Source organism: Nonomuraea sp. NPDC049269 (genome assembly GCF_043197155.1).
Classification (GTDB): domain Bacteria; phylum Actinomycetota; class Actinomycetes; order Streptosporangiales; family Streptosporangiaceae; genus Nonomuraea.
Genome location: NZ_JBICSO010000005.1, coordinates 685,848 through 740,946, shown reverse-complemented (window position 1 = coordinate 740,946; position 55,099 = coordinate 685,848). Strand labels below are relative to the sequence as shown.

General features: G+C 69.2%; 54 protein-coding genes (2 of these 54 only partly in view). 19 read left to right on the top strand and 35 right to left on the bottom strand.

The features are described 5' to 3' along the window. The 3 genes from ACGFNP_RS30845 to ACGFNP_RS30835 all read right to left on the bottom strand — a co-directional run. Positions 1-1,156, bottom strand: the 5' portion of a protein-coding gene (locus tag ACGFNP_RS30845) for an MFS transporter (RefSeq protein ID WP_393324870.1). It extends 296 nt beyond the left edge of the window; the window shows 1,156 of its 1,452 coding nt (coding positions 1-1,156); it begins with the start codon at positions 1,154-1,156; its stop codon lies beyond the left edge, outside the window. A gap of 112 nt (positions 1,157-1,268) precedes the next feature. Continuing rightward, positions 1,269-2,444 carry a hypothetical protein gene (locus ACGFNP_RS30840; RefSeq protein ID WP_393324868.1) on the bottom strand — a complete coding sequence of 392 codons (1,176 nt, stop codon included), beginning with the start codon at positions 2,442-2,444 and terminating at the stop codon, positions 1,269-1,271. Next, a complete protein-coding gene (locus tag ACGFNP_RS30835) occupies positions 2,441-2,665 on the bottom strand; it encodes a hypothetical protein (RefSeq protein WP_393324866.1) in 225 nt (74 codons plus the stop codon). The genes ACGFNP_RS30840 and ACGFNP_RS30835 overlap by 4 nt, the downstream gene beginning before the upstream one ends. An 84-nt stretch (positions 2,666-2,749) precedes the next feature. On the opposite strand from ACGFNP_RS30835, the gene ACGFNP_RS30830 reads away from it, so the two are divergent. Next, entirely contained in the window at positions 2,750-4,204 is a 1,455-nt protein-coding gene (locus ACGFNP_RS30830; RefSeq protein WP_393324864.1) for a carboxylesterase/lipase family protein, read from the top strand. Here the strand turns inward: ACGFNP_RS30830 and ACGFNP_RS30825 are convergent. The 9 genes from ACGFNP_RS30825 to ACGFNP_RS30785 form a co-directional block, all read right to left on the bottom strand. Continuing rightward, a complete protein-coding gene (locus tag ACGFNP_RS30825) occupies positions 4,169-5,122 on the bottom strand; it encodes an SMP-30/gluconolactonase/LRE family protein (RefSeq protein WP_393324862.1) in 954 nt (317 codons plus the stop codon). The genes ACGFNP_RS30830 and ACGFNP_RS30825 overlap by 36 nt on opposite strands. Positions 5,123-5,197: 75 nt before the next feature. Beyond that, the gene (locus tag ACGFNP_RS30820; protein WP_393324860.1) at positions 5,198-6,613 is read right to left on the bottom strand and encodes an arabinose isomerase; all 1,416 of its coding nucleotides are present in this window, start codon (positions 6,611-6,613) and stop codon (positions 5,198-5,200) included. 76 nt (positions 6,614-6,689) lie between these two features. Further along, positions 6,690-8,732 carry a bifunctional aldolase/short-chain dehydrogenase gene (locus tag ACGFNP_RS30815; protein ID WP_358325475.1) on the bottom strand — a complete coding sequence of 681 codons (2,043 nt, stop codon included), beginning with the start codon at positions 8,730-8,732 and terminating at the stop codon, positions 6,690-6,692. Continuing rightward, a complete protein-coding gene (gene rhaI, locus ACGFNP_RS30810) occupies positions 8,732-9,877 on the bottom strand; it encodes an L-rhamnose isomerase (RefSeq protein ID WP_358325472.1) in 1,146 nt (381 codons plus the stop codon). Before rhaI ends, ACGFNP_RS30815 begins: the two co-directional genes overlap by 1 nt. 12 nt (positions 9,878-9,889) lie before the next feature. Continuing rightward, the gene (locus tag ACGFNP_RS30805; RefSeq protein WP_358325469.1) at positions 9,890-10,201 is read right to left on the bottom strand and encodes an L-rhamnose mutarotase; all 312 of its coding nucleotides are present in this window, start codon (positions 10,199-10,201) and stop codon (positions 9,890-9,892) included. A 259-nt stretch (positions 10,202-10,460) separates the two neighbouring features. Beyond that, positions 10,461-11,531, bottom strand: a complete 1,071-nt coding sequence (gene rhaS, locus ACGFNP_RS30800; RefSeq protein ID WP_393324857.1) for a rhamnose ABC transporter substrate-binding protein — start codon at positions 11,529-11,531, stop codon at positions 10,461-10,463. Then, positions 11,528-12,484: an ABC transporter permease gene (locus ACGFNP_RS30795; protein ID WP_393324855.1), complete on the bottom strand. Its 957-nt coding sequence runs from the start codon at positions 12,482-12,484 to the stop codon at positions 11,528-11,530. The genes rhaS and ACGFNP_RS30795 overlap by 4 nt, the downstream gene beginning before the upstream one ends. Further along, entirely contained in the window at positions 12,477-13,508 is a 1,032-nt protein-coding gene (locus ACGFNP_RS30790; RefSeq protein WP_393324853.1) for an ABC transporter permease, read from the bottom strand. The genes ACGFNP_RS30795 and ACGFNP_RS30790 overlap by 8 nt, the downstream gene beginning before the upstream one ends. Positions 13,509-13,536: 28 nt before the next feature. Continuing rightward, positions 13,537-15,033 (bottom strand): sugar ABC transporter ATP-binding protein, encoded by a 1,497-nt coding sequence (locus tag ACGFNP_RS30785; RefSeq protein WP_358325457.1) that lies wholly within the window; start codon positions 15,031-15,033, stop codon positions 13,537-13,539. A 169-nt stretch (positions 15,034-15,202) separates the two neighbouring features. Here ACGFNP_RS30785 and ACGFNP_RS30780 point away from each other — a divergent pair, with 169 nt between their 5' ends. The 7 genes from ACGFNP_RS30780 (at position 15,203) to ACGFNP_RS30750 (ending at position 20,981) form a co-directional block, all read left to right on the top strand. Next, positions 15,203-16,501, top strand: a complete 1,299-nt coding sequence (locus tag ACGFNP_RS30780) for a rhamnulokinase family protein (protein WP_393325095.1) — start codon at positions 15,203-15,205, stop codon at positions 16,499-16,501. Further along, complete coding sequence (locus ACGFNP_RS30775; RefSeq protein ID WP_219536206.1) at positions 16,501-17,505, top strand: LacI family DNA-binding transcriptional regulator; 1,005 nt, start codon at positions 16,501-16,503, stop codon at positions 17,503-17,505. Before ACGFNP_RS30780 ends, ACGFNP_RS30775 begins: the two co-directional genes overlap by 1 nt. An 89-nt stretch (positions 17,506-17,594) precedes the next feature. After that, a complete protein-coding gene (locus ACGFNP_RS30770) occupies positions 17,595-18,035 on the top strand; it encodes a hypothetical protein (RefSeq protein ID WP_358325453.1) in 441 nt (146 codons plus the stop codon). Positions 18,036-18,070: 35 nt separating this feature from the next. Continuing rightward, positions 18,071-18,676, top strand: a complete 606-nt coding sequence (locus ACGFNP_RS30765) for a cyclodeaminase/cyclohydrolase family protein (RefSeq protein WP_358325451.1) — start codon at positions 18,071-18,073, stop codon at positions 18,674-18,676. 165 nt (positions 18,677-18,841) lie between these two features. Further along, a complete protein-coding gene (locus ACGFNP_RS30760) occupies positions 18,842-19,669 on the top strand; it encodes a bifunctional 5,10-methylenetetrahydrofolate dehydrogenase/5,10-methenyltetrahydrofolate cyclohydrolase (protein ID WP_393324850.1) in 828 nt (275 codons plus the stop codon). Between the two features lie 89 nt (positions 19,670-19,758). After that, positions 19,759-20,436, top strand: a complete 678-nt coding sequence (locus tag ACGFNP_RS30755; RefSeq protein WP_393324848.1) for a type 1 glutamine amidotransferase — start codon at positions 19,759-19,761, stop codon at positions 20,434-20,436. Beyond that, complete coding sequence (locus tag ACGFNP_RS30750) at positions 20,433-20,981, top strand: 2'-5' RNA ligase family protein (RefSeq protein ID WP_358325445.1); 549 nt, start codon at positions 20,433-20,435, stop codon at positions 20,979-20,981. Before ACGFNP_RS30755 ends, ACGFNP_RS30750 begins: the two co-directional genes overlap by 4 nt. A gap of 84 nt (positions 20,982-21,065) precedes the next feature. Here the strand turns inward: ACGFNP_RS30750 and ACGFNP_RS30745 are convergent, their stop codons facing one another. The 5 genes from ACGFNP_RS30745 to ACGFNP_RS30725 all read right to left on the bottom strand — a co-directional run bounded on the left by ACGFNP_RS30745 (position 21,066) and on the right by ACGFNP_RS30725 (position 29,618). Beyond that, a complete protein-coding gene (locus ACGFNP_RS30745) occupies positions 21,066-21,206 on the bottom strand; it encodes a hypothetical protein (protein ID WP_358325443.1) in 141 nt (46 codons plus the stop codon). A gap of 162 nt (positions 21,207-21,368) precedes the next feature. Beyond that, positions 21,369-23,249 carry an alginate lyase family protein gene (locus ACGFNP_RS30740; RefSeq protein ID WP_393324846.1) on the bottom strand — a complete coding sequence of 627 codons (1,881 nt, stop codon included), beginning with the start codon at positions 23,247-23,249 and terminating at the stop codon, positions 21,369-21,371. Positions 23,250-23,836: 587 nt separating this feature from the next. Further along, positions 23,837-25,192: a hypothetical protein gene (locus tag ACGFNP_RS30735; RefSeq protein WP_393324844.1), complete on the bottom strand. Its 1,356-nt coding sequence runs from the start codon at positions 25,190-25,192 to the stop codon at positions 23,837-23,839. Further along, entirely contained in the window at positions 25,189-26,520 is a 1,332-nt protein-coding gene (locus ACGFNP_RS30730) for a CHAP domain-containing protein (protein WP_358325437.1), read from the bottom strand. The genes ACGFNP_RS30735 and ACGFNP_RS30730 overlap by 4 nt, the downstream gene beginning before the upstream one ends. Before the next feature lie 35 nt (positions 26,521-26,555). Next, positions 26,556-29,618, bottom strand: a complete 3,063-nt coding sequence (locus tag ACGFNP_RS30725) for a BTAD domain-containing putative transcriptional regulator (RefSeq protein WP_358325435.1) — start codon at positions 29,616-29,618, stop codon at positions 26,556-26,558. 118 nt (positions 29,619-29,736) lie between these two features. On the opposite strand from ACGFNP_RS30725, the gene ACGFNP_RS30720 reads away from it, so the two are divergent. Continuing rightward, positions 29,737-30,372: a M15 family metallopeptidase gene (locus ACGFNP_RS30720; RefSeq protein WP_358325432.1), complete on the top strand. Its 636-nt coding sequence runs from the start codon at positions 29,737-29,739 to the stop codon at positions 30,370-30,372. 338 nt (positions 30,373-30,710) lie between these two features. Here ACGFNP_RS30720 and ACGFNP_RS30715 read toward each other — a convergent pair whose 3' ends face one another. The 3 genes from ACGFNP_RS30715 to ACGFNP_RS30705 form a co-directional block, all read right to left on the bottom strand. After that, positions 30,711-30,944, bottom strand: a complete 234-nt coding sequence (locus tag ACGFNP_RS30715; protein WP_393324841.1) for a hypothetical protein — start codon at positions 30,942-30,944, stop codon at positions 30,711-30,713. 879 nt (positions 30,945-31,823) lie between these two features. Next, positions 31,824-31,967: a hypothetical protein gene (locus ACGFNP_RS30710; protein ID WP_393324839.1), complete on the bottom strand. Its 144-nt coding sequence runs from the start codon at positions 31,965-31,967 to the stop codon at positions 31,824-31,826. 140 nt (positions 31,968-32,107) lie between these two features. Continuing rightward, positions 32,108-32,509: an ATP-binding protein gene (locus ACGFNP_RS30705; RefSeq protein ID WP_393325093.1), complete on the bottom strand. Its 402-nt coding sequence runs from the start codon at positions 32,507-32,509 to the stop codon at positions 32,108-32,110. Positions 32,510-33,020: 511 nt separating this feature from the next. On the opposite strand from ACGFNP_RS30705, the gene ACGFNP_RS30700 reads away from it, so the two are divergent. Together ACGFNP_RS30700 and ACGFNP_RS30695 are read left to right on the top strand one after the other, a co-directional pair. Then, entirely contained in the window at positions 33,021-33,842 is an 822-nt protein-coding gene (locus tag ACGFNP_RS30700) for a helix-turn-helix transcriptional regulator (protein WP_358325423.1), read from the top strand. After that, complete coding sequence (locus tag ACGFNP_RS30695; RefSeq protein ID WP_393324837.1) at positions 33,833-34,045, top strand: DUF397 domain-containing protein; 213 nt, start codon at positions 33,833-33,835, stop codon at positions 34,043-34,045. The genes ACGFNP_RS30700 and ACGFNP_RS30695 overlap by 10 nt, the downstream gene beginning before the upstream one ends. 329 nt (positions 34,046-34,374) lie before the next feature. On the opposite strand, the gene ACGFNP_RS30690 is transcribed toward ACGFNP_RS30695, so the two are convergent. Further along, a complete protein-coding gene (locus ACGFNP_RS30690; protein WP_393324835.1) occupies positions 34,375-34,509 on the bottom strand; it encodes a helix-turn-helix domain-containing protein in 135 nt (44 codons plus the stop codon). A gap of 303 nt (positions 34,510-34,812) precedes the next feature. On the opposite strand from ACGFNP_RS30690, the gene ACGFNP_RS30685 reads away from it, so the two are divergent. Further along, positions 34,813-35,415: a serine/threonine-protein kinase gene (locus ACGFNP_RS30685; protein ID WP_358326025.1), complete on the top strand. Its 603-nt coding sequence runs from the start codon at positions 34,813-34,815 to the stop codon at positions 35,413-35,415. Between the two features lie 207 nt (positions 35,416-35,622). Further along, the gene (locus ACGFNP_RS30680; protein ID WP_358325418.1) at positions 35,623-37,218 is read left to right on the top strand and encodes an ATP-binding protein; all 1,596 of its coding nucleotides are present in this window, start codon (positions 35,623-35,625) and stop codon (positions 37,216-37,218) included. A 70-nt stretch (positions 37,219-37,288) separates the two neighbouring features. Here the strand turns inward: ACGFNP_RS30680 and ACGFNP_RS30675 are convergent, their stop codons facing one another. Then, positions 37,289-37,654 carry a hypothetical protein gene (locus ACGFNP_RS30675; protein WP_393324833.1) on the bottom strand — a complete coding sequence of 122 codons (366 nt, stop codon included), beginning with the start codon at positions 37,652-37,654 and terminating at the stop codon, positions 37,289-37,291. Between the two features lie 274 nt (positions 37,655-37,928). Beyond that, positions 37,929-39,251, bottom strand: coding sequence for a cellulose binding domain-containing protein (locus tag ACGFNP_RS30670; protein ID WP_393324831.1), 1,323 nt, complete (start codon positions 39,249-39,251; stop codon positions 37,929-37,931). A gap of 476 nt (positions 39,252-39,727) precedes the next feature. On the opposite strand from ACGFNP_RS30670, the gene ACGFNP_RS30665 reads away from it, so the two are divergent. Continuing rightward, on the top strand, positions 39,728-39,955 hold the full coding sequence (locus ACGFNP_RS30665; protein ID WP_393324829.1) for a hypothetical protein: 228 nt from the start codon (positions 39,728-39,730) through the stop codon (positions 39,953-39,955). Here the strand turns inward: ACGFNP_RS30665 and ACGFNP_RS30660 are convergent. Genes ACGFNP_RS30660 through ACGFNP_RS30650 form a run of 3 tightly spaced genes read right to left on the bottom strand, consistent with a single transcriptional unit; the run spans position 39,946 to position 42,750 of the window. After that, entirely contained in the window at positions 39,946-40,308 is a 363-nt protein-coding gene (locus ACGFNP_RS30660) for a hypothetical protein (RefSeq protein WP_358325407.1), read from the bottom strand. The two genes, ACGFNP_RS30665 and ACGFNP_RS30660, sit on opposite strands and share 10 nt — an antisense overlap. A gap of 50 nt (positions 40,309-40,358) precedes the next feature. Then, positions 40,359-41,099 carry a sulfite exporter TauE/SafE family protein gene (locus tag ACGFNP_RS30655; RefSeq protein ID WP_358325404.1) on the bottom strand — a complete coding sequence of 247 codons (741 nt, stop codon included), beginning with the start codon at positions 41,097-41,099 and terminating at the stop codon, positions 40,359-40,361. 58 nt (positions 41,100-41,157) lie between these two features. Then, positions 41,158-42,750, bottom strand: a complete 1,593-nt coding sequence (locus tag ACGFNP_RS30650; RefSeq protein WP_393324827.1) for an AMP-binding protein — start codon at positions 42,748-42,750, stop codon at positions 41,158-41,160. 160 nt (positions 42,751-42,910) lie between these two features. Here ACGFNP_RS30650 and ACGFNP_RS30645 point away from each other — a divergent pair, with 160 nt between their 5' ends. The 3 genes from ACGFNP_RS30645 (at position 42,911) to ACGFNP_RS30635 (ending at position 45,180) form a co-directional block, all read left to right on the top strand. Further along, positions 42,911-43,534: a hypothetical protein gene (locus tag ACGFNP_RS30645; protein WP_393324825.1), complete on the top strand. Its 624-nt coding sequence runs from the start codon at positions 42,911-42,913 to the stop codon at positions 43,532-43,534. Between the two features lie 62 nt (positions 43,535-43,596). Continuing rightward, positions 43,597-44,391, top strand: a complete 795-nt coding sequence (locus ACGFNP_RS30640; protein WP_393324823.1) for an endonuclease V — start codon at positions 43,597-43,599, stop codon at positions 44,389-44,391. A 180-nt stretch (positions 44,392-44,571) separates the two neighbouring features. Continuing rightward, positions 44,572-45,180 carry a DUF6891 domain-containing protein gene (locus ACGFNP_RS30635; RefSeq protein WP_358325393.1) on the top strand — a complete coding sequence of 203 codons (609 nt, stop codon included), beginning with the start codon at positions 44,572-44,574 and terminating at the stop codon, positions 45,178-45,180. 37 nt (positions 45,181-45,217) lie between these two features. Here the strand turns inward: ACGFNP_RS30635 and ACGFNP_RS30630 are convergent, their stop codons facing one another. The 3 genes from ACGFNP_RS30630 to ACGFNP_RS30620 all read right to left on the bottom strand — a co-directional run bounded on the left by ACGFNP_RS30630 (position 45,218) and on the right by ACGFNP_RS30620 (position 46,662). Next, positions 45,218-45,589 (bottom strand): hypothetical protein, encoded by a 372-nt coding sequence (locus ACGFNP_RS30630; RefSeq protein WP_393324820.1) that lies wholly within the window; start codon positions 45,587-45,589, stop codon positions 45,218-45,220. 246 nt (positions 45,590-45,835) lie between these two features. Then, positions 45,836-46,207 (bottom strand): hypothetical protein, encoded by a 372-nt coding sequence (locus ACGFNP_RS30625; protein WP_393324818.1) that lies wholly within the window; start codon positions 46,205-46,207, stop codon positions 45,836-45,838. Between the two features lie 38 nt (positions 46,208-46,245). Next, positions 46,246-46,662, bottom strand: a complete 417-nt coding sequence (locus tag ACGFNP_RS30620) for a hypothetical protein (protein WP_358325385.1) — start codon at positions 46,660-46,662, stop codon at positions 46,246-46,248. Positions 46,663-46,966: 304 nt separating this feature from the next. Here ACGFNP_RS30620 and ACGFNP_RS30615 point away from each other — a divergent pair, with 304 nt between their 5' ends. Beyond that, entirely contained in the window at positions 46,967-48,037 is a 1,071-nt protein-coding gene (locus ACGFNP_RS30615; RefSeq protein WP_393324816.1) for a hypothetical protein, read from the top strand. Positions 48,038-48,079: 42 nt separating this feature from the next. On the opposite strand, the gene ACGFNP_RS30610 is transcribed toward ACGFNP_RS30615, so the two are convergent. The 6 genes from ACGFNP_RS30610 to ACGFNP_RS30585 form a co-directional block, all read right to left on the bottom strand. After that, positions 48,080-50,776, bottom strand: coding sequence for a CHAT domain-containing protein (locus tag ACGFNP_RS30610; protein WP_393324814.1), 2,697 nt, complete (start codon positions 50,774-50,776; stop codon positions 48,080-48,082). Positions 50,777-50,782: 6 nt separating this feature from the next. Beyond that, a complete protein-coding gene (locus ACGFNP_RS30605; protein WP_393324812.1) occupies positions 50,783-51,265 on the bottom strand; it encodes a hypothetical protein in 483 nt (160 codons plus the stop codon). Beyond that, positions 51,262-51,861: an RNA polymerase sigma factor gene (locus ACGFNP_RS30600; protein WP_393324810.1), complete on the bottom strand. Its 600-nt coding sequence runs from the start codon at positions 51,859-51,861 to the stop codon at positions 51,262-51,264. Before ACGFNP_RS30600 ends, ACGFNP_RS30605 begins: the two co-directional genes overlap by 4 nt. Beyond that, on the bottom strand, positions 51,861-53,489 hold the full coding sequence (locus tag ACGFNP_RS30595) for a S8 family serine peptidase (protein ID WP_393324808.1): 1,629 nt from the start codon (positions 53,487-53,489) through the stop codon (positions 51,861-51,863). Before ACGFNP_RS30595 ends, ACGFNP_RS30600 begins: the two co-directional genes overlap by 1 nt. Before the next feature lie 94 nt (positions 53,490-53,583). Then, the gene (locus ACGFNP_RS30590) at positions 53,584-54,378 is read right to left on the bottom strand and encodes an HAD family hydrolase (RefSeq protein ID WP_358325369.1); all 795 of its coding nucleotides are present in this window, start codon (positions 54,376-54,378) and stop codon (positions 53,584-53,586) included. Positions 54,379-54,398: 20 nt separating this feature from the next. Continuing rightward, the gene (locus ACGFNP_RS30585; RefSeq protein ID WP_358325367.1) at positions 54,399-54,875 is read right to left on the bottom strand and encodes a DUF2283 domain-containing protein; all 477 of its coding nucleotides are present in this window, start codon (positions 54,873-54,875) and stop codon (positions 54,399-54,401) included. A 134-nt stretch (positions 54,876-55,009) separates the two neighbouring features. On the opposite strand from ACGFNP_RS30585, the gene pyrF reads away from it, so the two are divergent. Further along, on the top strand, positions 55,010-55,099 hold the beginning of the coding sequence (gene pyrF, locus ACGFNP_RS30580) for an orotidine-5'-phosphate decarboxylase (protein WP_358325364.1). The gene runs 717 nt beyond the window's last position; only the first 90 of its 807 coding nucleotides appear in the window; it begins with the start codon at positions 55,010-55,012; its stop codon lies beyond the right edge, outside the window.

The following is a 55,099-nucleotide window of genomic DNA, read 5'->3' as shown; positions in this document are numbered from 1 at the left end:
CGATGGAGACGACCGGTCCGAGGCAGAGCCCGAAGCCGACGCTGGCGATGATCGAGGGCCCCAGGACGTCGGTGATGAAGGCGCCATCAGGACTGATCAGGCCGAACCAGGCGAACCCGGTCGCGGTCAGGAGCCCGCCGATGACCAGAAGGGTCCGGGGAGCGAGCCGGTAGCCGAGCTTGACGGCGAGCACGGCACCGGCGACCACGCCGAGCGCGAACGGCAGGAACATCGCCCCGGTCAGCGCCGGCCCCGTTCCCAGGACTCGTTGGAGGTAGAGGGACATGAAATAGAAGGCCGCGGCCATGGCCGCACCGACCAGGAGGTTGTAGACGTTCGCGCCGGCGACCGAGCGGTTGGCGAACAGGCCGAGCCGGATGAGCGGTTCGCGAGTGGTGGTCCGCTCGACATAGATGAACGCGGCCAGCAGTACGGCGGCGACCGCCAGCGTCGTCAGGGTGACCGGCGAGGTCCACGCGTACTGATCGGTGCGGACGACGCCGAACACCAGCAAGGTCATGCCCGCCGTGGCCAGGACGGCGCCGAGCACGTCCGGACGGCCGCCGCGAGCGGCCGGCGGACCGGCGGCGATGCCGCGCCAGGCCAGGGCCAGCACGCACGCGACTATCGGCACGTTCACGAACATCACCCAGCGCCAGCTGACGTACTCGGTGAGCAGGCCGCCCAGCAGAACGCCGAGGGCGCCGCCCGCCGCGTTCATCGCGCTCCACACTCCGAAGGCCCGGACGCGGGCCTTGCCCGTGGGGAACGTCTCGGTCAGCAGCGCCAGCGCGGCCGGAGCCAGCGCGGCGGCCCCGATGCCCTGCGCGGCTCGGGCGGCGACAAGATGGCCGGGTACCTGGGCGAAGCCGCCGACGAGCGAGGCCAGGCCGAACAGGCCGAGCCCGAGCAGCAGGACCCGCCTGCGGCCGTACCGGTCGGCGGCCTTGCCGCCCAGCAGGAGCAGCCCGCCGAAGGTGAGAGCGTAGGCGTGGATCACCCAGGTCAGGCCCACAGCGCTGAAGCCGAGGCCGGCGGCGATCTGCGGGAGCCCGACGTTCACGACCGACAGGTCCAGCGACACTGTGAACTGCACGACGGCCACCACGGCGAGGGTGAGCCCCGGCCTGGCGTGGATGTTCTGACGGGTTCTCATGACCGCAATCGTCGTCCGGCGACTGCTCAGGGGCGTCGTACAGGCGAAGTCATCTGCCGCTACCACCTCGGGATCAACGACCGACCGGACTACGACTCCGGGAGTAGTGCCCTTAGCCGGGGAGGATGGCGGCTTCGGCGTCGGCCGCCACCGCCTCGTCGACGCGGTCGAGCCGTCGCAGGCAGGCACTCAGGGTGAGCAGGGCGTCGTGCAGGGCCTGCTCGGCTCGGCGGACCTCCTTCCGCGAGGACCTCAGCTCCTCATGTCGCCGCTTGCGCAGGTACGCCTCGGAGTAGCGCTGATCGTCGTCCCAGTCGTCGTTCGCCAGCAGACTCCGGTGCCGCTCCTGATGAGCGCGCGCCCTGTCGCGGTAGAGCTGTGCCGCTTCCTCGGCGGCGGTCAGCGCTGATTCCGGCACCTCCAGCGCGAGCAGGCGGACGCCGAGGTTGTGCCAGACCCTTGCCTGGTCGGTGTCACGCTTGCGGCGCCGCATCTTGCGCATCGCCTCGACGATGCAGGCGCGCGCCTGTTCGGTCTGCCCGCTCCGGACGAGCCGCTCGCTGCACAGGTCCAGCGCCAGGAGGAACTGAACCGTCGAGTCGGGCTGTCGCCACCAAGCCGCCATGACCTCGGCGCTCACCTCGGCGGCTTCGGCGACACGGCCGACCTTGTCCAGGCGATCCGCGTAGGCCGTCAGCGCGTGGATGAGCTCGAAGCCGGCCGATCGGGCCCCAGCGTGCTGCAGCCGGCCGCGGATCTCGGTTACCACCTCTGCCGCGGACTCCACCGCCTTCTGGTCGCGGCCGAGCCTGGCGAGGAGCAGCGTCCGCCAGGAGCGCGCATCCGAGGCCTTCGCCTGCGCGGATCGGTTGGTTTCGGACAGCCGCAGGAGCTCCTCGACAACCTCGAGAGCTTCCTCATACCGCTTGCAGTCCATGAGGCTGAGGCGTAACGCGGCCAAGGCGTGGACGATCCTGTCACCGAACGAGCCCGGTTGGTCGGCGGACAAGGTCCGATAGACCGCCAGTTCCTCCCGGCGCGCCAAACAGGCGAGATCGTCCCATCCCAGCTCGGTCAGCCACTTGGCGAGTTGGTCCAGCGACTCGGGTAAGGCGGTCGGCGAGCGCCACGTGTCCGGGGATCGCCCACGCATCCGCCTGACCAGCTCGAGCTCGTCCACCGCCCACCGCACGGTCTTGTCCGGCCGGACCACGCCGCCGTAGCGGGTGGGATCGACGGGACGTACGAGCATCGCCGGCTGAACCACGCCAGCGTCCGGCTCATTCATCCCCCGTATATACCACCTGCGCATGGGTCGGCGGGGTTGCAGGAACGGCCGGCGCGCAGACGCTCGGGGGCGTGGCAGACCAGCCAGTCTTCGGCGCTGCCCCAGTGGCACTCGCAGTTGTGCTCGTCGGGACGAGCGGTCATGCCGCGGAAGGTGGTGGCCAGGGCCTTCAGCGCCGCGTCGAGGTGAAGACCGGCGGGTGCCTGGTCGAAATGCTTCATGGGCGTATGCCTTTGAGGGCTCCGGCGGCTCGCGCCAGCCGAAGATCACTACCTTACCCGGGTCCTCCTGCTATGAAGGTCGGCGTGACCAATGTTGTGACTCGTGCCGGTACGGTCCGTGGGGTCGATCTCGGGGATGTGCTCAGCTGGCAGGGGATCCCCTATGCCGCTCCTCCCGTGGGTGAGCTCCGGTTGCGGCCGCCGCAGCCTCCGGCGCCCTGGCGGGGCGTGCGGGATGCCACTGAGCCGGGGAAGGCGGCCATGCAGTCCGTCCTGCCGGGCCTGCCGGCGCCGGTCATGGATGAGGACTGCCTGTATGTGAACGTGGCGGCGCCTCCCCCCGACGGGCGGCTGCGGCCGGTGCTGGTCTGGGTGCATGGGGGTGGTTATCTCACCGGCAGTGGTGTTGACATGTACGGCGACGGCGGAAATTTCGTGCGCAGTCATGATCTTGTGGTGGTGAGCTTCAACTACCGTCTGGGCAGCCTGGGGTTCCTCGACATCGGCGACTCCTCCGGGGTGTCGGGGCTGCTCGATCAGGTTCAGGCGTTGCGGTGGGTGCGGGAGAACATCGCCGCGTTCGGCGGGGATCCTGAGCGGGTGACCTTGTACGGGTTGTCGGCCGGGGCCAAGAGTGTGGCCAATCTGCTGGCCACCCCGCTCACCCGCGGGCTGATCCACCGGGCCGCGTCCAGCAGCGGCGGTGGTGATCATGTGGCCACCGAGGCGCAGGCCAAGGCGGTGGCTGGGCGGTTCCTGCGGGAGCTCGGCGTGGGTGCCGACCGGGTGCGCGAGGTGCCCGCCGCCGAGATGGTCGCGGCGCAGGACGCCATCGCCACCGGGGTGCGGGCGCTCTGGGTCTGGCGGCCGGTCATCGACGGGACCGTGCTGTCGGGGCGGCCCATCGACGCCATCGCCGCGGGTGCCGCCGCCGGCATCCCGCTGCTCACGCAGACCTGCGGGAACGAGGGCGGCACCTTCCAGATGATGGACGGCAGTACGGCCGCGCAGGCACCGCGGGTGCTGGCCGAGCTGTTCGGGGCAGAGGAGGCGGACACGATGCTGGCCGCGTACCGCGAGAGCCGGCCGGAGCTCGACGACACCGCGCTCGGCCTGGCCGTCCTCGGGGACGAGCGGTACGGCATCCCCACTACCCGGCTGGCCGAGGCGCAGGCGCGGCACGCCCCGGTGTGGCGCTCCCGCTACGACGGGCCCTTTGCCGGGGTGCCCGCCACGACGCACCTGGGCAGGCTGCTGCGCGGCGGGCACGGCGCGGACGGCCCGATGATCTGGCGGTCGGTCCCGCTCACCGACGCCGCCGACCGGGCGCTGTCAGCGGAACTGCACGACACCTGGGGACGCTTCGCCCTGGGTGACACGCCCGGCTGGACGCCCTACGACACCGGACACCGCCAGACCATGATCTTCGACTCCGGCCGGAGCCGGGTCGAGCCCGATCCGCGCCCGATCGAGCGCCGCGCCTGGGACGGCCGCACCTGGCCATCAGGAACCTGGTGGCACCTCGACGGCCTCACGTGAACCTGAAAAACTCGGTGCCGGGATCGCGTTCACCGAGTACGGCGTGTCGGGGGTCGGGGTCGTGGTGAAGCGGGCGTTGGGCAGGTAGAGCCGGTTGCCGAACGACGCCACGGTGGTGGGGACGTCGAAGCGCGGGTCCGTCAGCCGGTTCACGACCTGACCGGAGGTGCCGTCGGCGTTGAGCCGGATGACGGCCACGGTGTTGAGCCGGTTCTGCACCGCGTACAGCGTCCGGCCGTCCAGCAGCAGGCCGTCGCCGTTGACCAGGGACTCGCCGCCCAGGTTCACCTCCGTGGTGACGCCGGTGGCGGGGTCGGCCCTGAACAGCTTGCCGACGTTGGACTGGACGATGAGCAGGCCCTTGCGGTCGGGGGTCGGGGCGATGCCGTTGGCGTTGTTGCCGGTCGTGTACTGGATGGCGCCGGTGAGCGGGACCGAGACGGCCTGGTCGGGCAGCGCGCCGTGGCGGCCGAGTGCCAGCTTGTACAGGACCGGGTTGGTGGAGTCGGTGAACCAGGCCGCGTCTCGCGTGACCACGACGTCGTTGACGAAGGACGCCCCGGTGGCCAGCGTGTACGACTTGAGCACCGCTCCGGTGCGGGCGTCGATCACCCGGGCGGTCCCGGCGGTGCCACCGGCTACGAACAGACGGTTCCGCGAGTCGAGCTTGAGGCCGACCGAGGGGGTGCCGGGGCCCTTGCTGACGACGGCGTCCTGTCCGGTGCGCAGGTCGGCGCGGTAGATGTCGCCGTTCGCCAGGGAGCCGAGGTAGGCCACGGGCCGGCTGCCGATCGCTATCCCCTCCGGCCGGAAGCCGTTGGGGAGCGCGATCGTCTCCGGCGAAGTGGTGGCCTGCGCGGGCGTACCAGACAAAGCGAGGAGGGCGCAGAGTGCGGTCGTGAGGATCGCTGATCTCATGCGCCCCACGATGCCCCCGCCCCCGAGCCGGGCAAAGGCCCAAAGGGCAGGTTCACAGGCACCTCTGAGAAACAGTCAGACCTCGATCAGCTCCACCCCCATGAGGTCCGCCAGGGCACGCAGCTCGGCGGCCCGGTGCCCGATGCCGAGGGACCAGTGGTGGGAGATGCCGGTGGCGCTCCAGTCGTCCGTCCACTCCCCCGGATCGCGGCCGAAGTCCACGCGGGAGGTCGTGTTACCGATCTTGAGGTGCGGGCCGTCCACGGTCTCTCCCTCCGACACGACGAAGCCGAACCGGCCGTCCCGCCGCTGGAGCAGCCCGAACGCCGTCACCGGTCCGTGCGCGACGTCGAACTCGACCGACACGCCCCACCCGCGCTTGCCGTGGAAGACGCCCAGGCCGCGCAGCAGCGGCTTGCGCGAGCTGATCGCCAGGTGGGCCGGCCCGTCGTGGCCCATCTCGACATGACCGCGCAGGAAGTCGAGCGCCTGCAGCTCGGTGAAGGAGCCGCCGCCGCCCAGCCGATCCATGATCAGCATGGCCAGCGAGGTCCGCAGCTCGTACTCCCCCGCCGCCGGGACGCCTCGGGCGGTGAGCAGCGACGAGCCGAGGATCATGCCCGCGCCGAGCCGTTCGTGGATCTCGCCGTCGAGCCCGCGGTGGTAGTAGGCCAGGCTGTCGAGCTCGAAGTCGGCCACCAGCTGGTCCAGCCCGGCCGACACGCGCGCCGCCCACTCGAAGTCCTCGGGCACGACCGTGTCGGCCAGCTCGAACACCTCCCGCGCGAGCTCCATCCGCTCCTTGACCTGGGCGTCGGTGACCTTCTCGACCCGTACGCGCAGGTCGTCGAACTCCAGCACCTCCACGTGCCCGCCCAGGTTGACCGGCACCAGCGTGAGGTCGGTGGCGACGTCGAGCATGCCCGGGTACAGGTGGCCCATGAGCCCGTGCCGCCCGTTACGCAGCGTGGCCCGCACGCCCGCCGCCTTCACCCACCGCTCGATCCGCGCCCAGGCCCGCTCGTCCTCCAGGTAGCCGGACACGGAACGGAACGGGATCCCGGCCCTGGTGAACGTGTTGGCCATCTCCGGCAGCGGGCACGCGCCGCAGTAGGCCAGCCACTGCCCGGTGTCGAACGTCTCGTGGTCCATCGACTCCGACGGCTGCAGGTTGATCAGCAGCACCGGCGCGCCGCTGCGCTGCGCGATCGGGAGCAGCATGGTGGCGGTCATGTAGGTGGTGAGGAAGCCGACGATCAGGTCGCAGCCCGCCTCCCGCAGCCGTTCCGCGGCGGCCGCGCCCTGCTGGGCGTCGGAGATGAAGCCGACGTCGACCACTTCGCAGCCGAGTGTGCCCATGCGTTCGGACACTCGTGCCGACGAACGCTCCAGCTGCGGCAGCAGGTCGGGGAACTGCGGCCAGTACGCGCCGAGCCCGCCCGCGACGAGCCCGACCCGGGTGGGACGGGCGGGGATCCGTTCGAGCGTCATGTCTTTGATCTCCTCTTCGGTTGCGGGTGAGGTGTCCCGCCGTTGCCGGCTGAAGCCTTTGGGGAGGGTACGTGGGTCAGCGGAGGAAGGCGGCGGCCACTCCGGCGTCGACCGGGATGTGCAGCCCGGTGGTCAGCGACAGGTCACCGCCGGCGAGCGCGAACACGGCCGCGGCCACGTGCTCCGGCAGCACCTCCTGCTTGAGCAGCGTGCGCTGGGCGTAGAACTCGCCCAGGCGCTCCTCCTCGACCCCGTAGACGGCCGCCCGGTTGGCGCCCCAGCCGGAGGCGAAGATCCCGGAGCCGCGTACGACGCCGTCGGGGTTGACGCCGTTGACCCGGATGCCGTGCGGGCCCAGTTCGGCCGCGAGGAGCCGCACCTGGTGGGCCTGGTCGGCCTTGGCCGCGCCGTAGGCGACGTTGTTCGGCCCGGCGAACACGGCGTTCTTGGAGGAGATGTAGACGAGGTCGCCGCCCATGCCCTGGCTCAGCAGGACCCGCGCGGCCTCCCTGGAGACCAGGAAGGAGCCGCGGGCCATCACGTCGTGCTGCAGGTTCCAGTCGTCGAGCGTGGTCTCCAGCAGCGAGCGCGACAGGGACAGGCCAGCGTTGTTGACGACCAGGTCGACACCGCCGAAGGCGAGCACCGCCTGCCGTATCGCGTCGGTGATCTGCTCCTCCGACGTCACGTCCACGCGTACGGCGATCGCGACGTCCTGCGGCCGGTACGCGGCGCCACCCAGTTCGGCGGCGACCTTGTCGGCGGCGGCGAGGTCGCGGTCGGCGACCACCACGCACGCCCCCTCGGCGGCCAGCCGCCTGGCGGTGGCGGCGCCGATGCCGGAGCCGCCGCCGGTGACCAGCGCGATGCGCCCGGCCAGCGGCTTGGGCGCGGGCAGGCGGCGCAGCTTGGCCTCCTCCAGCTCCCAGTACTCGATGCGGAACTTCTCCGACTCCTCGATCGGCCGGTAGCTGGACAGCGCCTCGGCGCCGCGCATCACGTTGATCGCGTTGACGTAGAACTCACCGGCGACCCGGGCGGTCTGCTTGTCCTTGCCGAAGCTGAACATGCCGACCCCGGGCACCAGCACGATCGCCGGGTCGGCGCCGCGCATCGCGGGCGAGTCGGGCGCCGCGTGGCGCTGGTAGTAGGCGGCGTAGTCCGCGCGGTACTGGGTGTGCAGCTCGCCGAGCCGGGTCAGGACGTCCGCGAGTGGGGCGTCCGGCGGCAGGTCCAGGACGAGGGGGGCGACCTTGGTACGCAGGAAGTGGTCGGGACAGGAGGTGCCGAGCGCGGCGAGCCTGGGGTGCTCGGCGCGGGCCAGGAAGTCGAGCACCTCGGGCGAGTCGGTGTAGTGGCCGACCTGACGGGCGTCGGTGCTCGCCAGGCCGCGGATCGCGGGGAAGAGCTCGGCCGCGCGGCGGTGCCTGGCCTCCTCGGCCAGGGGTTCGTGGACGACCGGGCCGAACGGGTCAGGGCGGCCATGGTCGGCGATGTACTGCTCGGCGGTACGGATGATCTCCAGGGAGTTCGCCTGGCACTCGGCGCTCGTCTCGCCCCAGGCGGTGATGCCGTGGCCGCCGAGGATGCAGCCGATGGCCTGCGGGTTCGCCGCCTTGATCGCGGAGATGTCGAGGCCGAGCTGGAAGCCGGGGCGCCGCCACGGCACCCAGACGACCCGGTCGCCGAAGATCCGCGCGGTCAGCTCGGGGCCGTCGGCGGCGGTGGCGATCGCGATGCCGGAGTCGGGGTGGAGGTGGTCGACGTGGGCGGACTCGACCAGGGCGTGCATGGCGGTGTCGATCGACGGTGCGGCGCCGCCCTTGCCGTGCAGGCAGAAGTCGAAGGCCGCCACCATCTCGTCCTCGCGCTCCTCGCCCGGGTAGACGCCGGTCAGCGCCCTGAACCGGTCCAGGCGCAGGACGGCCAGGCCGCCGGCGGTGAGCGTGCCCAGGTCGCCGCCGGAGCCCTTCACCCAGAGCAGCTCGACGTCCTGGCCCGTCACCGGGTCGTTCTCGGTGCCCTTGGCGGAGGCGTTGCCGCCCGCGTAGTTGGTGTTGCGCGGATCGGAGCCGAGCGTGTGCGCTCTTTCGAGCAGTTCGTTCTTGGCGTTCGACATCAGGCCCCCCAGCCTGCCTGGTTGCCACCGACGCGGTCGGCGGCGATCTTCTCGAAGTATCCGGACTTGGCGTAGGCCGCCATCGGGTCGGGCGCGAGCCCCATCTCCTCCCGCAGCTCACCGAGCAGCGGGCGGACATCGGTGTTGTAGGCGTCCATCAGCACGGCGTTGGCGCCCAGCACGTCGCCCTCCCGCTGGGCGACGGCCAGCGCGTCGCGGTCGACGAGCAGCGCCTTGGCGGTGGCCTCCTGCACGTTCATCACCGAGCGGATCTGACCGGGGATCTTGGGCTCGATGTTGTGGCACTGATCGAGCATGAAGGCCGTCTCGTGGGTGTACCCACCGCCGCCGATGACCTCGAACATGATGCGGAACAACTGGAACGGGTCGGCCGCGCCCACCATCAGGTCGTCGTCGGCGTAGAAGCGCGAGTTGAAGTCGAACCCGCCGAGCTTCCCTTCACGCAGCAGGAACGCCACGATGAACTCGATGTTGGTGCCCGGCGCGTGGTGCCCGGTGTCGACCACGACCTGCGCCTTCGGGCCGAGCTTGAGGCAGTGCGCGTAGGCGGTGCCCCAGTCGGGCAGGTCGGTCATGTAGAAGGCGGGCTCGAACAGCTTGTACTCCAGCAGGAACCGCTGCTCCTCGCCGAGCCGCTCGTAGACCGCGGCGAGCGCTTCGGCGAGCCGGTCCTGGCGGGCCCTGATGTCGTCCTGGCCCGGGTAGTTGGTGCCGTCGGAGAACCACAGCTTGAGCGTGTCCGACCCGGTGGCGTCCATGATGTCGACGCAGTCGAGCAGGTGCCGCAGCGCCTTGCGCCGCACCTCGGGATCGGGGTGGGTGACGCTGCCGAGCATGTAGTCGTTGTCCTGGAACACGTTGGAGTTGATCGCCCCGATGGTCACGCCCTGCTCGGTCGCGTGCCGCGCGAGGTCCTCATAGTCATCGACCTTGTCCCACGGGATGTGCAGCGCCACGGTCGGCGCGACGCCGGTGTAGCGGTGCACCTGCGCCGCGTCGGCCAGCTTCTCGTACGGGTCGCGCGGCACGCCCTGCTGGGCGAACACCTTGAACCGTGTGCCGGAATTGCCGTACGCCCAGGAGGGCGTCTCTATGCGCTGCTGCCGCAGCTGATCCTTGATCATTTTTCCCCGATTTCAATCCAGATGGAAAACTTCGGCCAGCGTGAACAGCGCCTCGTCGGGCCGCCCGGCCTCGAAGAAGGGAGCCATCTCCGCCTGCCAGCGGCTGTTGATCTCGGTCTCGGCCATCGCCTGCTGAGCCGCCGCGAAGTCATCGGTCTCCAGGTAGCCCACCAGCAGCCCGTCATCGCTCAGGAACAGCGAGTAGTTACGCCACCCGGTCTTCGTCAGCGCATCGAGCATCTCGGGCCATACGGCCCGGTGCCGCTCCTTGTACTCCTCAAGCCGCTCGGGCCGCACCCGCAACAGAAAACAAACCCGCTCCACACCAACCTCCTCTCAATAGACCCACCACCACTCGCCAGACGCCCCTCCAGGCGCCTCTCAGGCGCCGCGTCGGCGGGACGATGTGCGGCCGGATCCGGCGCCCCTGACGGCGCCGAACCTGGTTCACGGAACACGGCCAAGACTGCGCACGTCACGGCGCCCAGCCACCTCCACCGGAGGAGCGTGCCCCTGGACAGGGGCCGGCCCTGGTCGGCGGTTGGGGCCCACTTGGCCGTGCCGTAAAAAAACAAGAGCTTGTTTAATAATCGAATTGGTCTATGTTCGCCGCGTCGAAGGTGAACGGCGGACCCAGGATCACCTCGCCCTGCTTGCCGATCGTGCGCTCGCCCAGCTTGCCCGCCTTGAACGTCTCCCCCTCAGCCCCCGTGATCTGCCCCGACACCAGCGCCGCGGCGGCGTAGGAGGCCAGGTAGCCGAGGTCCTTCGGGTTCCACAGCGCGAACTTCGCCACCGTCTTGTCCTTGACGAACTGCCGCATCTGGTTCGGCGTCCCAAGCCCGGTGAGCACGACCTTGCCCTTGTACTTGGAGCCGGAGATGTACCGGGCCGCCGCCGAGATGCCCACCGTGGTCGGGGAGATGATCCCCTTCAGGTCGGGATAGGCCTGCATCAGGCCCTGCGTCTGGGTGAACGACTTCTGGTCGTCGTCGTCGCCGTAGGCCACCTTGACGAGCTTCATGTCCTTGTACTCGGGCTTGGTCAGCTCGTCCTTCATGAACTTGATCCAGGTGTTCTGGTTCGTGGCGTTCGCGGTGGCCGACAGGATGGCGATGTCGCCCTTGTTGCCGATCATCCCGGCCAGCAGCTTGACCTGGCTGCGGCCGACCTCCTCCGAGCTGGCCTGGTTGATGAACAGGTCGCGGCACTCCGGAGCGGCGTCCGAGTCGTACGCGACGATCTTGATGCCCTTGGCGCGGGCCTGCTGGAGCGGCCCGCAGACGGCGTTCGCGTCGTTGGCTGCGATGAGGATCGCGTCGTGGCCCTGCTGGGTGAGCGTGTTGATGTAGGAGATCTGCGACGAGGCCGACGCGTCGGACGGGCCGACCTCCTTGGCCTCGCCCTGGTACTCCTTGGCCGCCTCGATGCCCGCGTTGTCGACGATCGTCTCGTAGGGGTTGTTGATCGCCTTGGGCAGGAAGGCGAGCTTCAGCCCCTGCTTGATCGGGGCGTTCGGGTCGGCCTTGGCGGCCGACGAGGAGGCCGGCGCCGGCGCGGGCGCCGAGGTCACACTGGACTTGGTCGTGCCGCCGCAAGCCGCTACGCCAAGAGCTAGGAGCGCGGTCACAGCGGTCAGGCGCATCGGGGTCATAGGGATCCTTTCAGAGCTGGCCTGACGAGCGAGACGAGACGGGGGGTGAGCACCGAGACGATGAGGAGCAGCCCGGTGACGATGGACTGGATCTCGGTCGAGACGTCGCCGAGCATGAGCAGATTGCGCAGCAGCCCGATGAGCAGCACACCGGCGATGACGCCACCGAGCGTGCCCTTGCCGCCGTCGAAGTCGACGCCGCCGAGGAGCACGGCGGCGATGACGGCGAGTTCGATGCCCACGCCGTTGTCGGCCCGGGCGGAGCCGTACCTCAGCGTGAAGACGACACCGGCGAAGCCGGCGACGGTACCGGAGATCACGAAGAGCAGCAGTTTGATGCGCTTGACGCGGATTCCGGCGAAGAACGCGGCCTGCTCCTGCGCGCCGATCGCGTACAGCGCCCGGCCGAAGCCGGTGGCGTGCAGGACCACGCCGACGACGGCGGCCAGCAGGACGAACAGGGCTATCGGGTACGGGACGGGCGTCCCCGGCACGTCGTTCAGGGCGAGCGCGGTGTAGTCCGGCGGGAACTGGGCGATCGCCCGGTCCCCGAGCACGACGTAGGCGAGGCCGCGGTAGAGGGCGAGCGTGCCGATCGTGACGGCCAGCGAGGGCAGCCCGAGCCGGGTCACCAGCAACCCGTTGACCAGCCCGCACACGGCCCCGGTCAGCACGGCGAGCGGGATGATCGTCTCGATGGCCATGCCACTGTCCCAGAGCGAGCCGACCAGCGCGCTCGACAGCCCGAGCACGGAGGCGACGGACAGGTCCACCTCGGCGGCCACGACCAGCATGGTCATGGCCAGCGCGATGAGCGCGATCTCGCCCAGGTCACCGAGCGCGAACGACAGGTTGTCGACGGTCGCGAAGCTCGGCGAGGTGAGCGAGCCCGCGGCGAACACGGCGATCAGCAGCGCGCCGACCAGCACGTCCCAGCGCAAGGCCTTAGCCATGGCGGCTCCTGTTCCTGAGCAGACGGGCCAGTCTGAGGGCGAGCACCCGGTCGACGCTGATGGCCAGCAGGAGCAGCGCCCCGGTGATGGCCTGCTGCCAGAACGGGTTGACCCGGAGCACGACCAGCGCGCTGCCGATCGTGGTGAGCAGCAGCGCGCCGAGCGCGGCGCCGTACACGCTGCCGACGCCGCCGGTGATCGCGACGCCGCCGACCACGACCGCGCTGACCACGAGCAGCTCCCAGCCGTGCGCGGAGTCGGCGATGACCGTCCCGAACCTGGCCAGCCAGAGCACCCCCGCCAGCCCCGCGAGGCAGCCGCTGACCAGGTAGGCGACCAGGATCCGCCGTCTGACGGGCACGCCCGCCAGCCGGGCGGCCTCCGGGCTGGAGCCGATGGCGTAGAACTCCCGGCCGCTCGGGTACGACCGCAGGTAATAGCCGATCGCCACCATGATCACCAGCGTGATGAGCGGCAGGTACGGCACGCCGAGCACGGAGCCGTTGCCCAGCGACAGCAGCCCCGGCGGCAGGTTGACCGCGTTGATCTGCCGGCCGTGGGCGATGTAGTGGTCGACGCCCTGGATCACGTACAGCGTGCCGAGCGTCACCACCAGGGCGGGCACCCGGCAGAAGCTGACCAGCAGCCCGTTGAGCAGCCCGCAGGCCGCGCCGATCGCCACGCCGAGCAGGGCGCCCGGCACGATGCCCCAGCCGCTCGCCAGCAGGTCGCCGGTCACGAAGGCGACCAGGCCGACCACGGAGCCGACGGACAGATCGAGGTTGCGGGTGATCACCACCAGGGACTGGCCGACGGCCAGCAGCGCGAGGATGGCGGTGTTGAGCAGGATGTCCTCGACGCCCTGCCCGGACAGGAAGTTGCCGTTGACGCTGGCCGTGACGCCGACGAGCGCGGCCAGCGCGATGACCAGGCTCAGCTCGCGGGCGCGGAACACCAGGTCGACGAGCCCGCGGGCACTGCGCGCCGACGTCGTCTGCTCGGGCGGCGCGGTCGCAGTCGTCACGCGGCTTCCCCAGTCATGCGGATCCCAGTCATGCGGCCCTCCCGGTGGCGGCGTTCATCACGCTCTCCTCGGTCGCGTCGGCGCGCGAGATCTCGGCGGTCAGCCGTCCCTCGTGCATGACCAGCACCCGGTCGGCCATGCCCAGCACCTCCGGCAGGTCGGAGGAGATCATGAGCACCGCGATGCCCTGCCCGGCCAGTTCCGACAGCAGCCGGTGCACCTCCGCCTTGGTGCCGACGTCGATGCCGCGGGTCGGCTCGTCCACGATCAGCACGGACGGCTTCGTGGCCAGCCACTTGGCCAGCACTACCTTCTGCTGGTTGCCGCCGGACAGCACGCCCACCCCGTCACTGAGCCGGGCGAACTTGAGCCGCAACCGCACCGCCCAGTCCTTGGCCCGGTCGCGCTCGGCCTTCCGCGAGATCGTCACGCCCCTGCGCAGCGAGCCCAGCCCGGTCAGGCCGATGTTGCGCTCGATCGACAGCTCCATGACCAGCCCCTGCTGGCGGCGGTCCTCCGGCACCAGGGCCAGGCCCGCGCCCATCGCCGCCGTCGGGCTCCCGGCGGGCAGCCGCCGGCCGTCCACGGACACCGAGCCCGCGTCCCAGCGGTCCACGCCGAAGACCGCCCTGGCCACCTCGCTCCGCCCGGCGCCCACCAGCCCGGCGAGCGCGACGATCTCGCCCCGCCGTACCTGGAAGGAAACGTCGGTGAAGACGCCCTCGCGGGTCAGCCGCTCCACCTGGAGCGCGACCTCGCCGAGCGGGGCCTCCTCCTTGGGGTAGAGCGCGCCGAGCTCGCGGCCCACCATGCGGCGTACCAGGTCGTCGTGGGTGAGCCCCGAGACGGGTTCGCTGGCGATCCAGGCGCCGTCGCGCAGCGTCGTGACCCGCTGGCAGAGCGAGAAGATCTCGTCCAGCCGGTGCGAGATGAACAGGATCGCGCAGCCGTGCTCGCGCAGCGCCTCGACCACCGAGAACAGCCGCGCCACCTCGTTGCCGGACAGCGCGGCCGTCGGCTCGTCCATGATCAGGACGCGGGCGTCGCGGGAGAGGGCCTTGGCGATCTCGACGAGCTGCTGGTCGGCGATGGACAGGCCGCGCGACGGCTGCTCGGGGTCGAGGGCGACGCCGAGCCGCTCGAACAGCTCCCGCGCCTGGCCGTGCATCGCCTTGCGGTCGATGCGACCGAGGCCGCGGCGGGGCTGACGGCCCATGAAGATGTTCTCGGCGACGGACAGGTCCGGAAAAAGCGTCGGTTCCTGGTAGATGACGGCCACCCCGGCCTGCTGGGCGTCGGCCGGTCCCGCGAAGACGACCGGCTCGCCGTTCAGCAGCACCTGGCCGGTGTCGGGCCGGTGGACGCCGGCGAGGGTCTTGACGAGAGTCGACTTGCCCGCGCCGTTCTCGCCCGCCAGGGCGTGCGCCTCACCGGCGAACAGGTCCAGTGAGACCTCGCGCAGCGCTCTGACCGCTCCGAACGACTTGCTGACGTTCGCGAGCGCGAGTGTGGGGGTGACACTCATGCATCCCTCCGGACAACAAACGTTTTAATCGCGACGAACCCGGAATCTAAGCGCTGGACCAGCAGGCGTCAATGCCTTCACGCCTCTTCTGGCGTCTTTGTGATTGTTACGTTTTAATCGGGGGGTGCGATTCACTGCCGTGGACCTAGGCGCCTCCAGCGGGCGGGTCATGAGTGCCGACGTGTCAGCCGACAGCGTGCGGCTCGTGGAGGAACATCGCTTCCTCAACCGGCCCGTACGCGTGGCCGGAACCCTGCACTGGGACATCCTCTCCCTCTACCAGGGCCTGCTCGACGGGCTGCGCAGGGCCGGGCCCGCCGAGTCGGTCGGCATCGACGCGTGGGCCATCGACTACGGGCTGCTCGACCGCGACGGCGCGCTGATCGGCAACCCGGTGCACTACCGCGACGGCCGCACCGAGAAGATCACCGAGCGGATCGATCCCTATGAGGTGACCGGGCTGCAGTTCCTCCGGTTCAACACGGTCAACCAGTTCGCCTGCGACCGGCTGGACCGGGCCGAGACGATGCTGCTGATCCCCGACCTCCTGGGGTACTGGCTGACCGGCGAGCGCTGGGCCGAGCGCACCAACGCCTCGACGACCGGTCTGTACGACGTCACCAAGCGGGACTGGGCCTGGGAGCTGATCGCCCGCCTCGGGCTGCCAAGCCGGATTTTTCCCGAAATTTCGGATGGCGGCGTCGCGGCCCTGCGGTCCGACGTGGCCGCCGAGATCGGCTACACCACCTCCCTGGCCCAGGTGGGCTCGCACGACACCGCCTCGGCCGTGGTCGGCGTGCCCGCCACCGGCGACCGCTTCGCCTACATCTCCTGCGGCACCTGGTCCCTGGTCGGCGTCGAGCTGCCCGCCCCCGTGCTCACGGAGGAGAGCCGCCTGGCCAACTTCACCAACGAGGCCGGCATCGACGGCACCACCCGCTACCTGCGCAACGTCATGGGCCTGTGGATCCTGCAGGAGTGCATGCGCGTGTGGGACAACCCGCCGCTGGAGCCGTTGCTCGCCGCCGCCGCGGAGGCCAGGACCGACGCCGTCATCGATCCCGACGATCCGTCGTTCCTGCCGCCGGGTGACATGCCCGCCCGGATCGCGGACTACTGCGCGCGTACCGGGCAGACGGCTCCGGAGGGTAGGGCGCAGGCCGTACGATGCATCCTGCAGAGCCTCGCCCTCGCCTACCAGCGGGCCGTCGCCGACGCCGTCCGCCTGAGCGGGCGGCCGGTCGAGGTCGTCCACCTGGTGGGCGGCGGATCGCGTAACGCGTTGCTGTGCCAGCTCACCGCCGACGCGACCGGCCTGCCGGTCGTCGCGGGGCCCGTGGAGGCGGCCGCCCTGGGCAACGCGCTGGTCCAGGCGCGGGCCCGCGGCGTGGTCGGTGACCTGGCCGACATGCGGGATCTGGTACGACGAAGCGAGAGCCTGCGCACCTACGAGCCACGGGGGCAATGATGACGACGGTGAGCATCAAGGACGTCGCGGCCCGGGCCGGGGTGTCGCCCGGCACGGTGTCCAACGTGCTCAACCGTCCGGAGAAAGTGGCCGACTCCACCCGGATCCGCGTCGAATCGACGATCAGGGAGCTCGGCTTCGTCAGGCACGGCTCCGCGTCGACCCTGCGGGCCGGCCACAGCCGCACCGTCGGGCTGTCCGTGATCGACATCGGCAACCCGTTCTTCACCGACGTGGCCGCCGGGGTGGAGGACGTGGCGAGCGAGCGCGGCTACGCCGTCATCCTCGGCAACTCCTCGGGCAGCCGGATGAAGGAGGAGCGCAACCTGCTGGTGTTCGCCGAACAGCGGGTGCGCGGCGTGCTCATCACCCCGTCGGACGAGGACCCGGGCCGGCTCGACCAGCTACGGGGGCGCGGCATCTGCGTGGTGCTCGTCGACCATCCGGCCGAGCGCTCCGACCAGTGCGCGGTCGCCGTGAACGACGTGACCGGCGGCTCGATGGCCGTCGCGCACCTGCTGGAGGGCGGCGCGGGCAGCCTCGGCTACGTCACGGGACCCGCCGTGATCAGACAGTGCCAGGACCGCAGGCGCGGCGCCGAGCAGGCGATGGCCGCGGGCGGCCGCGACCCGCGCGAACTGCTCGAGGTCGCGATGCCCGCCATGACGGCGAAGGCGGGCCAGCAGGCGGCCGAGAGACTGCTCGCCGAGGGGACGCTGCCGGACGCGCTGTTCTGCGCCAACGACCTGCTCGCGCTCGGCATGCTGCGCGGCCTGCTCCAGGCGGGCGTACGGGTGCCCGACGACGTGTCGCTGATCGGGTACGACGACATCGACTTCGCCTCGGCCTCCACGGTGTCGCTGACCTCGATCCGGCAGCCCACGTACCAGCTCGGCCGGGTGGCCACCGAGCTGCTGCTCGACGAGTGCGACAACCCGGCGACGCACGCGCACCAGCAGATCATGTTCCAACCGGATCTCGTCGTGCGGGAGTCCACGCGGTAGGTTGTGGCGCAAACCGACAAACGGGGTTGATCATGCAAAATGGTGCCCGTCATGCGCTCGGAGTGGTCGCTGGACTGCTCCTCCCTCCGTTGATCGCCGTCGGACTGTTCTACGGCGTCGATCAGGTCAGTCGTAGCTACCAGCAGTTCATCCTCTCCTGGACCGGGCTCGGGGTGCTCCTCGTCACGGGGATCCTGCTCGCGTTCCTGCTCGGCTCGCGACTGTCGCCCGTCGCCTCGCTGGTGGGCGGGCTGGAGTTCACCGCGTTCGGCATCCTGCCGTTCCTGGAGATAAGCGGACTTCGTCTGATCCCCGACCGCTTGTTCGGCGACGAACTGTGGTCCGGGTTCCTGACCCTGGCCTACACCGGGCTGCTGCTGATGTTCGGCGTGATGCTGCTGGTGTGCTCGGCCTTCCCGTCCCGCTGGCGGTCGCCGGCCCCGCGCGCCCTCCCGGCCGGGCCCACGTACGGAGTGATCCCGCCTTATCAGGGACCTGAGGACGCGACCCGGCCGATCCACCGCGATTGACCGTCGGTGCGGTCGTGGCCTGGCAGAATGCCGCCATGCGCGACTCCAGGATCGTCGATTTCCTCGCCCAGCTCGCCGCCCACGTACCAGCGCCGGGCGGCGGGGCCACCGCGGCGCTGCACGCGGCACAGGCCGCCGCGTTGCTCGGCATGGTCGCCCGCTACACCACCGGGGAGAAGTACACCGACCACGCCGAGGCCATCGTCGCGCTGATCGCCGAGACCGACACGATGCGCGCACGGGCGCTGCGGCTGCTGGAGGAGGACGCGGTGGCCTTCACCGCGGTGACGGACGCCTACCGCCTGCCGAAGGGCCCGGAACGCAGCGCGGCGATCGCCTCGGCCCTCGTCGGCGCGGCCGAACCGCCCGCCAGGGTCGTCGAGACGGCCACGCGCCTGGTCGAGCTCTGCGAGCTGCTGCTGCCGATCGGCAACCCCAACGTGATCACGGACGTGGCGGCGGCCGCCGACGCGGCACGCGCGGCCCTCACGACCGCACGGGTGAACGTCGAGATCAACCTGAACGGCATCAAGGACGAAAAGTCCCGCGCCGCGCTCCAGGCCCGCCTCGCCCACGTGGACGCCACAGTCGCCAGAGCGGACCAGGTGACGGCCACCGTCCGCGAACGCCTCACCCCGTGACCGCCCACCTCCCAGGGGTACGCCGCCAGGACGCGCGCCAGGAGCACCACCCCACTGCGCACCACCCGAGTGCGCGGCCTTGGGCACGCGCCGTCCCTATGCGCGCCGCCCTGTTGAGCGGGGGGATGGTCACGGGGCTGCAGGGGCGTACGAGAGGATCGACGTGTGAAGACGCTGACGGGTAAGGAACTGGCCGCCGCCATCAGGGCGGAGACGGCGGCGCGGGTGGCGGCCGGGCCGCAGCCGAAGCTGGCCGTCGTGGTCGCGACCGCCGATGAGGCGAGCCTGTGGTACGTACGGTCGATCGCCAAGGCCGCCTCAGGCGTGGGCATCGCCTGCGACCTCGCCGACCTGGGCCCCGGCGCCACGGCCACCGGCATCCGGGAAACACTCGAACGGCTCAGCGCCGACCCGGGCGTACACGGCTTGATGCTGCAGACCCCGCTCCCCCCGGACGCGTCGGCGCAGGAGCTGGCCGCCGCCATCGACCCGGCCAAGGACGTGGACGGCGCGAACCCGCTGTCCCTGGGCCGCCTGGCCGCCGGGCTGCCCGCGTTCGCCCCGGCCACCGCGGCCGCCGTGCTGGCGCTGCTCGATCATTACGGAGTCGAGCTGGAGGGCCGCCGGGCCGTGGTCGTCGGCCGTTCGACCGTGGTCGGCAAGCCCCTGGCGCACCTCCTGCTCGACCGGAACGCGACAGTGACCGTCTGCCACTCGCGCACCCGCGACCTGGCGGCCGTCACGTCCACGGCCGAGGTGTTGATCGCGGCCGTGGGACGGGCCGGGCTGATCGGGGCGGAGCACGTGGCGCCCGGCGCGGTCGTCATCGACGTCGGCACCAACCCCACCGAGGACGGAGGCCTGGCCGGCGACGTGGACTCCGCCGCGGTCGCGGACCGGGCCGGGGCGCTGACACCGGTCCCGGGCGGCGTCGGCCCCGTGACGACCGCACTCCTGCTGCGGCACACCGCGCAGTCGGCGGGCCTGATGTGAGCACGTGCTGAATGACCGAGATGGCAATGCCGGTGGGCGTCGACGCGTGACGTACCGGACGACCGAGACGGCGACGCTGGAGGGTGTCGATGCGTGACGTGCTGATCGTGCAGAACAGCAGAAGCGGCGGCCCCGGCCGCCTCGGCGGCTGGCTGGAGGAGGCCGGGCTGCGGCTGGACGTCGTACCCGCCTATGACGGCGCCCCACTCCCTGCCAGGCTGTCGCACGATGCCATGATCATGCTGGGCGGCGGCTTCCTGCCGAGCGACGACGACCGGGCGCCGTGGCTGGCCACGGCCAGGAGCCTGGTCGCGCAGGCGCTGGACGAGGGCGTGCCGCTGTTCGGCATCTGCCTGGGCGGTCAGATGCTGGCCGAGGTCGCGGGCGGCGAGGTGACCCCCGACGCGGGCGCTCCGGAGAACGGCAGCCTCCCCGTGACACTGCGGCCCGAAGCCGCCGACGACGCGCTCTTCCACAGCCTGCCTGAGGTGGTGCCCGCCATCGAGCACCACGTCGACGCGGTCACCGCTTTGCCGCCGGGGGCGGTCTGGCTGGCGCAGACCACCGCCTGCCCGTACCAAGCGTTCCGGGTCGGGGAGCAGGCGTGGGGCGTGCAGTTCCATCCGGAGGTGCTGCCGGTGCGCATCCGCGAGTGGCGGGTCGACGGCTTCGACCCGGACGAGGTCTATGCGCGGGCGGTGGCCGATGAGCCGGTGTCGACGCCGATCTGGCGCGAGGTGGCCACCCGCTTCGCCAAACTCGCATGAGCCAGGCTCAGGGAACGGGCCGCTATCCGACCGGGCTCACGGCGCTGGTGGTGCCGATCCCGGAGGCCGAGCCGGTCGTGGGCCGGTGGCGGACCGCGCTCGACCCGTCCGCCGCGTACGGGGTGCCGGCGCATGTGACGGTTATGTACCCGTTCCTGCCGCTCGACGCGGTGGACCGGGAGGCGCTGGCCGGGCTCTTCGCCGGGTATGCGCCTTTCGAGGTGGTGTTCGCCAGGTGTGGGCGGCTGCCCGAGTTGCTGTATCTGGAGCCGGTGCCCGGTGAGCCGTTCGTCCAGCTCACGCACGCGGTGACCGGGCGCTGGCCCGAGGCCCGGCCGTACGGAGGCAAGTACGAAACGGTAATGCCACACCTTTCAATCGGGTACGAGAACGACGGCGCCGCCCTCGACGAGGCGGGGACGGCGATCGAGCGAGGGCTGCCGGTCACGGCGCGGGTGGGGGCGGTCCAGCTGGTGGCGTACGACGGCACGGTCTGGCAGGTGGTCGAGGATTTCCCGTTGACGGCGGCGGGCTCGCCTCGCTAGGCCTGCTGGACGCGGGCGTGCTGACCGAGCCCGAGGCCGACACGATCCTGTCCGGAGACCCGGCCGGCAGGCCCTGCCCCACGGTTAAGCCGGGGTGATGCGCAGGAGGTCGACCGCGTTCTTCGTCAAGGACAGGACGCGGTTGAACTCGGCAGGCCGGTCCATGCTGAAGATCGCGTTCCGGGCGAACGTCGTCCTCCGTCCAGCCCTCGCCTTCGGTCTCATCGCACCCCGCCCCGCAGCTCATCGAGGATCCGAACCCAGGTCCCATCCAACGACCAGCGGCGATGCCGATCGCAGGCCGCCACTGGGGAGTCAGGCATCGAGGGCCATGCTGGAGGACCTCGGAAGGTACGCGGGGTCCTCCAGCGGCCGGCGGTTGTTCGGTCAGCTGACGGTGGCGGGTTGGGCGGACAGAAGGGTTTGGGTCCAGCCTTCGGTGCCGACGGCGCTCTGGCTGCTGAGGTCGTCGCCCTGGCCGTCGTAGGGGTTCTGGTCGGCGTAGCGGTGGAGGGAGCCGTCGCTCCGGTGGCCGTAGTAGACGCCGCCGCCGGGCGACAGGAGATGGTCGAAGACCTGCCAGGTGGCGTCGCGAAGCTGGTACCTCTTATAAGAGTCGGGACCGTTGATCTGGTAAGAGATCAGCTTGCCATCAGCCGTTGTGCCGAGAATCCAGCCAGGGCCGGTCGCGGTCAGGGTCTTGAGGGTGAAGCCGCCGCCGATGAGGGTGCCGCCGCTGATGTTGTCGATCGTGGGCTTGAGCGCATTGACGGTGTAGCGGCGCAGGGTCCCGTCGGCGATGCCGAACAGGTAGCCGTTGCCGTCGTAGGCGAGCAGGTCGTGGGTGAAGCCGCTGCCGAGATAGACGGGCTTCTCGAAGATGAGGCTGTCACGATTGCTCTGGATATCGACCCGGTAAAGCCGGCCCTCCGGCCCCTTCTCGGTGACCAGGAGGGTATTGAAGTCCAGCGTCGCCATCGCCTTGGGAGTGAAACCCAGGGTGGTCGTGGACACGAAGGCGCCACGCGTGCGCTGTCCGGTAGCAGCATCAATGGCGGTGTAGGTCAATTTCCCGTCCGGCATCGCCCCGTAAACCGAGGCGCTCTCCACGGAGGAGGTGGCGGGGTTCTGCGCGTGGGTGAGGGTCTCCCAGCCCAGGAAGTGCGACGCCCCGGCGGGGCGCTTCTGCTCGATCCACTGCTTGGCGTACGGCATGTCGTAGCCGAGTCCGTGGTGCAGGGCGTTGTAGCCGACCTCGAAGTGGTCCCCGAGGTCGCGGGTGACCTTTCCCTTGCACAACCACGACGGGACCGTACCGCCCAGTTGCAGTTTGGCGTGGAAGTCCATCGCGAACCGCAGCCGGTGCTTGGCCTTGGCGTACAGGTCCACCCCCTGGATGCGGGCCGTCTCGGCGACGTGGGAGATGGCCGCCAGGCCCCAACCGGTGTGCCAGAAGTCGCGGCACGTCTCCTGGGTCAGGCCGTCTACGAACGTGGTCTGCCCGTACCAGTAGTCGATGATCTCGGCCTTGGTGTTGTACGTGCTGCCCGGCGGCGCCTTGGGCAGCGAGCCGTCCGTCTTCAGGTAGATGTAGGCAGGCAGCCTGCCGCGCCAGGTCGCGACCGCCCGGTCGAACGAGGCCCGGTCGTCCAGGTGCACGGCGATGCCAATGGCGGCATCGGTCATGATCAGTTCCCAGTTGCCGTTGTTGTCCGGCCGCCCGGCGATCAGGGTCGGGAGGTACACGGTGCGCAGCTTGCCGGCGAAGCGGGCGGCCTGGCTCCAGCCGCCGTAGGTGTGTTTGATGAGTTCGGCGGCGCGGGAGAAGTTGGCCCCCGCCCAGCCGGTCTGCAGCGGTGCGTTGCTCCCGGTGTGCTTGGTGATCACAGCTGACCAGGCGTCCATGATCTGGATCGCCTTCTTGGCGTAGCGGGAGTCCTTGGTCAGATACCACTGCAGGGCGTGCGTGTAGGCCGCCATGGCGTCCTCACGCTCGTCGGAGCAGCCGTTGTCGGGAATGGAATTCCCGCCGCAGTTCACGTCGGCGCGGGGCTTGGCCGTGTAGGACAGCGAGGCGTAGGAGTGGCGTTGCAGTTTACTCCAGGCGGCTCGCCACGGCTCCTTGCCCAGGTTGGCTCTGACGAAGTCGAGCTGAGCCCGGCTGACCAGGACCCCAGGATGCTTGAACACAGCAGCCTGCGCGGGTTGCGGGACAGCTAACGCGGCGGCCACGAGCATGGCGGCAGCAACAGGACGAGCGAAACGCACGGGATTCCTTCCCAAAGGGACCTGACTGGACAGAGAACGGCGTAGCCGGGGCTTTTACGGGGTAGTCGGAGCCAGACGCTCGAAGCAGGCTTTCCAGCGAGTGGCCGGCGTTCGCGGCCCTGGCACCTGGGCCAAGCTTATGAGCGCCTTGATCATGGCATCCCGGCGCCGCCACACCGATCCGCAACCACGGCTTGCCGCCAGAACGGCTCGATGGCCCGGGGCAGCCCCTTCAGACCATCGCAGACCACCCTCACGCATGCTTGTAATCACTTCTCCCTGCGACGGCTGCACCTGACCAACGGCGGAAGCGGCAGTCTTGCGAAGCGCCAGGGCCGGCCGTGCCGATTTTCAGGAGCACCGACCCGGCTCGTGCGCCTCTGCGGATGCGGAGCGATGGTAGTTCAGCCTGGTATGTCGGCGGTATGTCGTCACTTTCGCGCAGCGCGTGGAGTTCGCCGCACCGCAAACGGCTGCCGCCGCGGCGCAGGGGAATCCATCTAAATATGTCGACGAATTTCAGGCGGATGACATTGCGAGGGCGGCCTGTGATGGACCCCGGTCGGCGCCGGGGCCCATCATGCGTCTCAGCTGACAGTTCCTGGTTGGGCGGACAGGAGGGTCTGGGTCCAGCCGTCGGTGTCGATGGGGACCTGGCCGCTGAGGTCGTCGCCTCGGCCGTCGTAGGGGTTGGCGTCGACGTAGCCGTGCAGGGATCCCTCGGGGCGGTGGCCGTAGTAGACGCCTCCGCCCGGTGAGAGCAGATGATCGAAGACTTGCCAGGTGGCGTCGCGCAGCTGGTAACGCTGCCAGGAGTCGGCACCGTTGATCTTGTAGGAGATCAGTTGTCCGGCGGCGGTGGTGCCGAGAATCCAGTCCGGCCCGGTCGTCGTGAGTGTCTTCAAAGTGAAGCCGCTGCCGATGAGGGTGTTGCCGGTGATGTCGGCCAGGGTTGGCTTCGTTTTGGTGAGGTTGTAGCGGCGTAGCACGCCGTCGGCGATGCCGTACAGGTGGCTCTTGCCGTCATAGGCCAGCAGGTCGTGGGTCCAGCCGGTGCCGAGCAATACCGGTGGGTCAAACGTGACGGTGCCCCGGTTGGAGATGATGTCAACCCGATACAGCTTCCCGCCGGAGTCGTCCTGGGTGATCAGCAAAGTGTTGTAGTCAAGCGTGGCCATCGCCTTGGGCTTGAACCCCAGGGGGACGGTCGAGAGCTCGGCGCCACGGGTACGCTTCGCGGTTGCCGCGTCGATCTCCGTATACGTCAGCAGCCCGCTCGGCAGCACCCCGTACACCGGCGCGGCCCCCTTCGGCCCGCTGACATAGGGCCAGATGGCGTTGACGATGAGCTGCGCGTCACCGGCCTGGACCTGGTAGCGGTCGGGATAGGCGGACCCCTGGACGCTCTGGCACACGTCGCCGATCGGCGCGGTCCGCCAGCTGTTGTTCGGGTATTCCCGGAGCATCTTGTTGAGGAAGGCGTTGGTGGCCCATGTCGGGTCGAGCCGCTGGGACTTGCTTCCCCAGGTGGCGCGCTGCTGGAAAAGTCCCAGGCTGTCGTGGTCGACTTCCTCGCTGATGTTCTGGATGCTGGTCTCCACGATGGTCGTGGTCACCGCGATGACGGCCGCCCGCGGCTCCAGCCCGCGGTCGTGCACGGCCTTGATCACCATGCGGGCGCAGGACACGCGGTATGCGGACATGTAGCCGCGCATCTTGTCGTCGAGGGTCTGGTTGAGCTGGGTAGCCAGGGCCGCGTCGGTCGATGTCGTGCCGCCGGGATCGCACGCGGCGAGTTGGTAGGCGGCGGTGACGTCAGACGCGCTCACCTCCGGCTCCGGATCGAGGGCCGCGGCCGAGGGGGAGGCGATGGCGCACAAGGAGATCACGGCCGTGGCCGCAACGGCAGCCTGCGACAGGAACGCGCGGAGTCGCCCGTTCACGAGCTGGTCACGGTGTTGGGCTGGGCGGACAGGAGGGTTTGGGTCCAGCCTTCGGTGTCGATGGGGACCTGGCCGCTGAGGTCGTCGCCTTGGCCGTCGTAGGGGTTGGCGTCGAGATAGGCGTGGAGGGATCCTTCGGGGCGGTGGCCGTAGTAGAGGCCGGCGCCGGGAGACAGCAGGTGGTCGAAGACTTGCCAGGTGGTGTCGCGTAGTTGGTAGCGGTCCCAGGAGCCGGCGCCGTTGATGCGGTAGCTGATGAGGGCGCCGCCTGTAGTGGTGCCGAGGATCCACTTTGTGCCGGTGGCGGTGAGGGTTTTCAGGGTGAAGCCCTCGCCGATGAGGGTGTTGTTGGTGATGCCGGCTGCGGTGAGGGTGTCGGTGGCGTTGAGGGTGTAGCGGCGCAGGGTGCCGTCGGCGATGCCGTACAGGTAGGTGCTGTCAAAGGCCAGCAGGTCGTGCGTCCAGCCGGTGGCGAGCGGGACCGGCGGGTTGTGGACGAGGGTGTCTCCGCTGTTGGAGATCACGTTGATGCGGTAGAGCTTGCCGGTGGTGTCGGTGATGAGAACGGTGTTGAAGTCGAGGGTGGCCAGAGCCTTGGGAGTGAAGGGCAGGGGGGCGCCGTGGATGGCACCATGAGTGCGGTTGCCGGTAGCGGCATCGAGGGCGGTGTAGGTGAGGCTCCCATCCGCCAGCACCCCGTAAACCGACACCCGACCGCTCGGCCGACTCGTCGCGCCGACGGGCTCGCTGTAGCCGACGATGTCGGAACTGGAGCGGGGGCGGGAGTGGGCTCTGGTGTGGCCGCCGTCGGTGTTGCCCTCGATCGTATAGACCGTGCTGGAGTTCGCGGAGGTCACGAGGCCGACGTGGTCGATGCCGCCGCCGTCCCAGTCGAACACGATCGCGTCGCCGGGCTGGGGCGTGTAGCCGCTGCCACGGCTGTGCCACGTGCCGTACGCCTCGCCGTACTCCCTGAAGGATTGCGCCCACCCGGTGAGGATCCCCCCACTGGTCTCCGGTACGTCGGCGTAGGTGACACCGGCCTTCTTCCAGACGTACTTGGCGAAGTCGGCGCACCATTCGCTCTTCGCCCACTTGATGCCGTCGGTGGTCGGGCACCCTGAGGTGTCCTTCCAGCCGCCACGGAAGTACCCGGTGTAGAAGTTGCACTCCGAGGAGGTCTGGTAGTTGCGGCTTGAGTTGTTGAGTTCGTCCTGCGCCACGGAGACGATCGACGAACGCGCCACCGCCATGGCGGGCGCCGGTGAGATGGCGACCACGCCGAGAGCGAGGGCGAGCACCGCTAGGAGACCCTTGAGAATCTTCATGATCGGAGCATCGAGAGGCGCGCTGCAGGTTCGCTCTAAGCCCTTTCCAGTTCTGTAGTCTGAGGACGTCGGAGTGGTGGCAGGCGCGCGGCGGCAGGGTGCGTGAGCTCGGCGAACTCTCTGGCCTCGTGCTCGGAGAAAATTTCCAGCGCGGTGGCGAGCATCGCCTCGGCGGCGCTGTCGCCGCGCGCCGCCAGCACGGCTGCGAGGTCGCGTCTGGCCCGAGCTGCCGGCAGCGCGGTGCCGAGCTCCTGCGAGATGGCGATGGACTCGATCAGGTGGGCTTCTGCCAGGTCCAGTTCGCCCTCGGCCAGGTGGAGCTCGCCGATGGTGCGCAGCATCAGAGCCTCGCCGTACCGGTCGAGATGGTTTCTGCACACGTCGAGAGCATCGACCATCGAAGGCAGGCAGGCGGCGCCGCGGCCCTGCCGGATCTCCACCTTGGCCCACGATTGGACCGCGAACGCGATCATCAGCTGTTCGCCGGAGGCCCGCAGCATGGCGAGGGCCTCGGTGCTGTCCCGCTCGGCCTGGGCGTAGTCGCCGAGAGCGCGGTGGACCAGGCTTCTGGTCCGCACGGTCAGTGCCTCGCCGCGCCCGCTGTCGGCGCTCCGGTACGCGGTGAGGGCCTGGTCGAGCAGCGGCCATGTGGCGTCGTACTCGCCGAGCTCCAGGTGGATAGTGGCGGAAAGACGGCAGGTCGCGCCGATGCCGATGTCGTCGCCCAGCAGGCGGAACAGCTCCGCCGATCTGGACAGCAGACCCAAGCCCTCGCGCAGGCGGCACTGCTCCCGGCAGGCGCCGCCCAGACCGGCCAGGGCGACGGCCTCGCCCCTGCGGTCCCCGGCTTCGATGAAGATGGTGAGCGCCTGCGACAGGTGCTCACGCACCTGGTCGAAGTGATCGAGGCTGTAGTGGATCTGGCCCAGCCCGGCCAGCAGTGCCGCCTCGCCGAGCCGGTTGCCCGCGCGACGGGTCGCCGCCAGCGCCGCAGCGTGGCTGCTGTGCCATTCGGCCAGCCGGTTGGCGGAGAAGACGCGGAAGAAGGAGAGCGCCGTGGCCAGGTCGCAGGCGGCCACGTCGAGGTCGAGACAGGCGGCACGCCCGACCGCCACGATCAAGGCCGGTGTCTCGGCTTCCAGCCATGCCTCGGGGTCGGCCACGACTCGCCTGGCGACGTGGTCGTCCACGGGAAGTGCGGAAGCATAGTGACGGCGCAGCTCGACCTCGCCGGACGGTACCCGGGAACCGACCTCGATGATCAGCTGGAGCCAGCTGCCCAGCGTACGGGTGATGGCCGCATCTCGCTCGGCAGCGGTGTCGCAGACTTCGGAGCATTCGGCGGCGAAGACCCGCAGCAGATCGTGCAGCCGGAAGCGGGACTGACCGACCGCGTCGATCGTGACGTGATCGACGAGCTGTGCGTCGACGAGCCGTTCGACGACGTCATCGGCGTCATCGGCGGGGATGTCCAGCAGCGGGGCGACGATCCACGAGGGGAAATCGGGGGTACCGAGCAGACCGAGCCGGCGAAACGCCGTCTGAGCCTGCTGGTCCAGTAATCGGTAGCTGAGCCCGACGCTGGCCCGGACGGCCACGTCCCCGGCGACGAGTTCGTCCAGCCTCCGGTGCTCTACGCCCAGGCGTCCTGCCATGGTGGCCAGCGTCCAGTGCCGCCGGGTAGCCAGCCGGGCTCCGGCAGTCCGTACGGCCAGCGGAAGCAGACCGCAAAGCCGGACGATCTCAGCGGCGGCGTCCGGCTCCGCGGCCAGGCGATCCGCACCGAGGATGGAGCCGAGGAGCGCGAGCGCGCCTTCGGTGTCCAGTACATCCAGATCGGTCAGGTGGGCGCTGGCGAGCCCGGCCAGGCGTCCCCGCGAGGTGATCAGGACCGCGCATCCGGTCCCGCCGGGCAGCAGCGGGCGGATCTGCTGCTCGCTGCGAGCGTCGTCGAGGACCAGCAGGACCCGGCGCTGCGCCAGCAGGCTGCGGTAGAGATCAGCCCGATCCTGCGCGGACTCGGGTTGGGCGGTGTAGGGGATACCGAGCGCGCGCAGGAATCTGCTGAGCACCTCCTCTGCTGTCGCCGGACTGTCGGTGGTGCCCCGTAGGTCGGCGAAAAGCTGGCCGTCCGGATACCGATAGCCCGCCTGACGCGCCAGGTGCACCGCGACGGCGCTCTTGCCCACTCCGCCCTTCCCGGAGATGACAAGCACCGGCGGCGCGGTGTGGTTGATGTCAAGCAGGGGCGTGAGGCCGGCGATGAGAGCTGCCCTGCCTACCAAGTCCGGTACGTCCGCCGGAAGTTGCGCCGGGATGACCCGCCCGTGCTCCTCCATGGCCGGCTGGGCCAGCGGAACGAAGCCCAGCACAGCGACATCCTCGCGGAGGATCGCCTGATGCAACGCGCGCAGATCGGGACCGGGGTCGATTCCGAGCTCCTCGGCCAGGGCCTTGCGACCGTCCTCGTAGACCGCCAGTGCTTCGGAGGATCGGCCCAGCCGGTAGAGCGCCGTCATCAGGTGGCCGCGCATCCGCTCGCGGGCGGGGTGCGCGGCCACCAGCGAGGTGAGCTCCGCCACTACCTCGCTCTGCCGGCCCAGCTGCAGCTCGACAGCGATCCGCTCGTCAACGACGGTCAGCCGCAGTTCGGTCAACCGGGCCACATCGGCGCTGAGTGCCTCCCCAACCCCGTCCAGTGCGGGACCGCGCCACAACCTTTCCGCAGCGCGCAGCGACCGCGCCGCATCCTCGTGCCGTGCCTCCGCCACGGCGCGCCGGGCGTCGTCGGCGAGCTGCTCGAACGCCCGGACATCGAGGACTCCGCGGTCGAGTCTCACGAGGTATCCGGGAGGCCGGGTCTCGATCAGATCGCCGCCCAGCTTGCGGCGCAGGGCGGAGACGTAGGTCTGGACCAGTCCGCGAGCGGTGTCAGGAGCATGAGCGCCCCAGACCAGATGCACCAGCCGATCGACGGAGACGACCTGGCCTGCCCGCAGCAGCAACGCGGCCAGCAGCGCGCGTGGTTTGGGACCGCCCAACGCTACCCAATGATCACCGTTCCACACCTCGACCGGTCCGAGCAGGCGAAATTCCACTGCTACCTCGCATGAGGGCATTTGCAGAGAACTTACAGCGAGCCGCCTCATGATCATACAAATGAAGACTCAGCGGAAGGATCCCCCCACGCGAATGACAGATGAACCGATCGTGCTGATGTCTGATCGCCGAGTCTCGGCCATCCCCGCGATGGAGTGCGGCGAACCGCTCTTCGACCTGCGCAGGGTGCCGTCCATGCTCGTGGACGATCGCCAGGCCGACCCGGCCGGGGACTACGCGCACCTGCGCGTGGGCCTGGTGGACCGATTGCTGATCGCGCAGGGCAGGCTTCCCGCCGGGCTGCGGTTGCTGATCGTGGAGGGCTACCGGCCGCTCGCGCTGCAGGAACACTACTTCTCCCGGTACGCCGCTCGACTGCGCCAGGCCAATCCCACGTGGACCGAGGAATTCGTGCACATCCAGGCCAGCCGCTCCCTGGCGCCGCCGGAAGTGGCCCCGCACGTGTGCGGAGCCGCCGTCGATCTCACGCTGGCCGCCGACGACGGCACCGAGGTGAACATGGGTACGCCGGTCAACGCCGGGCCGGAAGAGAGCGGCGGCGCGTGCTACACGCTCCATCCAGAGATCTCCCCTGAAGCCTGGGCCAACCGACGTCTGCTCGGCGACGCCATGTCCGCGGCGGGGTTCGTGAACTACCCGACCGAATGGTGGCACTGGTCCTATGGTGACCGGTACTGGGCCCTCATGACCGGTGCACCCGCAGCTCGTTACGGACCCTCTCGGATGAGGTGACGGCGCCCATCCCCCTGGAGAACGTCCACACTTGGAGGGCAATTCGGACACGAAGGCCTTGATCGGCCGCGCGCGAGCGTAGAGCTGATAACACCGGTGCGCGCCCGCGATTTCCGTCGGTGTCGCGGACGCGACGGCCTTCCGCCGAGTGGCAGAGGCGGTCGCGGACGGGTGAGGTAGCTGAGGCGGCAGTAGCTGGTATCCACCGATCTGCGGCCCGACAGGCCGGATGCCCCTTTCGACGAAGTCGATCCCGCAGGCACGGTCGGCCCGGCCACAGCGCAGCGAGCCCCAGCTGCTCGTTCCGACATCCCACATCACGACTGATCGAGCGGCACTCAGCAGCTGATCTTCACGTTCGCGGCGGTGGCGCCGCCTGCGCTGTCGGAGTACATCCACACACGCCAGGTGTAGTTGGTACCGGCACAGCCCTTTTCGACGACCGCACTCCTGCCGTACTTCGTGTCCCAGGTGTCATTCGCCACGGTTTCCCAGCCGTACCACCGCTTGCGCTGAAGCCTGAGCGTGACTTGGCCCTTGCAGTCACTCGACGCGGTGCCCGCACCGATCACACTGGTCCCGATGCTGGTCCTTTTAGGGGTACCCGGGAACAGGACGCATTTCGCTGCGCCGCTGGATTCGACGCGGGCAGAAGCTGCCGCTGCGGGCTGGACTGCCGCGACCAATCCGGCGGTCAGAAGAGGTACGACCGCCGTAGCGACCAACTGCGTACGAATACTCCGCATCACAGAACCATTCTTTCAATGCGAGTACGATAAGGAGACCCAGATCAGAGGACCCAAGAACGAAAGGGACTTTAGTAGCGACCGGTATAGCCTCGGTATGCTGAGCCGCGATCGGCACCGGGTACCCGGTTACTTCGCTCAACGCCCACCACCTCGCCCGCCGCCTAAGGCGACAGGTCATCACCCTGGGCGCGGCCGTCATGATCGTCCCAAGGCTCCGCCGGATCCCGCCCCGCCTGGGTGCTCCTCGCCCCAATCGTCGACGGCCTCGGCATTGGGCACGGCCATCGCCCCCGGGTCGCCACCCTCCTGCCTCGTGGACATACCACCCGATCTGCGCGTGCGCGTCTACCATCCGGTACGGCCCGGCACGGGAATCGGTGGAGTCGCGGACAAACCGGCACGCCCACCCCGACGGAGTCACATCCCGACACGCGACCAAGGGACTCATAATCCGTGGGTCGTGGGTTCGAGTCCCACTCACCCTACTCACTTTGTGAATCTAGATCACAAGATATCTCCGTGGTGTGTACATAACTTTGTCGAAGCGCTAGCTCGGCTGTCAACGGTAATGCCGACGGGCACTAGAGAAGCACGTGCCCCGCCAATGAGACGCCTGCAAGACTGAGCCGGATGTCCCGCGCAAGCGGGTTTCGACGACCCTGCCCCGCTGGCAAGACTGGCACCACCCCAGGCCAGACGAACTCACCGGGCTGCACCTTTGAGCAGCGCCCCCCAGACCCGCTCCGCCTCGGCCGCCATCGTCCACGCCGTCTCGTGGATCACGCCATCGGTGGAACGCCGGACGAACGCCAGCCCACCCGCGACGCAGAACTCGTACCAGGGCACGCAACGACTACACGTGTGCCGGCGCACCCGAACCCACCCGCACCGAGCGGCCGGGCTCATCCATGCGAGCTGCTCGTGATCCCTCCGGAGAGGGGCCACGTGGAGGCCGTGATACTCCTCCAGCGGGTCCTGTGCCCCGCTCATCGCCGAACCTCCGTACGAGGCAGCGCGAACCAGGTCGCCTTGCCCGCCAGTCCAGGGCACGTGGCGAACCCCTGCGGGATGCAGCCGTACAGCCCGGCCGACAGCTCCGCCACGATCAGCAGTCCCCGGCCGTTCTCGGCTTGAGTGTCCGTACTCCGCAGCATCGGGCGGACGGCTCCTGCGTCGACCACCATGCAGACCACTTCGACCGGATCGACCCGTACCACCAGCTCGTACGGCGCGTCACCGTACAAAACCGCGTTGGTGACCAGCTCGCTGACCATCAGCACGGCGTCATCAACCAGATTCCGCCGCAGACCGACCATCAGAAGTACGCGCCGTACGAGGTCGCGAGCATCACCGACCGCCCGAGCGTCATCGCGAAGCCGCCAGACCATACTCCGCCCGAGAGGGCCTGACCGATCCGCCACCGCAGCCGTCACCGATGTCATAGGGCCTCTCCTCGAACAGCCTTGGCCATTCCGCCCGTCGAAAGGATCTCTTCGACGCAGCGACGAGCCACACCCACCGATTGCGCGACTCCCGGCAACCCGATCTCGCCGAGAAAGAGTCCGTTCATTGCCTCACCTCCCACACACACCAGCGCCGGTTTGCCCGAACTGCAGCGCATTCATGACTAACCGAATTAAATGGATGGACAATTCCTTTTATGACCGGAATATTTTCTACTGGGCCCATCTTCAGACTGGGCGATCAGACCGGATGCGGCCACACCTTGTGCGACCATGCCGCCGTGCCTGTTATTGCTTGCCCTGGCCACTACACAGGGTGCCTGCGGTGAGCTACATTACGGAATGAAATTAATGGCACACCGTTCGGACAGTTCCGTATTGCTGGCTGTCCGATTGACGTAGGACTCTCGCACCACTCGTCAGACTGGAGTCACGGATGCCCGCACCCATTGAGCTTGATCCCACGGCCAGCCCGTTGGCCTTCTTCGGTGCCGAGCTACGCAAATTCCGAAAAAGGGCAAAATTGTCCCAGGAGCAATTGGCGGAGAAAATCAGGTTCAGCCCCAGCCTGGTCGGCCTCATTGAGAGAGCTCAGCGGACACCGAGCAAGGACCTCGTACAACGCTGCGACGAAGCCTTGAGAGCTGACGGGGAGCTACTTCGGCTCTGGCCGCTCCTGAGCCGGGAGGCGAGCCCTCGATGGTTTCGCGAGTGGCTGGACATCGAGCAGGAAGCTCACACTCTGCGAACGTGGCAGCCCCTTCTCGTTCCTGGGCTGCTGCAAACAGAGGAGTACGCTCGCGCCATGCTGCGTGGCGAGCCTGGTGTCACAGACGAGCAGGTAGAAAAAGCCGTACAAGCACGTCTGGAGCGCCAGGTCATTTTGTCCCGTCCCAATCCCCCCATGTTGTGGGCGGTCCTCGATGAAGGCGTCCTCCAACGCCCCGTCGGAGGACGAGAGATCATCCGTCGCCAGCTTGAACACCTAGTCGAGATGGCGAAAATGCCATGTATCGCTGTCCAAGTGGTCCCCATAGCTCTTGGTGTCACCACAGGGATCCTCGGTGGCTTCGTGATCGCACAGATAGCCGGAAGTCCGGATATCGTGTATTACGAGTCCACCGGACGCGGGCAGGTTACTGACCGATCGGAGGACGTCATTGCGCTCCATACGAGGTACGACGCCATCCGAGCTGAGGCACACCCCCAACATGTGTCTGTCGAGCTACTCAGAGAGGCAATCAAGGCATGGACGTGAACGACGAACTGAGGACCGCCGCCTGGCGCAAGGCCACCATGAGCGGACCCAATGGCGGAGACTGCATCGAGGTCGCCCCCTTGTCCGGAGGACGGGTGGCCATCCGTGACACCGAGAGTCCAGGACAGGCACCGTTCGTGGTGACGGCAAGCGTTTGGGATGCCTTCCTGGACGGGGCCAGGCGCGGCGAATTCGACTTCTAAACAGCCGGCAAGATCGGGCTGGACGGGTTCCGCACGACTCACGGACCGCTCTGCCCGGACGCTCCGCTACGCGATGAGGGGCGCCGACTTCGGGCACGAACCGGAGGCGAGGCACTGATCTACCGATCCTGGCCTCCGGTCGCGCTCCCGCGATCGCATCGCAGCCACGAAAGAGCAGGCAGGGGCCTGTCTTGATGTGGCCGTCCCTGGCCCGCCTTCTGAAGCGGCTGAAGACGAACAGTGAGACGCAGGGCAAGGGCCTCGGCAAGACGCTCCAGCATGGGGATGGTAGGCATCGTGCCGCCAGCCTCAAACCGCGCCACAGCCGGCTACTTGAGCCCGGCCCGCTCGGCCAGTTCAGCCTGGGTCAGACCGAGCTCTTCACGGCGGTTCCGTACGGCCGCACCTAGTTCGAAGCGCAGACGTGCCGCCTCATACGCGGCTCCGGCACCGGGGCGGCTCATGATCTCTGCGTCATGCGCGACGACGTGGTGTGACTGGCGAGCTCTCGGTGAAGCTCGCCGCCACGAGGGCGTGAGCCCGAGTTGCCTAGGGAGCGATTTACGGTGCGAGCCGAAGCCGACCAGCGGCCTGCCCTGGCCCCTCCAGGTAGAGAAGCAGAGGTCACGCCACCAGGGCGCCCTGTCGAGGTAAGTGATGTCGCCGGTCGCCACGCACAGGCGCCAGCTCAGCACATGGCGTCCGCGTCTCTATGGTGACGTGGACCCCGGCGGCGATGAGGCGACGAACTAGCCCTCTCGTAGTAGCTGGCGGCGGCACACGAGCTCGGCATCCTGCACCGCGATCTGAAGCCGCCCAACCTCATGCTGCGCCGGGACGGTTCCATCCAGATGGTGGACTTCGGCCTGGCCCTGATGGACGATCCCGAGCTGACCAAGCTGACCATGACCGGTCAGCAGCTCGGCACCGCCGCCTGCATGTCCCCCGAGCAGGTCAGCGCCGGTAAACCCACAGAGAGGAGCGACATCTACTCGCTGGGCGCCGTGCTGCACGAACTCCTCACCGGTCGGCATCTGTTCACCGGACCATCCGAATACAGCGTGATGGACCAGCACATCAACACACCTCCCACAGCAGTCGGGCAGCTCCGGCCGGATGTGCCAAGGGAGCTGGACGAGCTGATTCTGGCCATGCTGGAAAAGCAGCCGGAAGACCGCCCTGCGACGGCGGCCGAGGTGCACGATCGGCTCATGCCGTACCTCGCGGGGACGGGACCGCTCGGCGACAGTCGCGTCGCCAGATCGGCGAGCTGGAAGTCGGCGTCGGCGATGTGGACAAGGCTCGCGTCACACTCACGGACTTGCGGAATGACCTCACCAGGCTCTACGGCCCAGACCACGGCGCGATGATCCGCGTGTCCGAGTTGCTGGCAAGTCTTTCCTGACGGCGTTCGCCGTTTGCCCGGATCGCGCTCATGCCCACGGCAGATGCCGGCTCCTGGGCACCGACCCGCTACGCCACCAGGAACAGCACGACCCATTCACCGACGAAGCGCCGACCGAGGCCCGCCTGAGGATCTTCGGGTCCTCACATCAGCATGATGGCAGAATGTAACCATGTCGCCACCCCGAGCAAGATACTTCAATACCACCGGCCCCTGCGATCCGCAGCTCCACTACATGCTGCCCCCCACACCACGGCTACCCGAGGCGCGGGCGCTCATCGAGATGGACCGCTACTTCGTGCTGCACGCGCCCCGGCAGACCGGCAAGACGACCATCCTGGACGCCCTGGCCTCCGGCCTGACCGCCGAGGGCGACGTCGCTGCCCTGTCGTTCTCCTGCGAGCGTGCCAAGTCGGCCGGCGACGACTACGCCGCTGCGGAGTCGCTTCTGCTGGATTCCCTCCGCGAGGCCGCCGATCTGTCGGGCTGGCGAAAGGAGCTGCTGCCGCCGGATTCCTGGCCGCAGGTCACGCCGGGCAGCCGGTTCGGTGCGGCGCTGCGGGAGTGGTGCCGGCGCTGTCCGCGCCGGGTGGTGCTGCTCCTCGACGAGATCGACGCCCTGCAAGGCAACAGCATGGTCAGCATCCTCAGCCAGCTCCGCGACGGCCACAACAAGCGATCGAAGGGCTATCCGTTCCCCGCGTCGATGGTGCTGTGCGGACTGCGCGACCTGCGCGACTACAAGGTCGCCTCGGGCGGCGCTCCTGACCGGTTCAATGCGGCCAGCCCGTTCAACATCATCGCTGACTCACTGCGCCTGGGCGACTTCACCGCCGACCAGATCGCCGAACTCTACGACCAGCACACCCAGGCGACCGGCCAGGAGTTCACCAAGGACGCGGTGGACCGGGTCTTCGAGCTGACCCAGGGACAACCCTGGCTGGTCAACGCCATCGCCCATGAGATCACTTTCAAGATGGGGGTGACCGGGACGATCGGCGACGGACAGGTGGATAACGCCAAGGAGCGGCTGATCCGGGCCCGCGCCACCCACCTGGACTCCCTGGCGGCCCGGCTGCACGAGCCCCGCGTCAAGCGGGTGATGGAACCGATCGTGGCCGGTGGCCCCTACACCGACCGCAGCAACTCCGACGACCTGTCCTACGCCCGCGATCTGGGCCTGATCACGCAGAAACCTCCGCCGCAGGTGGCCAACCCGATCTACCGGGAGGTCATCCTGCGCGTGCTGGGCGACCTGACGGAACAGAACATACACGCCGACCCGCACAGCTTCGTGCTTCCCGACGGCCGGTTCGACCTGCCACGCCTACTGGAGGAGTTCGTCGTGTTCTGGCGCGAACACGGTGAAGTCCTCATCCAGCAGGAGGGATACCACGAGGCCGCCTGCCAGATCATCCTCATGGCCTTCCTGCACCGCCTGGTCAACGGTGGCGGCTACCTCGACCGTGAATACGCCGCCGGCACCAAACGCCTGGACGTCCTCGTTCGCTGGCCGTACAGCGGTCCCGACGGTGGACGACTGATGCAACGCGAGGCCATGGAACTGAAGGTGTGGCGACCCGGCGCAGACGACCCGAAGCCTGAGGGTCTGGCCCAGCTCGACCGCTACCTCGACCGGCTGACCTTGCCAACCGGCGTCCTGGTCATCTTCGACCGCCGCCCCGAAGCGTCACCCTGGAAGGAACGCGGCGGCTTCGAGCAGGCGACCACCCCGTCCGGCCGCCAGGTCACCGTCCTGCGTGCATGAGGGGTGTCCTGGCTCGGTGAGTGTGCTGTCATGCAGCCTGTAGGGCGTCAATACCCCGTCAAACCACAGGTCAGGGCCATCGTGGCTGCATTTTGACGCGGAACAAGCTCGCCGCCAGGTCGAGCGAGCTGATCATCCCTACGCAGCCGCTCCGGATCTCGAACGCCGGCACGTTCCCGCCGAGAAGGTGCATCCGCAGGTAGTGCTGGGGCTGCCAGCCGTTCGGGCCGGCGGATAGAGCAGCAGGTCGAGATAGTGAGGGGGACTCACCCCAACGGTCGTACGCGTCCAGGAGCGCGAGCCGCGCCATCTCGGGCGCGGGCTTGTCACCGGCCACCGCCGCGCCGATCTGCTGGAACTTCTCGGCCTCCTCCTCCGGGTACCAGCCCTCACGAACCGCCTGCTCGGCGCTCACGCTGTCAGGGACGCCGCTCATCCGATTTGTTTGGGTCCCGGAATATGTGTACTCCGGCCTTTCAAAGAAAGAACCGGGAAATAGACCGGCGCGCCGCAGAAGCAAGGATAGGGTCGGCTCATCGAATAAGGCAAGATCATGGTCAGCGACATTCCGTGATCACAGCCAGACGGAACGTGTTTAATTCTGGGAATGCTCTCTTCCGCTCCACGTCACGGCATTTCCGAAGGCAATTCGGATGACGGAAGAACGGCGCCGGGCCTCGCCATTCGGCTCAGGCCCGGCGCACGTCGGCTCAGGCGGGCACTCTGGTGCAGACGGTGTTGTTGAGCTTGAACTCGGCCGGTATGGCGTTCGTCCCGGTGGCGGTCGCCGAGAAACCGAAGCTCTGGCTGGAGCCGGGGCCGATGTAACGGTTGTGGGTGTCGTCGCGGGCGGTCACCTGGGTGCCGGTCTGGACCACCACGGCGTTCCAGGCGGTCGTGATCTGCTGGTTGCCCGACCAGGCCCAGGTCACGGTCCAGCCGTCGATGGGGGTCGTGCCGGTGTTCCTGATGGTCACGCTGCCGTTGAAGGCGCCGTCCCAGGCACCGGTGGCATAGGCGACCTCGCAGGACGTGCCCATGTTGAGCCCGCCGCGCAGGAAGGTCGCGAAGTTTGCCCAGGTGGGATTCAGCGTGCCGGTGCCGACGCTCTCGCCGCAGTCGGTGGTGGTGCGGACGGTCTGCAGGCCGTAGTGGGCGGGGTCCATGACCTGGACCATCAGGTGGTCCGCGGCGGGCACCGAGACGAACGTGGCGTCACCGCACTGAGCCTTGATCCTGTCGTAGAGCAGGACGCTCTGCCCGTGCGGCACCAGGAAGTCGGCCTGGCCGTGCAGGAACATCAGCGGCGGGTCGTTGGCGTCGACGTACGCCATCGGATTGGCCTGGGCCACCGTGGCCGGGCACGTCTGGATCGGGCAGCCGACCAGGAGGGATTCCGGGGAGGCGGGAGAGTTGTGGTCCAGCCCGCCGGTCGGCAGGTTCTGCGCGTTCATCTGCAGGAAGTCGGTCGGGCTGTAGAAGGCGATCCCCGTCTGTACGGCGCTGGAGACTCCGGTCGTGCCGACGGTGCCCTCCAGCGCCGCCACGCCGCCGGACAGGGTCGCCATCTCCGTCAGCCAGCCGCCCGAGGATTCGCCCATGATCGCGAAACGATTGGGGTCGAGGTTGTACGTGGCGGCGTTCGCGCGCAGCCAGCGGATGGCCGCCTTGATGTCGTGCACCTGTGCCGGGAAGACGGCTTGGGAGCTGGACCGGACGCTGACGCCGGCCACGGCGAAGCCCAGCGGGTTGAAGATGTCCGCGATCGCGTCCGCGCCGGTCTTGCCGTTGTCACCCGTCCACGCCGAGCCCTTGTGCCAGATCAGCAGCGGCCGGGGCGTGATGCCGGTGGACGGCTGGTAGAGATCCAGGAGATGCCCCTTGCTACCGGCCGGTTGTGCGGGCGCGTAAGCGATGTCGGTGATCGCCTGCGCGGCGTGGGCCGGCGGCGCGAAGTATGCCGGCACACCGACGGCGGCCAGCACGGTCATCGCCACGCCGACGAGCATGGCCGTGCGGGTTCGAGCTTGCATGGTGCGACTCCGGTCAGTCGGATGATCGCCGCTTCCCCAGTGGCCGTCCGTAGTCTCCTGCGACGCCGGGGCAGCCGCGATCAGCACGCCGACCGTGGCGCCTGCGAGAACGAACGTCCCGCTCGAGTGCCGTGGCTCACATCGATATGGACGGGGAGACGATATGGCACGTAAGTCACGATGGTCAAAGTTTTCGCCGCACCGCGCTAACCGACCAGGAAAAGAAGCATAAAACGTACTTTATAGGCAGATAGAGCGACGACAGGCTCAGATCATCCATGGCATGCACAGGCAGCCAGAAAAAGCGACCCCAGGAAGTGACGGCGGCCTTACCGACGGTAAAACCTGCACAGCTCCGCGATAACGCCGATGGAGGTTTCAGCTCCTTCCGCGAACGATTCGGCCCTGACAATTTTCGTGGCGGTTTTTGAGTGCTAGTGTCCAGCTTCATGATCTCCCCAGCCCCAGGAGGATGAATGCGAAAGGTACGCGCTGTTCTCGCCTCGGCCGTCATGGTCCTCGGCGTGTCGCTGACCATCGGCACCGCCCCGGCGCATGCCGACGGCGCCGCCAAACTGTCCGGTGTCTTCACGGACCTTTCGGAGTGCGAGCGCATCGGAACCAAGGGCATCACCCAGAACTGGTGGGACCACTATTCATGCGTATGGGAGCCCCGGTACGGCTACTACTTCCTCTACGCGTGACCCGGTGAAACGCGCGCACCCCCGGCCGTCAGGATAGAACCGGGGGCGCGTGCGCTCGCCACCGAGGCCTCGTACCGGCTCGGCGGCCGGCCGGGGGCGGCGGCCCAGGCTGCGATGAAGGCATGGGTTTCTTCGGGTGTGGCCTGGTAGGGGGCTTGGGGCCGAAAACGTTCGGCGATGATGACGCGGCGGAGCTTGATCGCCATGTCTTCGAAGGACGGTTCGGTCGTGGTGGTGTACCAGCGGGATCGTGCCCGTCGTTCGGCGGTGTCGGCAGGGCTGTGTCCGTGGGTGGCGTACCACAGGATGGTCAGGCTGCGGCAGATCATGCCGAACGGCACGGTGCGTTGCACGCCGGGGAGAGCAGGTCGGTGGTGGTCAGATTCTCGCGCTCCCCGGCACGTCAGCTCACGTACGAGTCGTACCCGAGTTTGATCGCGACCGCCACCCCGCACCCCGCGGCCAGATACCGCAGGCTCTGACCGGGCAACCGGCGGGCGATCTTCGGCCCCAGCCACCCGCCCAGCAGGAACCCGGCCGCCAGCGGCAGCGCCGCCCCCCAGTCCACCGGCCCGAACAGCGCGAACCCCAGCGCGGCCACCCCGTTCGCCAGCCCGGACAGCATGTTCTTCATCGCGTTCAGCTTGGCGGGCGACTGGTCGAGGAAGCCCGACAGCACCGCGAACATCATGATCCCGCCCGCGGCCCCGAAGTACCCGACGTAGATCGACACGGTGAACAGCGCCACCCGCAGCAGCATCCCGTGCTCGCCCCCCGGCCTGACGGAAGGCCGCCGGATCAGCAGCAGCGAGGCCCCGGCGATCAACCACGGAGCGACCAGCTCGAACGTCCGCGCCGGAGTCACCAGCAGCAGCAACGCGCCCGTCGCCCCGCCCAGCGCGGTCACCCAGCCGAGCCGGAGCACCCGGCGGCCCTGCCCCGCCAGTTCGGGACGTGACCCGACCGCCGCGCCCACGCTGGTGAACATCAACGCGACCGTGTTGGTGACGTTCGCGGTCAGCGGCGGCAGGCCGAACGCGAGCAGCGCCGGGTACGAGACGATCGACGCCAGGCTCACCACCGTACTGACCACCCCGGCGACCACCCCCACCCCGAGCAGGCCGAGAACCTCACCGGTGATCACCTGGCCATGCTAGGCCGTGTCCGTTTTGTCCCCGACGCCGGGTATCCATCCGCGGCGGTCAGGACTCCAGCCCGAGCAGATCGACCGACCGCTTGCGCATCTCCACCTTGCGGATCTTCCCGGTGACGGTCATCGGGAAGGCGTCCGTCACGTGCACGTACCGCGGGATCTTGAAGTGCGACAGCCGCCCCGCGCAGAACTCCCTGATCGCCTCGGCCGTCAGCGGCTCAGCGCCGTCCCGCATGATGACCCAGGCCATCAGCTCCTCGCCGTACCTCTCGTCGGGCACCCCGATCACCTGTACGTCCGCGACGTCCGGGTGGCGGTACAGGAACTCCTCGATCTCGCGTGGGTAGACGTTCTCCCCGCCGCGGATGACCATGTCCTTGATCCGCCCGACCACGTTGACGTAGCCCTCATCGTCCATGGTGGCCAGGTCACCGGTGTGCATCCAGCGGGCGGTGTCGATGGCCTCGGCGGTCTTGTCCGGCTCGTCCCAGTAGCCGAGCATGACCGAATACCCGCGCGTACACAGCTCACCGGGCTCGCCGCGCGGCACGGTCAGCCCGGTCTCCGGGTGCACGATCTTCACTTCGACGTGCGGCAGCACCCGGCCGACGGTCTCGGTCCTGCGGGCCAGATCGTCGTCGGACCTGGTCATCGTGGACACCGGGGACGTCTCTGTCATGCCGTAGCAGATGGCGACCTCGCGCAGGTTCATCTCGCTGACGACGCGCTTCATCACCTCGACCGGGCAGGGCGACCCGGCCATGATGCCGGTTCTGAGCGTGCTCAGGTCGTACCCCTTCACCACCCCCAGCTCGGCGATGAACATGGTCGGCACGCCGTACAGCGAGGTGCATCTTTCGTCCTGTACGGCCCGCAGCGTCGCCTCCGGCTCGAAACTCGGCGCGGGGATCACCACGCAGGCCCCGTGCGAGGTGGCGCCGAGGTTGCCCATGACCATGCCGAAGCAGTGGTAGAAGGGCACCGGCAGGCAGACCCGGTCGGCCTCGGTGTAGTGGATCAGCTCACCGACGAAGTAGCCGTTGTTGAGGATGTTGTGGTGCGACAGGGTCGCGCCTTTGGGGAAGCCGGTGGTGCCGGAGGTGTACTGGATGTTGATCGGATCGTCGAAGGACAGCTCCGACATGCGGGCCCGCAGCCGGTCCTCCTCGACGGTCTCGGCCAGGAGCGCGTCCCAGCCCGGGTCGTCCAGGTAGACGGCGTCCGCGAAGCCGATCTCCTCGACCATCGCGCGATAGTCGCTGGCCTTGTGCGTCTGGGCGCTGATCAGCAGCCGCATGCCCGACTGCTTGACCACGTACTCCAGCTCGTGGCTTCGGTAGGCCGGGTTGACGTTGACCAGGATCGCGCCGATCTTCGCCGTGGCGTACTGCACGAGCACCCACTCGGCGCGGTTGGGTGCCCAGATGCCGACCCTGTCGCCCTTCGCGATGCCCCTGGCCAGCAGGGCGAGCGCGAGACGGTTCACATCGGCGTCGAGCTGCGCGTAGGTCCATCGGCGCCCGCTGGGGACGTCGACCAGGGCCTCCCGGTCGCCGAAGGCCGCGACGGTCCGTTCGAGGTTCTCGCCGATGGTCTCGCCCAGGAGGGGGGTCGGCGCGGTGGCGCTGGAGTACGACTGCATGTCCATAGTGTCGGCCTCGTTTTACCGTACGCACCAGACCCGCGTTCAACCTATGGCTGGGGCCTGTCCTCCCACACCGGCGGCGGCCCGGGAGCTGTACACCTTTCCCCCAGATCGCACGTCTTACCGCGTCCACACTTCTTCGCCTCAGGAGTCACAGATGCGTCTCCATTTACGTGCTCTCGTCGGCCTGGCCACGCTCGCTGGAGCGTTCCTGCTCTCGACGCCGACCCCCGCTCAAGCCGCTCCCACGACCGCAGGCACCTATCGCGGTGAGGGCGACGACGTGGTCCGTATCCCCGCGACGTCCAAGCCGAGCATCGTGAAGCTGACCCACCAGGGCGAAAGCAACTTCGCCGTATGGACGCTCACCACGAGCGGGAAGCAGGTGGACCTCCTCGCCAACACGATCGGCGATTACCGGGGCACGGCCGCGTTCAACGTCAACGGCCTCAACAAGATCCGCTCCTTGAGCGTCACCGCCGACGGCGCCTGGACCCTCCAGGTTCTCCCGATCAGCAAGGCCCGCTACTGGGCGATCAAGGCGAAGGGGTCCGGCTCGGACGTTCTGCGACTCACCACGGCCAGCAAGGGTCTGCGTCGCCTGACGATCCGCCACAGCGGCGCATCCAACTTCGCGGTGTGGGCGCTCGACAATCGCGGCCAGTACTCGAACCTGCTGGTCAACAAGATCGGCACCTACAAGGGGCGCGTCGTCCTGCCGTCAGGTACCCGGTACGCCACCATCACAGCGGACGGGGCCTGGACCATCAGTCGCGGATAGCCTCCCCACCCTCATCGAGCGATGGTCGGCACCCCTGTCTGATGCGGCATAGGTTGGGCCGTGTGCGTGTAAACCAGCTTCACCCGTGGCCGACGAGTGCCGAGGAGGCGGAGGCGATCCAGGAGCGGCTCCGGCCTCACGTCGAGTTGACCGGCCCGACCGAGTTCACGCTGGTGGCGGGCCTTGACGTGCACTACCACGGCGATGACGACGTAGCCGCCGCCGTGGTGGTGCTCTCCGCAACCGCACCCACAAGCAGCGCCACGGACGATCGCGCGGAGGGTGTCGCGGGTCGTGGCGCGGGCAATCTCGCGGAGGGTGTCGCGAGTCGTGGCACGGGCGGTGGCGCGGGGGGTGGCGCGGGTCGCGTCGCGGGTGGTCTCGTGGTGGTCGAGCAGGTGGTGGTGCGCGGCAAGGCGCGGTTCCCGTACGTGCCGGGGCTCTTCGCCTTCCGTGAGTTGCCCGCGCTGGTGGAGGCGCTGGAGCGGCTTACCGTCACCCCTGATCTGCTGGTCTGCGACGGATACGGGCTGGCGCACCCGCGCGGGTTCGGCCTGGCGTGTCACCTGGGCGTACTGACCGGACTGCCCGCGATCGGCGTGGGCAAGACCCATTTCGTCGGCACCCACGACGCCCCGGCCCCCGCTCGGGGCGCGTGGACACCGATCGACCTGAACGGCTCGACCGTGGGCCGGGCCCTGCGTACGCAGCAGGACGTCAAGCCGGTGTACGTGTCGCAGGGGCACCGGATCACCCTCGACACGGCCTGCGCCGAGGTCCTGCGGCTCTCCCCGTACCACCGCCTGCCGGAGCCCATCCGCAAGGCCGACCACCTGGCCAGACACGGCGACTGGTGACCGGCGACCCAGAGCACGCTCCCCCGCGCCTCCGAGCGACCAGTGGCTCAGAGCACACACTCCCGCGCTCGGTCACAAGGCGGCTGATCCGCGTCTGACTCCCTACAGGGGAAGAGGCGTCCGGCCCGTCCCCGCGGTCGTAAGACGCGGAGTGTCGTCGTGATCATGTAGGTTCCTGGCATGCATGACGACAGCAGTGAGAATGGTGACGACGGCGTGGACGCGTCAGACTCGGAAATCGCATTCTTGCGGGCGCAGATCGAACTAGCGGTTTTAGGTGGTTTTGATGACGAATGGGATGTAGAGGATTGGCTGGCGGACGAAACGACCGATGAAGATCTGCTGGATGAGCTGAAGGCGTACGCGGAAGAGTTGTTCCGGCAGCAGCAGGAACGTGAGGACACCTGGCGCACCCCCACCGTGAACGACGCCATCGACGAGGCCTTCGAGCAGCTCAACGAACACGGCATAGTCGCGTTGCAGAACGCGGGCTACACGATGTCCGACGGCTGGACCGACGCGCACGAGGCCGCCTCGGAGTTGCCGGAGAAACCACGCGGCGCGGTCTTCTATCACGGCCAGGACCTCGAGTCCGGCGTTCAAGGCGAAGGGCTGATGCTGGCCTTCGGTGCCTTCGAGGACGACGAGACGAAGAGCGATGCGGCGAGCATCGCCATCGCACGGGAGGTGTGCGACACTCTCGCCGCTCACGGGGTGCAGGCGAAGTGGAATGGCTCTGTTCACTCGCGTATCGAAATCCCGCCGTTCCCGTGGCGAAAGCGCCGCTGAACCTCTGCTCCTTGACTCCACCATTGCCACTCTGGCGTCAGCGTCGCCAAGCCCAGACCAGCAGCCACACGCTCAGCCCGAAGACCGCCATCCCCAGCGGCACGTGCACGGTCAGTACACCCGACCCGCCCACCGCGGACTGCACGAACCCGAGCAGCAGTATCGCCAGCCCGACCAGCGCGGGCCACCCCGCGCCGCGTCCCGGCCGCCAGACCAGCACGGCCGCGACGAGCTGCGCCAGCCCCAGCACGTGTACGGCCAGCGCCCCCATTCCGTGCGAGCCCGCCGACGCCCCGCTGAGCAACTGGCCGGCTGTTACGGCCTGAAAGAGCACCGACAGCGTGTTCAGAGTGGCGACGATCTTGAACGCGGTCAGATACCCGCTGCCCTTGGCGACCTGGGTGACCATTCGACTCTCCTTCGACCTCGTGAGGCCTCAAGGATCTTGCCGCCACGGCAGCGCGACATCCCCCGTCCGTCGTCATCCTCTCTACGCCAGGAGTCGTACACGCCGGCTCCCACACAGATCGCCGAGACCGCTCGCGGCCTTCCGGCGTGCCCAGGTGAAGCAGGGCGGCTGGTGAACCTGAGCGGTTCGGCTCAGCCCATCTCACCAGCCGCCGGTCTGCTCACTTACCGGTTCAGACGGGCAGGTTCAGCATCTGCGCAGGCCGTACCTGCTGGGGTCGGCGTCGAAGCCGCTTGGTGTGTGCACCACGGAGGCCGGCACGTACCCGAAGGCGCCGAACCTGTCGCCGACGGTTCCGTACCAGGTGGTGTTGCCTCCCGGATGGAGCTCGCCCTGTGTCCAGCAGGTGAACCAGCTTTGCGTGGTGTCCAGGAAGTCCACGGTGTCCACGGGCCGGGGCTCGTGGAACACGGGGACTCCGCCCTCGTTGGTGCAGTGCAGCCTGCCGTCGTGCGGGTCGACCCCGCAGGCGGAGGCGGAGGCGGTGGGCGGGGCGAGCCCGAGCAGTGCGAATGCCGCGGTGGCGATGGCCATGGCGATGACCGGACGCTTGTTCATCCGTGTGTCTCCTTCGGTGTTGTCGTCGAAAGGCGGCATCAGGGGCCGATGAGGTCGTAGTCGGCCAAGGTGCACTCGCGCAGGCCCGGCGCGGGGTCGTGGGCGGTGGCCACGTGGACGGCGGGCAGGAAGCCCCAGCCGCGGTAGGGCGCTATCGCCTTGTCGCCCGCGGCGAGGTACCAGATGCTGTTGCCGCCGGCGTGCGGGGCGCCCTCGACCCAGCACTGGAACCAGCTGAAGCTGCTCGTCAGTACGCCGGTCTCCGCGGTCTGGTAGGAGGCGTCGTACGACAGAGTGATGTTCGGAGTGTTGCCGCAGTAGAGCCTGCCATCGCTCCGGACCCCGCACTCCTCGGCCGCCGCCAGGGCGGGGGTGGCGATGGCCCCGGCGCCCGGGAGGGTGCCGAACAGGACCGCGGTCAGGAGTGCGTTGGCCGCGATATTGCGGATCATCATGGTGGTGGTCTGCCTTTCTGCTGCGTCTGCTGCGTCTGGTGCGTCTGGTGCGTCTGGTGCGTCTGATGCGGCGGGTTCGCCGCGATGAGGCCAGCGAAGCCGGACGACCGAGGTGTCCAACAGGCGCTCGGACGGACTCGGACGGAATCGAGCCACCCGGTGGCCAGGCTCGGACAGTGGATCGCCACAGCGCCCTCGCGGAGCGGTGCGTCGCCATCCCTCGGACACGTCCGGTAATCGCTCGTACACTTTGCGTCAGAGACAGGCGGAACGGCCCGGGCAGGGAGGGCAAGGGTTGGCGGCGATGAGAGACCATCCGGAAGGTGGCGAGGATCCCCGGATCGTCAGGCAGGCGTCCCCGCCCGGGGTGGATTCGGTGAACTGCCATGAGGATCTGGTGAGGTTGCTGGCCGAGCAGTTCGCGCGGGCCGATACGTCACTTCGGGAGTTGCAGCTGCGGGCGGACAAGGCGGGCGGCGCCCGGCTGCCACGGGCGACCTGTGCGGACATGCTGGCCGGTCGGCGCTTCCCCAAGAAGGCGTTGATGGTGGCTTTCCTGCGGGCGTGCCGGGTGCCCGAACCTCAGCTTCCGGCGTGGGAAAGGGCGTGGGAGCGGGTACGGGTCGCCCGGATGCCCACCGGGACGGAGCTGAATCGCCAGCCCAACGGGACGGAGCCGGATCGCGGCCCCGGCGGCGCGGCGCCCGCCACCTGGGCAGCCGGGCCTGGCGAGGCAGGGCCGGCCCCTGTCCCCCGCCGAAGCTGGCGGCAAGCCGCCGTGTCGGCGGCGTTGGCCGCGCTGGCGACCGCGGGGGCCGTGAGCGTCATCATCGATCAGCGGGGAGCGTCACAAAGCGTCGCGTCCGACGGTCTCGACAGCCCTGTCGGTCCTGGCCGCATCGTCAGCGATGACGGCCGTGCGTTCAGCGCCGGCGGGTCGAGCCGGTTCACCGCGACCGTCGATCCCGCCAACAGCGGAGTGCGGCTGATCCGCCGCCTGGACGCGGGCGTCGCCCGCCAGTACGCCACCATCACCGTGAACGGGGATCCGGCCGGGACATGGCGGCAACTGCCCGGCGACAGCACCTACAAATGGCGGGAGCAGATCGTCGAGATCCCGCGCACCCTGACCGCGGGTCGCCGCTCTCTCACCATCGTCAACACGTTCGTGTCCTCCTCCCTGGGCTTCAACGAGTTCCTCTACGTCATCGAGCAGAAGATCAACGGAGCCTGGTCGATCGCCGACACGGTCGACATCGGCCCTGACCACACCGCCAGCGAAGCCGCGCACGATTACCGCATCGTCGCGCAGGGCTGGGCCGACACCCAGACGTTCACCTATCCACCGCGTGAGGAGGACTGGCGGGTCGAGTGAGACCACACGCGACGCGGACACAGACCGCGCCAGCTCGGCTCGTCAGCCCGCGCCGAAGCACACGAACGTGGACAACGACTCCCCCACCGACTGCCCCGCCGAAGCGGACGCGGACGCGGCGGCCAGGGCGGCGGCCGGTGACAGGCCGAGTGCGAGGTGCCGGTGGTAGGCGGCCATGATCGCGATGGCCGTCTCGTCGGGCACCTTGGCCACGCTGGAGACGACGGTCGGCGTGCCCATGTAGAGCAGGGCGGCGGTGAAACCGAGCAGTTCGTCACCGGGCCGTACCACCAGCCGTCCGATGTCGCAGGCGGACAGGACGACGTGCCGCGGCGCCGTACGCAGGCGCTGAACGTCGTGGGCCATCAGCGGTCCGTCGCTCAGCACCAGGCGGGAGAACAGGACGTTCTCCCGCTCGTGGTGCCCGTGGGCGGCCAGATGGGCGATGGACGCGCCGTCGAGCGCCTCCAGAGTGGCCGCGACCGTCGCCGCGGGGCCGGTGAGCCGCCGCGCCTTGGGATAGAGGGTGGCGAGCTGCTCGATCTCGGGTTCCACAGCCGTGAGGTTGGGGCCCGCGACCAGGAGCGGCGGTTCGCCGTCGGCGACGCCGGCCAGGCGGGCCCGCTGGGCGGCGGCCCAGACCTGGGCGGAGGGGGCCGCCACCACGGGCTTGCCGACGAGGCCGGGCAGCGCGCCCCAGGGGATCGCCGACAGGGCCATGGTCGGGACGACGACGATCCCGTCCGCCCCGGCGAGCGACGGCAGCAGGGGCGCGAGCAGGCCGTCGGCGATGGTGGCGAGTTGCCGTCGTAGGGACGCGTCGATCACCGCCGCCAGGTTCGGCCGGAGGTTGCGCCCGGCGCGGGCGTTGAGGTCGCCGGTCAGCCGCTGTACGGCCTCGGCCAGCGGCGCGTACGCCCCGAGCTCCAGGAGGCGGCACCTCCCGGCACCCAGGACGAGGGCCAGCAGCCTGCCCTGGACGTTCAGCAGGCTCACCAGCGCGAGACCGGCGGCGGCCAGCTCGGCCTCGACCGCGCCGGTCGAGACGGGGACCAGGCTCTCGCGTACCCCGGGAAGCTGCCAGCCGCGTTCTCTGATGAGGCGTTCCAGCTCCAGGCAGCGCCTGCGGATCTCCGGGTCGCGGCGCGCCGCGGCCTCGCCCGCGTGCAGTCGCTGGGCGAGGTGGCGCAGCTCGGCCAGCGCCTCGGCCGTCGGCTCGTCATGCTGAGGGCGGATCGGCGGGAAGCGGAACGCCTGCGCCCGGCAGCGTTCCGACCACTCGAATACCAGCCGCGCCGAACCGTTCGCCAGCGCCGCCGCCAGGCCCGCGGCCGCCAGGTCGGACCCCAGCGCGGTGACGCCGGTCTGCATGTCCAGGCTGCCCAGGCGGCCACGATGCGCGTGGATCAGCGCCAGCCCCGAACGGACCCGCCGCAGCGCCTGTCCGCGCAGCCCCCGCGCACTGGCGAGCTCGGCCTCGGCCAGCCGCCGCATCAACCGCACCTCCAGCGGCGCGGCGCGGGAGCCAGGACGTGCCACAAGCGGCGCGTCGCGGGAACCCGGCCGTGCCACAAGCGGCGCGGCTCCGCTCCAGAGCGCCTCCGCCTCGGCGAGGCTTCCGGCGGCGACCAGCGCCCTGGTCGCCAGCAACGCCGCCGTCTCGCTCTCGTCGCGCAAGCCGAGCTCGGCACACCGCGCCGCCAGATCCACGGCCTTGCGCGCGACCGCCCCCGGCCTGCCGCCCTGATCCAGCACCCCACCCGACCCCGGTCTACCGCCCTGATCGGACGCGCCGCGCGCCCCCGGCCGGGCCGGGTCGGCGAACTCGGCGCGCAGGCGCATCAGCTCCGCGCGCAGTGCCCAGGCCGGGCTGCGTCTGCGGCGGAAGCGGTCCTCGGCCCGGCGCGCCCAGGCGCGCGCCTCCGCGAACCGCCCGGCGTGCAGGGCCGCCTGTGCGCGGGCCAGCTCCGCCTCAGCGTAGTCCTGCATCAGCCGCTGTTTGCGGAACCCGTCGAGCGCCCCGTCGAGCGTACGGCCGGCCTCGTCGGCGAGGCCGGCGGCCAGCAGCGCCCTGGCCTGGTCCAGCGCGAGTACGGGCAGGAACCCGGGGTTGACCCGGCGATAGGCGCCTTCCACCTCGCCGAACACCGCCAGAGCCGTCGGGATGTCGCCCAGCAGCAGGTCGCAGTAGCCGTCGTTGTGCCGCGCCTTGGCCTCGAGGACCTCGTGACCCTGGGCCCTGGAGAGCTCGGCGCTGCGGCGCGCGTCCGCGCGGGCCAGGCGGACCTTACCCGTCATGAGGTGGATGACCGACCGGTTGAGCAGCACCCTGGCCAGCTCCACGCCGCGGGCGAGCCGCGGCACGGCGAGGTCGAGCAGTTCGAGCGCCTCGGCGGTACGGCCGGTGCGCAGGTACATCAGCCCCCGCTGGCCCTGCACGATCGCCAGCTCGGCGGGCGGCGCCCATCGTTGCGCCTCGTCGAGGAGCTCCGTGCTGCGGGCGGAGTGACCCTGTTCGGCCTCGGCGTGGGCGAGGCTGGTCAGGAGGCGGGCGAGCAGCGCCGCCCGCTCCGGATCCCCGGTCTCAGGGGGCGCGCCGGTCTCCCAGCGCAGCAGCGCCAGGCCCTGACGCAGCCGCCGCGCGGCGAGCCCCGGGTGGCCGTCGTCGGTCGCGGCGACGGCCAGCCCGTGCAGGCGGGCCGCCCGCTCGTGGATCTCCGAGACCTCTGCGCTGCTCACGGGTTCTCAGAGGACGATGGAGGGCGTCACCGCCAGTATCGCGGCCTCCCCCGGAACGTCCAGTGCCGGCCGTACGACGAACTGGGCCAGCCCCCGGATCACCTCGTCCACGACGAACCTGCCCTGCTCATCCGCCCTGACCACGACCGGCCCCTCGGCGGTGCGCAGCTCGACCACGTGGTCGCCGGGCGGGGCGAGCCAGCCGTCCAGCCGTACCAGGCGCTGGGTCTGGACGCTGACGCTGATCATGATCGTGAGGGCGTCGCCTTCGAAGGTGATCGTCCGGCTCTCCTCACCTCCGCGGACGCCCGCCCGCAGCCCGAGTTCCTCGCTCAGCCGCAGGATCTCGGCGTCGGCCGATTCGAGGTCCAGGGCGAACTGGACCCGCTCCACCAGCGTCTCGGGCACGGGGTCGAGCACCGAGAACATCCTCCTGATCTCGTCGAGGATGAACTCGTCAGTGGGGTCAAGGTCATCTGGAGGGATCATGACACGCTCCAGCCACGGTCCTCGGCGAGCAGGCGGCGCAGCTTCGCCAGGCAGCGGCCGCGCGTGGGGCCGATGCTGCCCTTCGGCATGCCCAGCGTGAGGGCCACCGCGTCGTAGTTCGGGCGGCGGACGAACGCGACGAGCCGCAGCAGATCGCGGCAGGAGTCCGACAGCCGCGCCATGGCGTTCCAGAGCGCCTGGTGCCGCTCGTTCCGCAGGACGAGCTCCTCCGGCAGGGTGTCGGAATCCGGTACGTCGTCGAACGCCGTGGGGCTCACCGGCTGGGCGTCGCGCTGTGTCGCCTGGACCCGCCACGCCTCGCGGGTCGCGGTCGTGACCAGCCATTCGATCAGGGCGCGGGGAGCGGTGATCGACTTCAGGTGGCGCAGGAGCCTCAGCCAGGTCGTCTGGATGACGTCCTCGGCGGCCTCCCGGTCCAGTCCCTGGCGCCTGACCACCTGCCACAGCAGCGGTGTGAGGTCGGCGGCGATCAGGGTCAGCGCTTCACGCCGGCCGTCTCTGGCCTCTTGGAGCAGGCCCGCCAGCCGTTCCCGCCGATCGGCGGGAACGGGCTCCGGTCTCAGGTCCGCGGCCATCACACCGGCGTGATCGTCGGGACGTCGCCGTTCTTCAGCCTGGCGACCACGGCGTGCGCGCGTTTGAGCGCCACCTGCCGGTCGGTGTTCGCCAGGTCGACGGCCTGATGGTCCTGGATCAACAGCTGCATGATCGTGGCTCCCAGTACGGGCGCCGCGAACGACGAACCGCTCCACGTGGCGAACTGGCTCTGGTGGTTGTCGCTGTCGAAGGAGGCCCGGCCGGTCAGTTCGAGCGAGGCGGTCCTGGCGCCCTTGACGCCGGGCGGGAAGGTGCTGACGAGCACCGCGCCCGAGACGTGCCACTGGATGGCCTCGTGCTCGTTGCTGAAGATCGCGATCGTTCCGTCGGGGTTCGTCGCGCCCACTCCCAGCATCGGCGCGAGGTCGGGGTCGTTCTGGCCGTCGAGGGCGCCCGCGGCGGGCCAGAACGCGCGGCTCGACGCGTAGTTGCCCGCGGAGCAGATCACGATGACGCCGCGCCGCCGGAGCTGGGTGAGCTTGGCCAGCAGCGGCGGCGTGTGGAGCGGGTCGTCGGCGGCCTCGTGCGTGTATCCGAGCGACAGGGACACGACGTCGTAGAAGCCGCCCCGCGCGATCTCGTCCAGCAGGTGGTCCAGGGCGGCGTGCAGCGCCTCCTCCGGCACCACGCCGTCGGCCTGCATGATTCTGATCATGAGCACCCGCGAGTCGGGGGCGACCTGGCACACCAGTCCCGCCTCCATGAGGCCGTGCCCGGTGTGCGTGTTCAGCGTGCCGAGCAGGGGGTTGGGCGGGTCGGCGTTCTCCTTGTACCCGACGAGTTCGACGCCCGGGTTCGGCCGGCTCGCCTCGACGGCGAGCTGGATGCGCTGCTGTGCCGCGTCGCTGACGGACAGGAACGCGTCGGGGTCGGTCACCGGCCGGAACCAGGCGTGCCGCTGCTTCGGCAGGCCGGTGTCGGGGATGACCATCACGGGGCGCCGGCCGCCTATGGTCGCGGCGGGTCTGCGGGCCGGTGGGCCGCCTACGACGTTCACCGGGGTTCTGGCGTATCCGGCCATGGGGGTGGCGTAGGCGCCGCCGGTCGTTCCGTGCCCGCTCGTGGCGGGCTCGCCGCCGATGTCCAGGGCCGCGCCGACGCCGACGAACGCGGACCCGACGAGCAGGTGGTCCAGCGCGATCTTGGACAGCAGGTTCCTGACGGGCGCCTGCCCGGCGGCGTCGGCGAAGCCCGGGAGCGCTCGGCGCAGCGTCCGCAGCGCCCGCCACGCGTCGATCACCACGTCCGTCTCGCCGGGGGCCACCTTGAGCACGACGGGATGCCAGCTCGGCACCTCACCAGCGCGGCGGTGGTCGTCCCGTAGGCCGGAGACCTCGATCGTGAGATGGATCTGCGCGAGGGTGTCGGTGATCCAGGCGAACCCCGCGTCGGAGTTCAGCACCTGGACGGGGACCAGCAGCACGTCCGAGCGGTAGACGGTCGAGTCGGGACGGCTCTCGCCGGCGTCGAGCTCGACCGTGGCCGGGTCCAGGACCTTGGCTCCGTAGCGGTCCAGCAGCGGCTGGGGGAAGGCCAGGTCGCGCGACGGCAGCCCGTCCCCGTCACCCCCGGCGTACGGTTCGCTCTCGTAGTCGATGGTCAGCATCCGGTGGCCTCCGTCTCTTTCCCGTATGGAGAAAGAGTCACGCCCTACTGCGGTGATACACGCGAGGCATAACAAGCCGGTCACAGGCGAGTTGTCAGGCGTAGAGGCGTTCCAGGACCGCGGCCACCCCGTGGTCGTCGTTCGACAACGTGCGCCGCTCGACGGCCGCCATCACCAGGTGGTGGGCGTTCGCCATCGCGTACCCCGCCCCGGCGAAGGCGAGCACCGCGAGGTCGTTGGGCATGTCGCCGAACGCCACCACCTCGGCCGGATCCACGCCCCGCTCCGCGCACAGCCCGGCCAGCGTGCCCGCCTTCGTCACCCCGGGAGCGCTGATCTCCAGCAGCCCGGTGCCGCCCGAGTGCGTCACCTCGGCCTCGCCCTCGACGGCCGCCACCGCGGCGGTGAACATCTCGTCGACCGCGTGCGTCGCCGACCAGGCCAGCAGCTTGACGATCGGCTCGTTCCCGTCGCAGGCGACCTGAACCTCCCGCGTGTACGGCAGGTCCGGCACGATGCGCCTGGTGTAGCCAGGTTCGACCAGGATCTGCCGGCCCGTCTCCACCGCGAAGGCCACACCGGGCAGGGCCTCGCGGAGCGTCTCGGTCAGCTTCCTGGCGGCGGCGAGGTCGAGTGCGTACGTGCTGGTGATCTCGCGGATGTCCAGGTCGTAGACGATCGCCCCGTTGCTGCAGATCGCGGTGCCGGTGACGTCGGCCATCGCGGCGATCGGGTCCACGCTCCGTGGCGGCCTGGCGGTGACGAACACGATGTCGGCTCCGGCCTCGCGCGCTCGGCGCAGGGCACGGCGGGTGCGCGAGGACACGGTGCCGGTGGAGTCGAGGAGAGTGCCGTCCAGGTCTGTTGCCACGATACGAGGTGCGATCACGCCACCATTAAATCGGGCGGTCAGATGCGCATCTCGGACGGCATCGACGTGGTCGCGTTGAGCAGTTCCACGCCGAGCAGCTCTCCCGACGCTCCGTAGTCGAGGACGACGTCTTCCGATACGGTCTGCCGTACCGCCTCTCCTGGCACTATTTCGTGCTTCATCGCGATGTAGGCGACGTCGTGCTCCTTCTCCCACCGGACGTACACGGTGTGCGGGCGTCTGTCGGCGGGCTCCTCGTCCCAGCTCAGCCACCCCTCCTTGGCCTCGTGCGAGCCGCCGAGCGCGGCCCGGACCATGGCCATGGCGAGTTCGAGCGCCTGGAGCGAGTCGACGCCGGTGACCTTGCGGTCGTGCTCCCACCCGGCGAGCCCGTCGATCCGGTAGGGGCACGACCACTCCCCCGTCGGCTCCTCGATCGGCAGCCCGATCGTGACGACGACCTCGCGTAGCGGCTCGGTGCGCAGCGTCAGCGTGCGGTGGGCGATCTCGTACATGTCTGCTGATCTACCCCGCAGGCGGACTCTGGAAGACTGACGGCGAGAAGAGCCGGCCATACCGCCATGGTCGAAAAGCTTCCTGCCTGCGACCGGCGCCCATAGTCTGCGTACGTCGCGAGGGGAGTCCAGTGGTGAATGAGTCGTTCGGGATCCGGTTGCTGTCCAGGCTCGACAAGTACGGCCCGCTCTGTGTCGGCATCGACCCCAGTCCGGCGCTGCTC

Excerpts from the sequence above, each read along its gene's own strand:
- ACGFNP_RS30645 (WP_393324825.1), top strand. The coding sequence starts at position 42,911 with ATGCGTCTCCATTTACGTGCTCTCGTCGGCCTGGCCACGCTCGCTGGA.
- ACGFNP_RS30840 (WP_393324868.1), bottom strand. The coding sequence starts at position 2,444 with ATGAATGAGCCGGACGCTGGCGTGGTTCAGCCGGCGATGCTCGTACGT.
- ACGFNP_RS30700 (WP_358325423.1), top strand. The coding sequence starts at position 33,021 with ATGCCCGCACCCATTGAGCTTGATCCCACGGCCAGCCCGTTGGCCTTC.
- rhaS (WP_393324857.1), bottom strand. The coding sequence starts at position 11,531 with ATGACCCCGATGCGCCTGACCGCTGTGACCGCGCTCCTAGCTCTTGGC.
- ACGFNP_RS30670 (WP_393324831.1), bottom strand. The coding sequence starts at position 39,251 with ATGCAAGCTCGAACCCGCACGGCCATGCTCGTCGGCGTGGCGATGACC.
- ACGFNP_RS30595 (WP_393324808.1), bottom strand. The coding sequence starts at position 53,489 with ATGCTGACCATCGACTACGAGAGCGAACCGTACGCCGGGGGTGACGGG.
- ACGFNP_RS30730 (WP_358325437.1), bottom strand. The coding sequence starts at position 26,520 with ATGAAGATTCTCAAGGGTCTCCTAGCGGTGCTCGCCCTCGCTCTCGGC.
- ACGFNP_RS30605 (WP_393324812.1), bottom strand. The coding sequence starts at position 51,265 with ATGATCCCTCCAGATGACCTTGACCCCACTGACGAGTTCATCCTCGAC.
- ACGFNP_RS30780 (WP_393325095.1), top strand. The coding sequence starts at position 15,203 with ATGAGTGCCGACGTGTCAGCCGACAGCGTGCGGCTCGTGGAGGAACAT.
- ACGFNP_RS30765 (WP_358325451.1), top strand. The coding sequence starts at position 18,071 with ATGCGCGACTCCAGGATCGTCGATTTCCTCGCCCAGCTCGCCGCCCAC.
- ACGFNP_RS30630 (WP_393324820.1), bottom strand. The coding sequence starts at position 45,589 with ATGGTCACCCAGGTCGCCAAGGGCAGCGGGTATCTGACCGCGTTCAAG.
- ACGFNP_RS30745 (WP_358325443.1), bottom strand. The coding sequence starts at position 21,206 with ATGAGACCGAAGGCGAGGGCTGGACGGAGGACGACGTTCGCCCGGAAC.
- ACGFNP_RS30750 (WP_358325445.1), top strand. The coding sequence starts at position 20,433 with ATGAGCCAGGCTCAGGGAACGGGCCGCTATCCGACCGGGCTCACGGCG.
- ACGFNP_RS30680 (WP_358325418.1), top strand. The coding sequence starts at position 35,623 with ATGTCGCCACCCCGAGCAAGATACTTCAATACCACCGGCCCCTGCGAT.
- ACGFNP_RS30615 (WP_393324816.1), top strand. The coding sequence starts at position 46,967 with ATGAGAGACCATCCGGAAGGTGGCGAGGATCCCCGGATCGTCAGGCAG.
- ACGFNP_RS30675 (WP_393324833.1), bottom strand. The coding sequence starts at position 37,654 with ATGAGCGGCGTCCCTGACAGCGTGAGCGCCGAGCAGGCGGTTCGTGAG.
- ACGFNP_RS30650 (WP_393324827.1), bottom strand. The coding sequence starts at position 42,750 with ATGCAGTCGTACTCCAGCGCCACCGCGCCGACCCCCCTCCTGGGCGAG.
- ACGFNP_RS30720 (WP_358325432.1), top strand. The coding sequence starts at position 29,737 with ATGTCTGATCGCCGAGTCTCGGCCATCCCCGCGATGGAGTGCGGCGAA.
- ACGFNP_RS30825 (WP_393324862.1), bottom strand. The coding sequence starts at position 5,122 with ATGAGATCAGCGATCCTCACGACCGCACTCTGCGCCCTCCTCGCTTTG.
- ACGFNP_RS30620 (WP_358325385.1), bottom strand. The coding sequence starts at position 46,662 with ATGATGATCCGCAATATCGCGGCCAACGCACTCCTGACCGCGGTCCTG.
- ACGFNP_RS30705 (WP_393325093.1), bottom strand. The coding sequence starts at position 32,509 with ATGGTCTGGCGGCTTCGCGATGACGCTCGGGCGGTCGGTGATGCTCGC.
- ACGFNP_RS30785 (WP_358325457.1), bottom strand. The coding sequence starts at position 15,033 with ATGAGTGTCACCCCCACACTCGCGCTCGCGAACGTCAGCAAGTCGTTC.
- ACGFNP_RS30665 (WP_393324829.1), top strand. The coding sequence starts at position 39,728 with ATGCGAAAGGTACGCGCTGTTCTCGCCTCGGCCGTCATGGTCCTCGGC.
- ACGFNP_RS30835 (WP_393324866.1), bottom strand. The coding sequence starts at position 2,665 with ATGAAGCATTTCGACCAGGCACCCGCCGGTCTTCACCTCGACGCGGCG.
- ACGFNP_RS30585 (WP_358325367.1), bottom strand. The coding sequence starts at position 54,875 with ATGTACGAGATCGCCCACCGCACGCTGACGCTGCGCACCGAGCCGCTA.
- ACGFNP_RS30690 (WP_393324835.1), bottom strand. The coding sequence starts at position 34,509 with ATGAGCCGCCCCGGTGCCGGAGCCGCGTATGAGGCGGCACGTCTGCGC.
- ACGFNP_RS30820 (WP_393324860.1), bottom strand. The coding sequence starts at position 6,613 with ATGACGCTCGAACGGATCCCCGCCCGTCCCACCCGGGTCGGGCTCGTC.
- ACGFNP_RS30600 (WP_393324810.1), bottom strand. The coding sequence starts at position 51,861 with ATGGCCGCGGACCTGAGACCGGAGCCCGTTCCCGCCGATCGGCGGGAA.
- rhaI (WP_358325472.1), bottom strand. The coding sequence starts at position 9,877 with ATGATCAAGGATCAGCTGCGGCAGCAGCGCATAGAGACGCCCTCCTGG.
- ACGFNP_RS30695 (WP_393324837.1), top strand. The coding sequence starts at position 33,833 with ATGGACGTGAACGACGAACTGAGGACCGCCGCCTGGCGCAAGGCCACC.
- ACGFNP_RS30625 (WP_393324818.1), bottom strand. The coding sequence starts at position 46,207 with ATGAACAAGCGTCCGGTCATCGCCATGGCCATCGCCACCGCGGCATTC.
- ACGFNP_RS30815 (WP_358325475.1), bottom strand. The coding sequence starts at position 8,732 with ATGTCGAACGCCAAGAACGAACTGCTCGAAAGAGCGCACACGCTCGGC.
- ACGFNP_RS30795 (WP_393324855.1), bottom strand. The coding sequence starts at position 12,484 with ATGGCTAAGGCCTTGCGCTGGGACGTGCTGGTCGGCGCGCTGCTGATC.
- ACGFNP_RS30775 (WP_219536206.1), top strand. The coding sequence starts at position 16,501 with ATGACGACGGTGAGCATCAAGGACGTCGCGGCCCGGGCCGGGGTGTCG.
- ACGFNP_RS30755 (WP_393324848.1), top strand. The coding sequence starts at position 19,759 with ATGCGTGACGTGCTGATCGTGCAGAACAGCAGAAGCGGCGGCCCCGGC.
- ACGFNP_RS30635 (WP_358325393.1), top strand. The coding sequence starts at position 44,572 with ATGCATGACGACAGCAGTGAGAATGGTGACGACGGCGTGGACGCGTCA.